We start from the raw sequence: 57,671 nt of genomic DNA, 5'->3' as shown, positions 1-57,671 counted from the left end.
CTTCGCCAGTTCACGGGTCGGAGCCAAAATAACACCACGAGGATCTTTCGCTGAAAATGCTTTGTTCTTTAAAGACTTATGTAGCATAGGTAAGACAAACGCCAATGTTTTACCCGAACCCGTTTTTGAAGAAGCCAACAGATCTTTACCAGCAATCGACACAGGAATGGCTTGTTGCTGTATATCTGTCGCCTTCTTGAAATCGAAATGCTTCAAGTTTTTCAGTAAGCGATTATCTAGGCCTAAATCTTTAAAGTGCAAAGTATTCTCCAAGTTCAAATATACGTCTCAGCCTCGATCTCGGTGGCGGCTTAAACGCGAAAATTTTAAAAAACGCGCCATGATACCGTGAAAGGTTAGCACTGGATAGAGATCACAGAAAATTATCTTTTTCACCTCGTTTACATCACCCATTGTAGTTAGAACATTAACATTTATACCTCTCACCAGTGAGACATATATCAACTAATTTGATCATTGCTTAAATCCTTGGGTTTTTTTGACTTTTTTCTGCTTTTTGAAGGGTGAAATTGAGTCTACACTTTACACACCGTCACTATATGAGCAGAAATGTATAGGACGTCTTTTTGATACTTACAATGCAAGGAGTTCATCTATGAACAAAATGTTGATCGCAGCTGCGGCGTCTTCTGTACTTCTTCTCGCTGGTTGTGCTTCTGGTCCAAACGAAGCATCTTCAGCAAAACTTGACGAGCTGAGCAATCAAGTTAGCCAACTAAGCCAAGATGTACAAGCTCTTCAATCTGACGTACGTAAATCAGGTGATGCAGCAATGTCTGCTCAAGAAGAAGCAGCGCGCGCTAACGAGCGTATCGACAACATTGCTCAGTCTTATACTAAGTAAGATCAAGTAATGAATTTAGCCTCTTTAAATCAATGATTTAGAAAACGGCTAGGCGATAATTGGCGATGAAGTGGCGACATAAGTTGATGTCGCCGCTTTTGTTTTATAGCCATTACAAATCTAGATCATGTGACTGAACAGACACATGTGTGAGAAGAATAAATTCTTCCCCTTTTTCAGACCCTTTCTCTTTTTGTTTAACAAGGATCAATTCACGTATGAGTAACTCGGAGAGACCACTTCCACTGGTACCCCATTCTGTGTAAGAATCGCCGCTCTCGCTTTAGCATCGGACAAATCAAACTCTTCCAGCCACCATTGCAGCTCCTTAGGGATATTCAAATCCTTCTTGCTACCATCACTTCGCGTTAGAGGTTCGTGGGCTTCCAGAAATACACTCCGATCGGGTTCTAATGCAATTTTAACGGGTTCATTGATCACTCGGACTTTTTCACCCAATTTCACCTTGTGGAACAACCAATCAATATCTTTGGGATCCATACGTATACAACCGGAGCTGACGCGCAATCCAATGCCAAAGTCTTTGTTAGTACCATGGATAAGGTAATCACCAATACCATAAGCCAGTCTCAGCGCATATTCCCCAAGCGGGTTTTCCGGCCCCGCTGGAACCACCGATGGAAGTTCAATGCCTTTTTCAAGGTATTCTTTGCGAATCGATGCGGGAGGTGTCCAAGTCGGATTGGGCCGTTTTTGACTTATGCTAGTCACCATCTCAGGGGTATCGCGCCCAACTCTACCAATACCAACCGGAAAAATATCCACTAGGTTCTTGTCTGGCTGGAAATAGTACAGACGCAGCTCTGCGAGATTGATGACTATCCCTTCTCGTGGCACTTGAGGAAGAATGATTTGCGTCGGAATCGTCAGGACAAAATCCTCTGCAGGTAGGAAAGGATCTACACCTTTATTGGCCGCCATCAAGGTAAGAAAGCCGACATCGTACTGCTTTGCGATATCGGCAAGGCTTTCACCGCTTTCCACTTGATGGTATTGCGTACGCCCGACCATGCTGCTTCCCTCTGGAGGTAGTGGGTAAGTTGCAGCATATAGGGATGTACTAAAGCAGCAACAGAGGGAAAATATTTTTCGCAGCATTCTAAGCGTCCTTCGCTTCCTTATATATCCGTAAGGTTACTTCTCTTTCTATCTTATGATCAACTATTGGCGGCGGATATGACAAGCTTCTTACACCACTCCACTTCCAGGGTTGGTGAACGAATTTATCCGGCACTTGAGACAATTCAGGGATCCACTGACGCACAAAATCTCCATTGGGATCAAACCTTTCACCTTGGGTAACGGGGTTAAAAATGCGGAAGTATGGCTGACCGTCACATCCGGTTGAGGCACACCACTGCCAGCCGCCATTGTTCGCAGCATAATCTCCATCTACCAACTTGTTCAAAAAATAGCGTTCACCGATTCTCCAATCAACATGGAGATCTTTGGTCAAAAAGCTCGCCACGATCATTCTTAACCGATTGTGCATCCACCCCGTTTGATTGAGTTGCCTCATGGCTGAATCTACGATAGGAAAGCCGGTTTGGCCTTTCTTCCACGCCTCGATATGTAACTGTTCGTTATGCCACAGCAAGCGTTCCCCCCAGTCAGAAAAAGACTTTCCTCTACTCAGCTTAGCTTCAAAATGAATGAGGTGTTGATAGAATTCACGCCATATCAACTCACTTTGCCATACTTCTCTCCCTTCGCTGAGCGGCAGAGGCTGACCAAACATCAACCGAGCCATACATTGACGTACAGATAGTGCTCCGATAGCTAAGTAAGGGGACAGCTGGCTGGTTCCAGCAACGGCGGGAAAGTCTCGGTTTTTGGCATAAGTTTCTACATCTTGGCTATCAAAGTCTCTCAGCTTTTGGATTATCGAATGGGTATCTGCGGCAAATTGAGCACTTGAGTCTCGCGGGTAACTAAAGTTGACATCATCAGTCAATACTAGAGGCTTTAAGTTCTCAGGTAATCCCCCTGAAGACACGGCTTGTGGCTTCCGAACTTGAAACGAGCACTCACCGAGTTTAGCTAGGTAGGCCTTCTTGAACGGCGTAAACACCTTGAAATAGCTGCCTTGCTTGTTCACTACACTGCCAGGTGCAAAAAGACATTTGTCATCACTAGACTCAAAGTGAATGGCAGTATTGTGGAGGCACGATTTAAGAACAGCATCACGACGCTGCTCATTCACTTCATATTCCGCGTTGACAAACACCCGATTCGCATTGGCCAAACTGGCAACCTCCGCGACACGCTCTGCGCTCTCAGCAAATGTGTCCACTTGAGCGTAAAGTAGTGGTATGCACAAAGACTCTAGGTCGCGCTTCAATGCCTGCAACCGACGGTAAATCAAATCCGCTTGAATAGGCGCTAGACCGTGATCTTGCCAAGTCTTAGGGGTTGCAACGTAAATACAGACAACCGGCTCACCAACTTCTATCGCATTAATGAGCGCAGAATTGTCTTCGACTCTTAAATCGCGTCTCAGCCATACAAGATTCATGATGTTACCCCTTGAGACGTTGCAAAAGATCCGGCAATACCAGTTGTCCAGAGATGCAGGTTTCCAGTTTTTGAATAGCCGCCAATTGCGATTCATTAATCGCACGGGCGCTGTATATCGCTAACGTCGAAAACTCTTTAAGACATGGATGACCGAGCAGGCCAGACAAGTCATCAACCTCATCGATCAAAGTCACTTTGCACCCCTTTTCCACTAATGAGAGGGCCATCAGGCGAGACGCGATATCCGTACTACCTTGAACGCAAATGAAGAGAGCTTTACCAGAGCGAGCGGCTTTATTTTCTGCTTCTATAATGGCGTTTAGCTTGGTTAGCATCAGCGTTTGGAACAAGCCTAGCTGAAGTGAACGTAGATTCTGTCTGACAAGCCCTAAGGCTTTCTCTACCGGTTGAATAAACTGAGTTTCGACCACATGCAGCGGGTATTCTTTTAGTACTGAATGAATTAGAGTTTCAGCTTTCCCTTTATTTAGGCTTGCCAATGCGTCTAAAACAGGTTCAACATCATCTAACTGAACCATGTGACTAGGGACTTCGGAGTCGGCTTGCTCTCCAGATTCTAACAGCGCTTTCACCTTACCAATCGACACTCCTTTACCTAACCAACCTTGAATATCGTTGATTAAGTCGATGTGCTTTTGTGTGTACAAGCGATGGCCTTTGTCTGTCCTTTCTGGTTCAATCAAGCTATAGCGTCGTTGCCAAGCACGGAGTGTGACGGGTTTTACCCCCGTCATCTCTGATATTTCTCTGATTGCGTATTTTTTCATTCTATAATCCATATCTCAAGCGCATTTCTTGAGGGTGGGGCTGCAGAAATTTCTGCTCGGATAGATAAGCATCCGGGTAAGCCGCCAAATAATGTTTGATCAAGGTTAAAGGTGCGAGGAGTGGCAACGTACCTTGTCGGTACTCTTCGATCACACCGGACAACTCAGCTTTTTGCTCCTTGGCTAGGTCTCGCTTAAAATACCCTTGGAGGTGCATCAGTACATTGGTGTTGTTTTTGCGGCTTGCTCTGTGTGACACCGCATTCATCAAACCCACGCGGTACTTTTGATAAAAAGTATCAATGTCATACTCTTTAATAGTTGCAACCAATCGGCCTAGTTCTTTGTAGGACTGAGGGTGATGGGCCATCAAGGTCAGTTTATAGCGAGAGTGGAACGCAACAATTTTGCCTGCCGTTGGCTCGCCATCCATCGAGTCGTAAAAATCTCTCAGCGTGTAAATACGCGTAATAAAGTTCTCTTTCAACACTGGGTCATTCAAACGACCATCTTCCTCAACTGGTAGCCACGGCATCTGCTTCATCAGCTCTTGGGTGTATAACCCCACGCCTATGTTTTCTGCTCCGCCTTTCTTATACACTTTGACCCGTTCCATACCACACGTAGGTGACTTGGCACACACAATATAACCGCATAATTCTGTACTACTCAGCTCAGCCACCTTGCTTTTGGAGTAATCCATCATTTTGTCTGTGTGGTCAATAGACGCATCTTTTGTCTCGACCAAAGCAATACGCTCTTGATCCGACATCAACCTAATCGTTGGCCTTGGTACAGGCATACCCATTCCAACTTCGGGACAGACAGGAACAAACTCGAAAAAGGGGGCGAGTTCTTTGGTCACAAACTTGCTGATCTTATGTCCTGAGTCAAAACGAACGTTTTCGCCCAAAACGCAGGAACTGATGCCGACTTTAATTACGTTGCTCATATTATGCTCCAGTATTCTTGTTAGGATGTACAAAAATATCTTTTGTATAAGTTTTAGCACACAATTCTAAAGTTATACAAGAAATAAAAATGTACAATTTAGAGCACTGTTACGTAATTGATCCAATTTTGGTTCACATTTGACGTAATCGTTTTTCCAAATCGATTGCTTTAACCCTTTCAACAAAAAACGTTATAAATACTTATATCCATAGTGAAATGGATTACTTTTGTGACGAGCCTCTCACGAAGCCTTGTGATATATAGCTAGTATGACTTCAACAAATTTTTGAGAATCAACATAATTAGTAATCAGAATACAAAATTACTAATGAACTCGGAGTAACAACTATGGCAACCCCACACATTAATGCTCAACCAGGTGATTTCGCTGAAACGGTTTTAATGCCTGGCGACCCTCTTCGCGCTAAATACATCGCAGAAACATTCTTGGAAGATGTACAACAAGTTTGTGATGTTCGTAGCATGTTCGGTTTTACAGGCACATACAAAGGTCAACGTGTTTCTGTCATGGGGCACGGTATGGGAATACCTTCTGCTTGTATCTATGTTCATGAGTTAATCGCCGAATATGGCGTAAAAAACGTTATTCGTGTGGGTAGCTGTGGCGCGGTTCGTGATGACGTAAATCTGATGGACGTTGTTATTGGTATGGGTGCATCGACAGACTCCAAAGTGAACCGTATCCGTTTTAGTGATCATGACTTTGCTGCAATCGCAGATTACGGACTGCTGGAGGAAGCGGTAAAACAAGCCCGCACTCAAGAAGTACCGGTAAAAGTGGGTAACGTATTCTCTGCTGACCTTTTCTACACCCCAGAAGCAGATATTTTCGAGAAAATGGAAAAGCTAGGCATACTAGGTGTTGATATGGAAGCGGCGGGGATCTACGGAGTAGCTGCGGATTTGGGTGCGAAAGCACTGACCATCCTAACCGTATCTGACCACATCATACGTGGCGAGAAACTAAGCTCAGAAGAGCGCCAAAAATCGTTCAACGACATGATGAAAGTTGCGCTTGAGACAGCCATCAACATCTAATAAGCAATCCTTCGCTGCCAGCCACTATAGTCTGGCAGCCCTGATAATCCCGAGGGGGAGATAGTGACTACTGGCAAGCTGCCTAAGGAAGCAAACGGGTTACAACTCAACTTTTGTAAAACATTGGCGTGTGGCAACTTTGGATTGAGTGATGCACATCGATACGTTGTGCAACATGCGAACCCTAAACGACCTGCGATGGTTTGTCGGGAGTGCGGTGCTTTCCCCCCCTTACTTAACAATCTGGAAGTGTTGAACGAGCTTCATCGTTTAAGACAGCTCCATAGTGATGGTTTGCCAACTTGTCGTAATACCCAATGCGAAAATTTTGGCTTGTCAGTTCACACTCACAAACATCTGTACCATGCCTTTGGCTACAGCGGTGATCGTCAACGTTATCGCTGCAAATTGTGTCAATCCACGTTCGTCGATAAATGGTCAGGTGCCAATAAAAAACTCGCTTTTCAGGAAAACCTCCTCGGTCTGCTCTTTATGGGCTATTCAGTACGTGAGATCTGTCGTAAGTTAGAGATCAATCCGAAGACGTTTTACGATCACCTCGACCACATCGCTAGCCGATGTCGACGCAAGCTCGCCATGTTCGATGCACGTTGGGTAAATCATGCGAAGAAGTATGAACTCGCCTCTTACTACGTCCGTTTGCAACCTAAAAGTAATAACGGCGTTTTGTGGATCGCTACAGGAGAAGCCAGTTCAGGCTATATTCTTTGTCAACATGTCAATTACTCTGGAAATGAAGACCCTCAAGGAGATATTGACCATGACCCGTACCAAGACATTGCTCGATTCGTATCTCGTGATCATTCATCTGAGGCTAGCATTCCTGTTCCAGAACCTTCTCCTGTTTTAAGGGAACGTATTGATCAGCAATACCAAACGATTTTGGCACGAGGCAATGTTGAAGACCCTATGGGTAACCTGACGACATTCAATTACCCTTCTAAAGGTGCACTAATCAGGCCGCCTTATACCTCCTATGCCCATTTTCTACATGTGTTGGATCTGTGTAACAGTGATCGTCAAGTCTCCATCTATTTGCCTCAAGATCCTGTTCTACGCTCTGCAGCTCTCAGTGTCTGCCTACCACGTATACAGCGTCAAAATGTCGACCTTATGTATGTTGAAGAAGATCAAAACTGGAACGAACACAGTCTAGTCGGAAAAATCGACATTGTTCATATGGGTTGGTGGCGAGATCGCTGGGCAATTGCTACTTTTGCTAACTCATCCAAAGGCATTTGTTATCTTGCTGGCCAAAATAACGAGCCTACAGAATGGCTTAGCAAAGCAAGCATTCGCCAAACTGAGTTCTATCAACAACGATTTCAAACTCTGTTTGAAAGCTTTATTAACGAACCTCGTCGCAAGCTTCGCCCTGGTGGATTACTTCCGATGTTGGATATATTCCGAGCATGGCACAATTTATGCTATCAAGATAAGGATGGTATGACAGCCGCACAAAGTCTTGGTTTAACGCAATCACCTTTGACTCTGCGGGAACTGCTTTCATAATTAAGATTATTGTGAGGTACGCCATTAAAGCTCAGGCGTAATAATGCTTTTACTAGAGTTACATCAGCCACTATTTTTATAATAATACCGAACAATATTATACATGGCTGTTAAGGGATTAATTCATTGGATAAAAGCCAGCATCTGCTAGACACAGAGATTGAACAGCTCAAAGCACGAATTGAAAGTGAGCCTGAAAAGGTTTTAGCTATCGCTGAACAGTGCGCGACGCGCGCTAATCAGATTTTGTACCCAGAAGGGGCTGTACAGTGTCTGATTATCATGTCTCGCTGTGCTTGGAGTTTGATGGATTATCGACGTGGTCTGAAGTACATCAAAGATGCCCATGGCAAACTTAACACATTGGATACCGACGACTTTCTCCCGGAAATCCTCCACCTTCATGCTCTTCATTTTTGGGGGCAAGCCAAATACTATTCTGCCCAGCAATATTGGATTAACGCACTAGAACAATCTGCGTTGGTTGATGAAATCGAAATTCAGATTGAGTCCTTAATCGGTCTAGGGAATATCTGGCGTATCACTCATGAGTATCAACTTGCTAGGACCACTCATGAATTGGCCGTCACTGTTGCCAACAATACTCGTATCGGATGGCTGGAAGGAAAAGCAAGGATTCTCCTTGCATGGGATCTCTACTTACTCAACAATTATGTAGAAATGCTCACAGTATTGGATGGAGCGTTAGAAGCGCTCAATGGCCATGATGACAAAACCTGGCAAGCTGAAGTATGGGATTTCAGAGGCTTAGCACTGCTAGGGCTTGAGAGAATTGAAGATGCCGAAGTTGCGACGGGTAAGGCACAAGCTCTGGCAGAGAAACACGATTTAGTCTGGATGAAAGCCCATTCTTACATCAGCCAAGCAAGATTGGAGCTATTACGTAAACGCCCCGAAAAAGCGACACAATTGCTCGTCCAAGCAGAACGCTCTGCAGCCTCTTTTGATAATGGTGAACTGTTGTCTCAAATCTGCTTCCAACAATCACGTGTTGCTGAAGAACAAGGGGATTTTAAAGCCGCCTTGCACGCATTTCAGAAATATCGCAAACACTCAACGGACATGCTCAGGGAGCAAACCGCTCGCGTCAGTAACGACAGAGCGCGTACATCAAAACGCCAGCTTGAGCAACGAGCACGTAAACTGATTAATCGCATTCGCGGACAACATGAATATGATCCAGAGAAACATCTCCACCAAATGGTGTCTGAGATTTATTGGTGGGAACAACTGGTTTTATTCAAAACAGAGTTAAAGCGTTCTAACCACGCAGTAATAACGATACAGCACAGCGACTCTGAATATATTGAAGTATGTACCGAACTTGCCCACTCACTATGCAGCCATCAGGATTTACTATCACGTCTTAGTGGCGATCGCTTAGGTATTCTACTTGCCGAAAGAGACGATGCCGCACTTCAGGTATTCCATGTGCTGGCGCAAATGATTGAAATCTATCCTTGGCACCGAAAAGGGCTCAATAAATCACTACCCAAAGTGGTTTTTCAAGACATCCTAACGTTCCCCTTCACCTTAGAACAATTAGAAGAAAGCCAACCACTGGAAGTACAGAATGGAAACATTGCTCAATAAAATCTCCGAATCTGGTTTAGATGCTTCTTCAGTATCTGGTGAAGAAGCTATCATTTTCTGGAACCACATTCGTCAACATATCGCCACTACGCCACAGGAGAAGGCACAAAGCCTCATTATCAGCGCCGAATACCGCAATGAACTTAAGCAACCTGCAACCAGCATTGAAGAACTAAGAAGCGCACTTGAACATCTTTCTCTACCCAACGATGCTGAGTTAATCCTTGAAGTCAAAAGTAGCCTTGCCGACAAGCTGGTCGAAGGTGGTGACTATTCGGGAGCGTTACAGGAATACATCACTTCTTCGACCATCGCAGTAGATACCAGCCATATTGATGCTTACGTTTTAGCCGTTCTAGGGATGGGTAACCTATGCGACGCTTATGGCGACCACAATCGTGCACTGCGTTATTATCAAAAGATCGACGGCATCGACCATGCGATTTCTAGCCGTTCGCTGCGGCTTCGCTACAAACTTTATATGTTGGCATGTTACATTGAACTCAATCGGACAACCGCCGCCAAAGATTTACTCAAAGAGTGTTCAGAACTCGCAATACTGGTGAGTGATAAGGTGCTTGCTGGACAGATATTACTTTATCAAGCGAAGTTATATCGCCATCAAGGTAAACAAGACAAAGCGATTGAGTGTCTAAGCAATGTTCAGTATACCGCAGGAAACATCCACTCCACTTGGTTATCCAACATGATTCGCCTTGAATTGGCACACAGCCTAAACGAATCCAACAAACCACACCTTGCTAACTGGGTACTAGAAAACGCTCAGAAAAAGGTCAAACACTACGCTTCACCATTGCTGAATCTAAAACTGAATACCGCTCTCGGTGATATTTATGAGCAACAAGGCAATTTCAAGCAAGCTTTATACTGCCAGAAAAAGGCGTTTCGCATAGAAAGCGACTTGATGAAGCAAATCCCTATTGGTGAGCTGGGCGCTGCCCAGTTGCGCCGCTTGTCACGATTTGAACTGCAACTCAAGCTGATTCTGTCAGAGCTGGAAAACCGCGAGCTTAAAGAGACAACGGAAAGTCAGAAACATACCGTGGCTCAGCTCCAACAAGATGTATTTACTGATCCTCTGACCAACTTGCACAACAGGCGTTGGCTCGATGTAAAACTCAAAGATCTGCTCCTCCATGATGTACCCTTCGCGTTAATGGTGATTGATATAGACCACTTTAAGTCCATTAATGATGAACTCAGTCACCTAGTCGGTGACAAAGCCATCGTAAATGTCTCTCACGAATTATCCGCTTACTTTAAATTCAGGGGGGCATCGAGTGTTCGTTTTGGCGGAGAAGAATTCTTAGTCATCCTTGAGAGAACGACATTGGAGCAAGCGACTATGCACGCGGAAAACTACCGCGAGCGTATTTTTAAGTTTGGCTGGCAAGACATTCTTGGAGAACGCGGTCTGACAGTAAGTGTTGGAATTACGCTTCATAGAGAAGGGGAAAATACTCAGCGTACTTTTTATCGAGCAGACAAAGCGCTCTACCGTGCTAAAGCCAATGGACGCAACCAGGTCTGTACTGAGTAATTTCTAGGGTAAAAAGAACAAAGATACTCCTACTATTGCAGCCAAGGTACCAATAATGCTTTTGGCTGTCACTTTCTCCCCTTTCACCACATAAATACCCAACATAAACACTGGGCTGGTTGCAATCAGCGTTTGAGCAATAGCAGGATTAGCGTGCTTCAAGGCGATTTGTTGCAGCCACAATGCCAAAAATGTTCCCACAAAGATCGCACCGAGTAGCCAAAGAAAGGCCGACTTTGTTAGTTGTCCTAAATGCTTTTTGATGGACGAGAAAGGTTTTTTTTCAAAAAACGCTATCACCATAGCCACCACCAGCACACCGATAGACAGTCGAATTAACGCTCCCAACAGAGGCGATAAGTCTCCGGCTACTAGAGCGTAATGTGAGATAACCACTCCCGACGCCTGACACACACTCGCAAGCAAGCCAAACCCCACACCTGACCAATTCGTTTGTTCTCCACGGGCATCTGGCTGAAAAATCACGAAAGTGACGGCTAACGTCGTCAATAACACACCGAGCCAACTTTGCAGAGGTAAAACCGAACCTAAGGCGACCAACGCCAACACACCTGAAAGCGGCGGTGCTAAGGATTCCAGTAACAAGGTTTTGTTGGCGCCAATTCGCTTGAGTGAAGCAAAGTAAGCGCTATCTCCGGCAGCAATCCCTATAATTCCTGAGACAGCCAATATCGCCAGATGAGTAGACGATATCACCATCGTGGGCATCTCAATCCATGGTAACGCCACCAGCATCATGCCTGAGGCGGCGACGCCTTTAACGATATTAAGCTGCATGGCTGAAAAATGATGACTGAATTGGCTATAAATCCAAGTCGCCATCGCCCAGACCACTGCAGCCGACAATGCGGCAATCTCTCCCTGAAATTCCATCTACTCACCTCGATATTGATTTAAGAGAAACAAACAGAAAGAGGTAATCTCTCTCTAAATTCTTGTTTTTATTTCTATACTTAAACTGGTATCACCGTATGTTTTATTGAATAAAAACACAATAACAGGAAAGCTTTTATGTTTTTGGACTACTTTGCGCTAGGTTTACTTATCTTTGTCGCACTGGTGATTTTCTATGGCATCATTGTAATTCACGATATTCCGTATGAAATAGCCAAGCAGAGAGCACACCCACATCAGGATGCGATTCACTATGCAGGTTGGGTCAGTTTATTCACACTACATGCTATTTGGCCATTTCTCTGGATATGGGCCACGCTCTGGCGTCAGGAAAGAGGCTGGGGATTCCAAAAGCTGGAAGAAGAACAGCACGATATTCATCACCGTGTCGATTTACTCATCGATCAGGTTAGTCAGCTACAAAAAGAGGTACGTCACCTCAAAGAGAGACATCAAACTAATCCCTCTCCTGCGATCCGAATGGATGATCATGAGGAGGAACAGTAATGGATTTGCTCCTTATTCTCACGTACGCCGCGTTGTGCATTGCGATTTTTAAGATCTTCAACATCCCACTCAATAAATGGACAGTGCCAACTGCCGTATTAGGTGGTGTGGTATTGGTCGGTACATTGATTCTTTTAATGAACTACAACCATCCGTTCACTCAGCTTGGCAATCAAGTTTTTTCCAGTACACCTATCGTTTCAGGAGTAAGAGGTCGGGTTATCGAAGTGCCTGTAGAGCCCAATAAACCGCTCAAACAAGGGGACATTCTCTTTATGATTGATCCTATCCCATACGAAGCAGAAGTTGAAAAGCTTGAAGCACAAATTAAAGAGGCCAGCCAAGGCGCTCTTGGGCTAGAGTCTGACGTACAAGAAGCGCAAGCTGCGCAAGCTCAAGCCATCGCCGATAGAGACAAAGCCCAGCGCGAATATTCGCGGTATCAGCGCGGTTACGAAAAAGGCGCGTTCACTGAGCAGGAACTGGACACTCGACGTCAAGCCTACAAGGCTGCTGAAGCCGCGGTCAAAGTTGCTGAGGCCAGAGTAGACCAAGCCAAGATTGCCCTCAACTCAGAAATAGGCGGTGAGAACACCACAGTCGCACGTTTGCTAGCAGAGCTGCGTCAAGCAGAATTTGACTTGGAGCAGACTATTGTCAAAGCCCCCACTGATGGCTTTGCGACTCAATTGGCCTTGCGCCCTGGCGTGATGGCAGTACCACTGCCACTGGCTCCAGTAATGACATTCGTTCATACCGAAGAAACGCTGTATGCCGCTGCGTTCAGGCAAAACTCTCTACAACGCTTACAACCGGGCTATGAAGCAGAATTTCTCTTCAGAGCCCTTCCAGGAAAGGTGTTTAAGGGAGAGGTTGTAGACGTACTGCCCGCCATTGGTGAAAGCCAGTTTCAGGCGCGAGGCGCCCTGCTTGGCACGGAAGCATTGCGTACCAGTGGACGAGTCTTTGTCACTTTAAAGATCACGGATGACTTGTCCGACTACCACTTGCCCATGGGGACAGCAGTCGAGGTGGCGGTTTACTCCGATCAATTCACTCATGTTTCCATTATGCGTAAAGTACTCATTCGAATGAAAAGCTGGCAGAACTATCTCTACCTAGACCATTAAAATCCGTCAGAAAGCAAAAAGGCCTCTTACAAGAGGCCTTTTCATTTGTAGATGAGCACATTAACCGATAAAGGAGATGTACCCTTGAAGGATAATTAAGTTCACAATGTCGATAAAGAAAGCACCAACAATCGGCACCACCATAAATGCCTGAGGTGATGGGCCATATTGGTTGACTACTGACCCCATGTTCATCACAGCCGTGGGCGTTGCACCTAAACCAAATCCACAATGACCACCCGCGATAACAGCCGCATCGTAGTTTGAGCCCATAACCTTAAAAGTCACAAAGTAAGTAAAAATACCTAAGATCACCGATTGAACCGAAAGGATGATCAGAAATGGAATCGCGAGGTCAAAAATGTTCCATAGCTTCAAGCTCATTAGAGCCATGGCTAAGAACAGTGACAATGAAACCGTACCGAGAATATCGACTGTTTCTGCATCTACCTTATGAGTTTTGGTCACTTCCATGATATTAGTGATAAACACGCCAATAAATAGCGCATAAACGAAATCAGGGATCATCAGCCAGCTAATCTCCAGACTGCTGACCCATTGTTCCAAGTATTTGGCTCCTGTCACACAGATAAGCAAAACAAACAGGATTTCAATCACTTTTTTCGCTGTAACCTTGTCCTCTTCATACTCATTGTAAGTGATGACTTCAGGAAACTTTTCATGAGTATCTGTCCCGCGTCCGTATTCTGACTCAAGGTTGTTTTTGTTGATCAGCTTTTGAGCAACAGGGCTACCGATGATACCACCGATAATCAGACCAAACGTGGCAGAAGCCATCGCGATTTCTAGCGTGTTCTTCAGGCCATAAGTTTCTGAAAAGGTTTGAGACCAAGCTGCGCCTGTTCCGTGTCCACCGGATAGAGTGATAGAACCAGCAATCAAGCCCATTAAAGGGTCTAAGCCTAGCGCAGAAGCCAATGACACCCCAACACCGTTTTGAATGATAATGTAAAAAGATGCAACCGCAAGAAAGATAAAGACTTTAACGCCACCTTTCATCAACTGCGTATAGTTTGCTGCCAAGCCAACCGTACTGAAAAACATCAGCATAAAAGTATTTTGTAACGGCAGTGAGAATTCCAGATCAAACTCGTTAAAATGCATGCCTGTAATGATCATCGCCACAATCAAACCACCCACAATGGGCTCTGGAATATTGAACTTCTTCAGAATAGGGAGCTTAGAATTTACAAAGTGGCCTAGAAACAAAACGCTGATTGCGATTAAGAAAGATTCTAGTGGTCCAACCGAAATTATCTGATTCATATAACCTCTTCATTGTCTGTCACTCATCTTCCCTAATGAGCTAAGAGCATATTGCTCTGGGCCATTTCGTTACCAAGGCCTCGGTAACAATTGCAGGCACTGATTGAGATGTTCTCTGTTAAAAAACGTCCTATCCACAGCGGGTAAACCCGCTCAATTTCAACATCGAAACCCTACGGTGTACGTTAGGGACCGAAAAAGAAAGCGGACATTATTAATAAACTCACGGGCATTTGTCGAGCATGGAGAGAAAATTCGTGTCATGAAACGATGTAAATTGACGAGGAATTGACCAAAAGACAAAAAAAAAGCCAATCGCAATAAGGGCGATTGGCACATATATTGTGTGAACAAAAATCATTCACTAACAACGTCAGTTGGCTAGGTGACCCTCGGCTTAATAAGGGTCACTAAAAGTAATGCAGATAGCGTGCCAACTTAAAAAGGCCATAAAACCCCAATATTGGTCCAATTTTTAGCCAATTTATTATAATCAATATGCAAAATGAAAATTGCATTTTGCAAATAAGTGCAATTCGATATTAAACAAGTCTCTTATCGATTAATTTATCAATTCACTGTTTTCATACTTTTTTTACGTTATTGACGATATACTCTCACCACCTGAACTGACCCGTTGTAACGAATGAATTACTTATCTACTTTTTTCAAAGGCCTAGCCATGGGTGCGGCCGACGTAGTACCCGGTGTCTCTGGAGGCACCATTGCCTTTATTACAGGCATCTATGACACCTTATTGGAAAGTATCCGACGCATTAATCCTAGCTTACTTGGCATTTTGAAGCATGATGGAATCAAAGCAGCGTTCAACCATATCAACGGCTTATTCCTTGTCGCGCTGTTCGGTGGTGTGCTAACCAGCATTGCGACACTTGCCAAGCTGATTTCGTGGTTACTAGTCACGCACCCTATCCCTTTATGGTCTTTTTTCTTCGGTCTGATTCTGGTTTCTGTTTTCCATATGCTGAAACAAATTGAGAAAAGAAGCATCAGTCGCCTTATCTTCCTATTACTCGGGGTCGGTTTTGCTTATAGCATTACCATCCTCAAACCCCTTCAAATGGATCCAACCAGCATCAATATCATGTTTGCGGGAGCGATCGCTATATGCGCGATGATCTTACCTGGCATCTCTGGCAGCTTTATATTGCTACTCATTGGTATGTACAGCCCAGTTCTTGGCGCAGTCAAATCATTGGATGTAACTGTCTTGCTGCTTTTCTTGACTGGCTGCGTTATCGGTTTACTGAGTTTTTCTCACGTACTGTCATGGCTACTGAGTCGTTTCAGAGACTTAACTCTGATTTTTCTAACCGGCCTAATGATTGGCACACTACCAAAGATCTGGCCTTGGAAAGAAACGTTGACGTGGCGCACTAACTCAAGCGGCGAACAAGTCCCATTGCTCGAACGCAATCTCTCACCACTAGATTTTGAAGCCATCACTTCACAACCTGCCCAGATAGTCATGGCCATCATTCTAATGCTGTGTGCTATTGCACTGGTTCTCAGCTTGGAAAAATTTGCCGATAAGCGTGATATCTAGTTAAGTGTCAAGCAGCCAACTGGCTGCTTTTCTTTTGCCCCCTAGGCGCTTCTACTCATTCCAAACGCTCATAGCGGTCAACTTTTTGTCGATTGCGCCATTGAAGCAACTTGGACACGATAGGGTCACTACAATCATCGAGTGCCTCATTATGTCTCATGTTTTCCATCGACACTGCCATACTCGTTTACCCACCGTCAGTCACGGTGATGGTGTCTATCTTTTTGATACACAAGGTAGAGCCTATCTAGATGCATGCGGGGGGGCTGCGGTTTCTAATCTTGGCCATAACCACCCAGCGATTAAACGAGCCATCATAGAACAGCTTGAGCGTATCCCTTTCGCTCACACTGGTTTTTTTGCTAACGAACCTAGCGAACAATTGGCTGATGCACTTTGCAATCTAATGCCTGCACAATTTAATCATGTGTATTTTGTGAGTGGCGGATCCGAAGCAGTGGAGTCGGCGTTAAAAATGGCACGTCAGTATTATGTCGAGATTGGAAAAACGACTAAGACTCAGTTCATCGCCCGAAAACAAAGCTATCATGGCAATACTTTAGGTGCACTAGCCGTCGGTGGAAACGAATGGCGACGAGCTCCATTCCAGCCACTGCTGACAACCAGTCATCATATCGACCCCTGTTACTCATATCGTTTGAAACATAGGGGTGAATCAGAGTTGGACTATTCACTTCGCAGCGCCAATCAGCTTGAGGAGAAAATCCTCGAACTGGGTGCAGAAAATGTCATGGCGTTTGTGGCAGAACCTGTTGTCGGTGCTACTGCTGGCGCAGTACCAGCTACAAGGGGCTACTTCAAACGAATTAGGGAGATCTGCGATCAGTATGAGGTTTTACTTATATTAGATGAAGTGATGTGTGGTGTAGGTCGCAGCGGCAGTTTCTTTGCATTTGAACAAGAACAGATAGAGCCTGATCTGGTCTGTATCGCAAAAGGGCTAGGAGCAGGTTATCAACCTATTGGCGCCACCATCGCCAACGACCGGATTTACCAAGCGATAGAAAATGGTAGCGGTTTCTTCCAGCATGGCCACACCTTTATGGCACATCCTATGGCATGTGCATCTGCCCTGGCCACTGTCGAAGCTATTCAAAAGGAAAGACTGTTGTCATCAGTGCAATCTCACGGCGCGGAACTAAAACAAACACTGTCGAATGAACTGGGCGACTTACCTTACGTGGGCGATATCCGAGGTAAAGGTCTTTTCCTTGGCATTGAGCTCGTCAAAGATCAAGACAGTAAGACTCCACTCGATATCGCCACAAAAGCACATGCTGCGGTAAAGTATCAAGCCATGGCAAACGGCCTAATGTGCTATCCAATGTCTGGAACCATTGACGGAGAACAAGGACATCACATTCTATTAGCCCCACCTTTCATCATCGAACCAAACCACATCGACGAGCTTGTGACTAAACTGAAAACAACATTGACAGAGGTAGCTGGAACATGGGTTTAACATCAGGTGATGCTGGTCACCTGCAAACCAGTGCGATTATAGTGGCACCGAATGGGGCGCGAAAAACCAAACGAGATCACCCTAACCTTCCAATGACTAACGAAGAAATCATCTCTGAGGTCATCGCCTGTCGCGATGCTGGGGCTGCCATGGTTCACCTTCACTGCCGAGACGAGAATGGCCAACACAGTTTGGAAATCAAATCCAATCGCCAGTTGTACGACAGAGTGAAACAGGCCGTCGGTGACAGCATTATTGTCCAGTTGACCACCGAAGCCATAGGGATTTACAGCATAGAGCAACAAATAGCACTGACTAAAGCGATCAAACCCGAAGCCGCCTCATTTGCACTCCGTGAGCTGATTCCCGATGACAACCACATTGAGTCTGGAAAAGCCTTTTTCCATTGGGTTGCGGAACATGGAATCATCAGTCAAATCATCCTCTACGATCAAGATGATATTCAACGCTTCTTCCAGCTGCGTGCTCAGGGAATCTTGCCAATCGTAGATCAACACGCACTCGTCGTTCTTGGCCGATACCACAACGAACAGCAATCCAATCCGTGGGATTTAATGCAACTCGACTTGCATCAGTTCGTTCAACAAAACGTTCACCTCGCCGTATGTGCCTTTGGTAATCGTGAGCAGGACTGCCTCATCAATGCAATGCTACTTGGGCTAGATATTCGTGTCGGTTTTGAGAACAATCACCTTGATCCACGAGGAAAACCAGCAACTAACAATGCGGAACAAGTGAGAAACCTCAAAAAAATTAACAAATTATTAAACATTCCGATTCATGATGCATATAGTTTCCGGAGGGTACTAACAAAGCGTTGATTGGTGCCTGTGCAAAGTAAGATAGGATCGTTACACGTAATAAAAGGAATGACTATGACATTGCTAAAAAACGTAATGACTGCCGCCTCGGTAGCTGCACTTTTAGGCACCACTTTTTACGCTTCAGCTTCTGATAGATTTATTACCATTGGCACTGGTGGTGTAACAGGCGTCTACTACCCAACTGGTGGTGCTATTTGCCGTCTGGTAAACAAAACCAAAAAAGAACATGGGATTCGTTGTTCTGTTGAATCTACAGGTGGTTCAATCTATAACATCAACACTATTCGCGCCGGTGAGTTGGACTTAGGTATCGCACAGTCTGACTGGCAGTACCATGGCTACAATGGGACGAGTAAGTTTTCCGATGCAGGTCCATTCAAAGAACTGCGTGCGGTGTTCTCTGTTCACCCTGAGCCGTTCACCGTTGTGGCTCGCGCAGATTCAGGCATCAAGAGTTTTGAAGATCTTAAAGGTAAACGTGTCAACATCGGCAACCCAGGCTCAGGCCAACGCGGTACAATGGAAGTTCTAATGGACCAATATGGTTGGACGACTAAAGATTTCAAGTTAGCTTCTGAACTAAAAGCAGCTGAACAGTCTAAAGCATTGTGTGATAACAAAATTGATGCAATGGTTTACGTCGTAGGCCACCCAAGTGGCGCGATTCAGGAGGCGACCACTTCCTGTGACAGTCACATTGTTCAAGTCTCAAGCCCTCAGGTCAACAAACTTTTATCTGACGCAAGCTACTACCGCACTGCAACAGTTCCTGGAGGTATGTACAAGGGCAACCCTGACGATGTTCAAACATTTGGTGTTGGTGCTACATTTGTCTCTTCCACTGTAGTACCGGAAGATGTGGTATACAACACGGTAAAAGCGGTGTTTGAAAACTTCGACGACTTCCGCAAACTGCACCCTGCGTTCGCCAACCTGAAAAAAGAAGAGATGGTCAAAGACGGTTTGTCTGCACCTCTTCACCCAGGCGCGCTTAAATACTATAAAGAAGTGGGATTGATTAAGTAACCACGTAATAAATAACAAACCCGGCAAACGCCGGGTTTATTATTTATTCTCTTCAAGTTCGTCTCTGAGCCACTGATGAAAAAGCTGAACTTTCCTTGAAGCCAAACGGTAATTCGGCACACTCAAATAGTAGCCATAGCCACTGAGCATCGATAGACCAAGCAGATTGTTCACCTGAGCATTGTCCAACATTTCACGCGCCATAAAATCAGGCACCAAAGCCAACCCTTTCCCCCGCTTCACCGCCTCTAATGACAAGTAAAAATGTTCGTAACCAACACCATAATAGTTGAGTGGCTCCGAGCACTGATGCTCTAACTTAAACAGCTCCCACAACTGTGGTCTAGTGGTTTGAGGGATCAAAGTATGCTGTGTTAACACAGAAGTGACATCGCGACAGGACGCGGATTGTTCACCGATCAAAAGTAGCTTTTCATGACACAAGAGTTGACTGTGCTCGTAGTGCTTAGACAGCGGCAAACAACGCAAGGCGATATCCGACTCGCCTGCAAGTTTAAGCTGGGCATTCTCACGAGTACGTATTTTCACCTGCAACTGTGGATACAAACGCCGAAACTCTTCGATCTTAGGCAGCAACCATAAGCTGGCAAACGAAGGCGTCACATCAATGGTCAGTAACTCTTGCTGTGTATCACTTTGAATCAGGCTAGCGGTAGCGTGTTGAATGATCTCTAGCGCTTCAATAACTTTGGGTAAGTATTGCTTTCCAGCTGTCGTCAATTCAATGCCATTCAACTGACGCTCTACCAATGGTCTACCAACCATCTGCTCCAGTATCGCTATCTGCTTACTCACTGCACCCTGAGTGACATACAGCTCTTCTGCTGCTTTTGAAAAACTCTGATGATGAGCCACCGCGACAAACGATCGCAGGGCTTTAATCGAAGGGAGTTCGCTTCCTTTAAGCATAGGTATGAACCTATTCTTTTAATTCATACATGCAGAATAAGAGGCGTAATGGGCAGTTGTAAAGACAAGTATGGAGCCAAGCTAAAACAGCCTGTCTGATGACAGGCTGTTTTATGGTTATAAGCTGTTCTTGCGACTTGGCAGAAAAACCTCACCCAACATGCAACGAACACTACCACCACCGATTGATTCTATGGTCTGCACGTTGAATGGAAGAAGCTTACCATGGCTCGACAACTGAGCACGTTGTGCTGGTGAAAACGCGTCGAACGCCGATTGTGACATTGCGATCACTTTATCACCATTGACAGTTTCAAGCTCCAAGATATTGCCACAGAACTGGTTCATCTGCTCAAGGCTGATAGAGATAACCTGCTTATCTTTCGCAAGAGATTTGAGTACAAACCGACGCTCAAATTCTGGAATCACTTCATCGCAAATCACACAAAAATGTTCACCGATCGCCATCATTACATTGGTGTGATAAATAGGTTTTCCGGAGGGTAGTGCCGTCTGAAAAGACACCACACGCTCGTAACCGATTCTCTCAGCATAATCTTCCAACACTTCGCGGTCACAACGTTGTGAAAGCGCAGCATAAATGGTGCGATTAACATGATCAATCACCATTACACCTGTACTTTCTAAGTGTGCATTCTGTGTTAAGTAATCCGTCAACGAATCTTCGCTAGACACAGCTCGACCTGCTGCTTCTAGTGCTTGACGCAGAGCATCAGGGCGAACTTCCTGTTGACGATTCTCACATGCCATGGGGAAGGTGTAGAGAGCACCGTCAGCAGTGGTGCTGAACCAATTATTTGGGAATACGGCGTCTGGTGTTTCTACCGCACCAAGTGGGTAGTCAAATTCAACGACCTGAACACCAGCATGGCGCAATTGTTCAACCATAGTGTTGTACTCTTGCATTGCTTGATTGCGAACCTGTTCCGTTGTTTCGCTGACTTGATGTTGAAACTCATTGTCTCGAGCGGTTTCAGCATTAAACGCAAACTCTTTCGGTGGCACCATCACCACGCAGTTAGCGTTTTGCACTGTAGAAACTGACTTTTCTAGTTGTGTTTGCTGTTTGAACATTGCGATAGACTCGTTATATCTCACTCACTTACGTTGAATTGTAGACATATTGTTAAAACAAAAATGACTGAATTCACCCATTCTAACCGACACTAACCATGAATTTTTACTGTGAATATCATTTTTCTCAGTAAATTTTATTGCCAGCAAGACTTTTAAAACCGGTTGTATGAATAATATGCAGTAACTCGTATAACAATTGATTGAATTATGGTTACATTTCAAACATTAACGAGCTACCATATGACACAAACGCAATAGCCATCTCTGGCTCTCTCCTGCGTTGTGATATTTAAGGCGAGATATGTTTAAGAAATTTGAAGGATTCACAAAACCTTTTCCCGATGAAGAACCCTCTCAGCCACCGAGTGGGATCTTTGCTTTCTGTCGCTATTACACTCGTGGATTTGAGATCCCTCTGATCCTGATGTCATTAATGGCCACTGTGGTTGCGATAGTCGAAGTATCACTATTTGGTGCAATGGGCAACCTAGTCGACTGGCTATCGACCAGCAACCCGAACACCTTCTGGCAAGAAAACCAGTCACAGCTAATGCTGTATGGTGGCTTACTACTTATAGTGATGCCCATCTTGGTCGTCGCGTATTCTCTTTTGGTCCACCAGACATTGCTCGGCAACTACCCAATGTCGATTCGCTGGCTCGCGCATCGCTATCTACTCAAACAGAGCCTGAACTTCTATCAGGACGATTTTGCAGGCCGTGTTGCAACCAAAGTGATGCAAACATCTCTGGCCGTGCGTGAAACTGTGATGAAAACCATGGACGTTTTCGTTTATGTCTCAGTGTACTTTACCGCGATTGTCGTTCTTTTAGCGCAGGCTGACTGGCGTTTAATGATCCCAATGGTGATCTGGCTACTGTGTTATGTCTGCATTCAAATATACTTCGTTCCTAAGTTGAAGCAGGTCGCGTCAGAGCAAGCCGATGCACGTTCGACCATGACAGGCCGTATCGTCGATAGCTACACCAACATTGCGACCGTTAAATTATTCTCCCACAGCAAACGGGAAACGGTGTACGCAGAAAACGGCATGCGCGGCTTTCTTGATACCGTTTATCGCCAGATGCGTTTAGTGACTGGTTTTGACGTCGCTGTTGAGATAACCAACTACCTCCTAGTCTTCACCATAGGTGCATTGTCTATTTATCTATGGATGGACAACTCGATCAGCATTGGTGCCATCGCTATTGCGATTGCTCTGGCTCTACGTATTAACGGCATGTCGATGTGGATCATGTGGGAAGTAGGGGCTCTGTTTGAAAACATGGGAACCGTTGTCGATGGTATGAAAACACTCTCCAAACCCATTGATATTCAAGATAAAGATAATGCTAAGCCTCTTAAAGTTGAGCATGGTGGGATCGAGTTTGACAATGTTAGCTTCCATTATGGCGACGAAAACAAAGGGGTGATCAGCCACCTCAACCTGAATATTAAGCCAGGGGAAAAAGTCGGTTTAGTGGGTCGCTCCGGTGCAGGTAAATCCACCTTGGTCAATCTGCTTTTGCGTTTCCATGATGTTGAGAGCGGCAACATCAAGATCGATGGTCAGGTGATTTCTGATGTCACTCAAGATTCTCTGCGCAGCAATATCGGTATGGTGACGCAAGACACATCCCTGTTGCATCGTTCGATTCGCGACAACATCCTTTATGGTAACCCTGATGCCAGCGAAGAGGATCTGTTGCGTGCGACCAAACAAGCCCATGCACACGAGTTCATCGAGACGCTCAATGACCCGTTTGGCAACAAAGGCTATGATGCCCAAGTAGGTGAGCGAGGCGTGAAGTTGTCTGGCGGTCAAAGACAGCGAATTGCAATCTCGCGAGTATTACTCAAAGATGCGCCATTATTGATTCTGGATGAAGCAACTTCTGCACTGGATTCAGAAGTAGAAGCCGCCATTCAAGAAAGCCTCAATGAGCTAATGAAAGGAAAAACCGTTATCGCTATTGCACACCGCTTATCCACCATCGCTGCAATGGATCGTCTAATTGTCTTGGATAAAGGCCAAATTGTTGAACAAGGTACTCATCAGGAACTGATTCAAAACAAAGGGATTTATGCCCAGCTGTGGGCCCACCAAACGGGTGGTTTTATCGGCGACGAAGACCGACAAAAGCAAACCGCATAATCCGGACTATTGTAAAGCATGAAAGCAGAGGCTGGTCTCTGCTTTTTTGTTTTCTATATTCATTCTGCCGTGGCAATTGAGATATAATCGCGCCATTCACAATCAATAGTTTCCCATACAATCAATGAATAAAAGTTTACTGACCAATTTACTGGCGCTGGCATTGCTGGCTGGCGGTTATCAAACCGACAACCAAATCGCGTTTTACGCTGGCCTGTTCGCTTTTTCTGGCGCTATTACCAATTGGCTGGCAATTCATATGCTGTTTGAGAAAGTTCCTGGACTTTACGGCTCAGGGGTCATTCCAGCCCGATTTGAAGAGTTTAAGAGTGCCATCAAAGCCCTAATGATGGAGCAGTTCTTCACTGAGAAAAACATCGATCGATTCCTAAACAAAGAAATGTCAGGAAAGTCACTGAACCTTGAACCCGTACTTGAAAAAGTCGATTTCAATCCAACGTTTGATTCACTAGTGAATGTGATTGCTAATTCTTCGTTTGGCAGCATGCTGGCCATGTTTGGTGGTGCAGAAGCCCTTCAACCATTAAAAGAGCCTTTTGTTGAGAAGATGCAGAAAGCCGTTGTTGAAATCAGTCAGAGTAACGTGGTTAAAAAAGCACTAAAAAGCCAACTTGAATCACCAGCTATGATGGAAGAAATTCAAGCGAACATTGAAAACATCATCGATCAGCGCCTCAATGAATTAACACCAAAATTGGTCAAAGAGATCGTTCAGAAAATGATTAAAGAGCACCTAGGCTGGTTGGTCGTTTGGGGCGGTGTTTTTGGTGGCCTGATTGGTGTCGCATCATCATTCATCGCTTAGATAGCCCGATAAAAGATAGGTAAAACGGGAAGCTGGCGCTTCCCGTTTTATTATCTAGAGTGTCGCGATCAAATCCGCATTCACACCAAAACTGGTTTTATGCTCTTCGATGACCACTTCGCTTCGCGTCTGGATAACCCCGGGTAAAGTGCCAAGTTTGGTTGACATAAAATACTGGTACGCCTTCATATCTTTGACTCGTACTTTTATCATGGTATCAAAGTCACCAGATAACGAATAACACTCTTCGATCTCCGGCATATCTTCGACGGCTTTGGCAAACTTTTCAAAAATCGAAAAGCTGGTCTGATCAAGGCGGATATGAATGAAAACTTGCACATCCAAGCCAAGTTTCTCTGGATTCAGTTCAGCGTGATAACCTTTGATATAGCCCTCTTTTTCCAGTCGTTTAACGCGATCAGAACACGGGGAAGTGGTCAGGTTCACTTGTTTTGCCAGTTCGACAACAGGAAGGCGCCCTTTAAGATTTAGGGTGCGAAGGATTTCACGGTCAATTCTATCTAAGTCCATTTAACGCTCTGATTCGATGTGTTTCTTTATGCTTATCATAATCGAAACAAGGCAATGAAACCTAACAAAGCAGCCGACTTAGACGCATTTTTATCGACAATAATGGAAACTTAAGCGGCTTCAACGTTCGAGAGCTCACCCTCTTCGACTAAGTCTGCCTGAGTGTTGCACACTCGACAAAACGTCTGTTTTTCCATTTTTACATAGTGTGCGCCCTGAAAGAGGGTGGCAAAGAAGCACGCCAAACTCTTTTTCACCGAGTTATGCTCTGCTTGGCATCGCTTCATAACCACTTTGTGGTCAGTCACTTTCTCGCAGCAATGGCAATATACCTGAGGCATTTTCTATCTCCGTGATTGAAGGCATTATTGATAGTCGACATATTAGTAAGGCCTTAGTTCCAATTGCTCAAATTTTCATTTTCAATTTGTGAGCCAAGTTCAATTATTAATCAATTTCATTAAAAAAGCCCCGAATATCGGGGCTTTATGTTTCGTCAATTTACCGCTTATTCTAGCTCAGTAAGCTGTTTTTCAAACTTCGCATGCTGTGCTTTCACAGATTCTTCTGGTTCACCTGTCATTAGGCTCACAACCACAATGGCGATAGAAGAGAAGATGATTCCCGGAACGATTTCGTAAACATCGAACCAACCGCCGGTTAGCTGCTTCCATACAACGATAGTTACACCGCCAATCACGATACCCGCAAGCGCACCGTTACGGTTCATACGAGACCAATACAAGCTAAGAATCAGTGCCGGACCGAATGCTGCACCAAAGCCTGCCCAAGCGTAAGAAACCAGACCAAGTACGGAACTGTCTGGTGTCATGGCAAGGATTAGCGCAACAATAGAAATCACCACGACTGCAATACGGCCAACCATGACAATCTCTTCAGATGTCGCGTCTTTTTTCACAAGCTGCTTGTAGAAGTCTTCTGCCAATGCTGAAGAAGAAACCAACAGTTGAGAGTCAGCTGTACTCATGATTGCAGCTAAGATCGCCGCTAGAAGCACACCAGCAACCACTGGATGGAAGATCGAGTTCACCAATAGCATGAAGATCTTCTCTCCATCATCAATGGATACACCAGAGTTGGTCACATAAATCAGACCAACCAAACCAACCAGCATTGCACCAACCATAGACAATGCAGTCCAAACCACGGCAATGCGACGAGCGGTGGTCAAATCTTTGTTACTACGCGCTGCTTTGAAACGCGCCAGAATGTGTGGCTGACCAAAGTAACCTAAACCCCACGCAACCAAAGAGATGATCGCAATCGCTGACAACGGCTCACCTTTAGTATCATTCCACAATGTCAGAAGCTGAGGATTGATGTTGGTTAGGTCAGCACTGAGTTGTCCAACACCACCTTCCATAGCAGCAATAGGCACAATCATCAGAGCTGCGGACATCAAAAGGCCTTGGACAAGGTCAGTCCAAGAGACTGCTAAGAAGCCACCGAACAATGTGTAAGAAACCACACAGACGGTACCGATAATAACTGCTGTGGTGTAATCCAGTCCGAATACTGTTTCAAACAGTTTTCCGCCCGCTACCAGACCGGAGCTGGTATAGAAAAGGAAGAATAAAAGGATAAAGAAAGCAGAGATAACCTGAATCAGTTTCGAATTATCGTTAAAACGGCGTGAAAAGAATTCGGGTAAGGTCAAAGCGTCTGTCGTAATACTATACGTACGTAGACGTTTGGCACTGATTAGCCAGTTTAGCCAAGTACCCACTAGCAGACCACCAGCTAGCCAGAAAGCCTCAATACCCGATGCATACGCATAGCCAGGCAAGCCAAGTAGCAACCAACCACTCATATCAGATGCACCCGCTGATAGCGCCGCAGGCCAAGGGCCCAATGAACGCCCACCCAAGAAGTAATCGGTGGAGTTTTTCGTTCGTTGGTATGCAATAACGCCTATTGCCAGCATCAGAATTAGATACGCAATAAACGTGGTCGTAATAGCAAAGCTATTTTCCATGTGTTTGTCCTCTTATAAAAGATCGCCTTCCATGAACGCCCTCACTTACACTGAGTGAGGGCTCTCTGAGAAAGGATTAGTGGGCTTCACTCCCAAGCTCGAGCAAGGTCGCGTTACCACCCACTGCTGTTATATTTATTGTTCTCGTCCGCTCTGTGATAAAGCGAAGCGATAGGTATGGATCGTGTGCGACCGGAGTCGCTGTCACATCCGTTTCAGAAACTAGGCCAACAATTGCACCTGAACGTTTCGCTAATTGACGGTTGATTGTTTGCTCAACCTCTTGATTCCCTATATATCCGACACTACGTACATCTGACTCCAACAATTGATGATAAGCATCGAGAGAAGCAAATTGTAATAGGTTCATAGGTAAAGAAGACTGCGTATAGGCAGCTTCCAAATTTTGGGTAAATTGCGTGTCATCACTACATAAGATGACACTGTTACCCGCAATCAATGCAGCAGTCACCTGTGCAATCGTTGCTTGTTGTGCTGACTGTAACGACTCATCTTGAATGATCAGTGCTACACCTCGACCTGCAGTATACAGTTCGTTAGTTTCCCCAGTAGGGCCTACCAGTTGATGCGTTTCAGCTAACAATGCTGAGGCGTGTTCAATATGGTATCCCATTACAGACGCTAAATTCGGCTGTCTAGAATGCAGAGCCTGCTTGAAAGCAAGTAAACACTCACTTTTCGAATCAAAGTTAGTTAGATTCCAGTTTTCCCACGCTGAAAAAGCATCAGAAAAACGAGTTACTTGATGAACCATAATCTTTCTCCTTGCCTACAGATTAAGAAAACGAAGTTTGCGTAAAGCGGAATAGGTAGTGCGGGCCGCCAGCTTTAGGCCCTGTACCTGAAAGGCCCTGACCACCGAATGGTTGCACGCCAACAACAGCCCCGACCTGGTCACGATTGATGTAGCAGTTACCCACACGTGCATGTTTTTCAATCCAGCGGTAAGTGGTTTCATTGCGGCTATGAATACCCATAGTCAAACCAAAACCAGTGCTGTTAATACGCTCAACAATTTGATGAAGTTCGTTCGCTTTAAAGCGAACAATATGCAAAATTGGACCAAACTGCTCTTCTTCAAGACAAGCAATATCGCGAATTTCAAAAGCACTTGGTGCCACGAAATCACCATGTTGATGTTCTTCACCCAAAGTCAACTCAGCCACTTTCTTTTCCGTGGCCGTCATACGCTCAATATGCTTAACTAATTTAGTTTTTGCTGTCGTATCGATAACCGGTCCAACATCCGTGGAATGCAGATAAGGAAGGCCTACGCTCAGTTCTTGCATGGCACCCTGAATCAGTGCAACGATGCGGTCGGCAATATCTTCTTGCACATACAGTACGCGTAGAGCACTACAACGTTGGCCTGCGGAGGCAAACGCTGAACGAATAACATCACGCACAACCTGCTCAGGAAGTGCAGTACTATCAACAATCATTGCATTTTGGCCGCCCGTTTCAGCGATGAAAGGGACAGGAGCCGCATCACGAGACGCTAAGGTTTGATTAATTCGTTGCGCTGTTGCCGTTGAACCGGTAAAGGCGACACCAGCAATAGCAGGATGAGAGGTCAAGGCTGAACCAATTTCAGCACCACGACCTGGCAGCAATTGAATCGTGCCAGCAGGGAAGCCCGCTTCATTCATCAACTCGACGGCACGTGCAGCAATCAAACTGGTTTGCTCTGCCGGCTTCGCGACCACAGTGTTGCCTGCGACGAGAGCAGCTGTAATTTGACCGAGGAAAATCGCCAGTGGGAAGTTCCAAGGGCTGATACACACAAACACGCCGCGTCCTTGACGAGATATTGTACGTGCCTGTCCATCAAAACCGTCTAGGCGGATTTCACCCAAAGCGTCGACCTGCTTAGCGTAGTAGCGACAAAAGTCGACAGCTTCACGAACTTCATCAATGCTATCATGGATTGTTTTACCCGCTTCCTGATGGCACAGCGCCACAAGTTCAGCAAGGTTGGCTTCCAGTAGCTCTGCCAGTTTATCCAGCATAGCCGCCCTCTGCGCTTTATCACTGACATGCCATTCAGCAAACGCCTGCTGCGCACCATCAATAGCAGCGGAAACATGATCAAGAGTTGCGAAGGCAACCTGACCCACCTCAATGCGGCGGTCATAAGGCGCTGTTACCGCTTCAACATTGATATTTTCCTTGATCATGCTTTCGGCATGATCCTGACCATTGATAATCGGACCTGCTCGCCACTGATTCTTCAAGAAGCTTTCGACAGACTGCTCAAATGGTTTGGCTTCTGATTCAATATCCAAGTTCACACCATAAGAGTTTTGGCGCTCAGGGAAGACCTGCGGAGGCAGTGGTATCTTAGCGTTGTTCAAGGTATCGAACGCTTTTAGCATATCGACAGGGTGCTGAGTCAGCGTTTCTACCGGGCAACGAGCGTCGACTAAGCGGTGGACAAACGAACTGTTTGCACCGTTTTCAAGAAGGCGACGAACCAAATACGGCAACAGATCTTTGTGGCTGCCGACTGGCGCGTAGATACGCACAGATTGCTGATACGCTTCCATCGCGTGGTTGTACAGGGAATCACCCATACCGTGCAAGCGCTGGAATTCGTAATCTTTGTGCTGAGCCATAACTGCAATAGACGTCACCGTCTGAGCGTTGTGGCTCGCAAATTGAGGGAAGATGTTGCCACGCACATTCTCAGAAAGTAGGAATCGCGCACACGCTAAGTAAGCAACATCCGTCGCCTCTTTGCGAGTGTAAACAGGATAGTTATCGTAACCAGCCTGTTGAGACCATTTGATCTCACTATCCCAGTACGCGCCTTTCACTAGACGCAGAGGGATCAAATCCCCCTGCTCTTTTGCCAAGCCGTTAATCCAAACCAATACAGGCAGTGCACGCTTTGAATAGGCCTGAATCACCAAACCAAACTTGCCCCAACCTTTCACTAGGTCGCTGCGATATACTTTCTCGAATAACTTCAGCGATAGTTCAAGACGGTCGGCTTCTTCCGCGTCGATTGTGATAGCAACATCGAGCTCAACAGCTCGGCGAAGAAGTTGCATCAAAGTATCCGCTAATTCCGTCAGAACACGTTCTTCGTTGGCCACTTCGTAGCGTGGATGTAGGGCTGACAACTTGATAGACACTGAAGGCGCTGGGCTAGTGTCTAAGCCATATTTGTCGCGGCCAACCGCTTCAATCGCCATCAGGTAATCTTTGAAGTATTTATTGGCATCTGCTGTCGTCAGTGCAGCTTCACCCAACATATCATAGGAATAGGTAAAGCCTTTATCACGCATGGTGCGACCGTTTTTCTGCGCTTCGGCAATACTGCGTCCTAGAACGAACTGGTGGCCCATCACTTTCATCGCCTGATGCATCGCTTTACGGATAACAGGCTCTGACATTTTGTTAACCAGACGGTTAACCGCAGAAACAGGGCTTTGTGACTCAGCTTCTGACAAACCAACCACTTTACCCGTCAGCATCAAACCCCATGTCGACGCATTCACAAATACAGAATCTGAATTCTTTAGGTGAGATTTCCAATCGGCAACACTCAGCTTATCTCGGATCAGCGCATCAGCCGTTGCAGAGTCAGGTATACGCATCAAAGCTTCGGCAAGACACATCAACAAAATGCCTTCTTGAGTATCTAGGCTGTATTCGAGTAGCAAGGCGTCAATCATCTGGATTGATTTCTTGTCAGCACGAATCGATTCGATAAGCTGGGTGGTCTTGTCGCTAATTTGTGCTTTTTCAGCATCAGTAGGGATTGCCAGAGGCAACAGTTGTTCAAGCCATTGGGATTCGTCCACCATGTAAAGTGGCGAGATCAATGACCATAACTTATCAAGCGGCTGCTCGACAAACTCGGCATTCAACACATCAGTTGCTGTAAACATGCGTTTTCCTCAATCTCAAACCTGATAAATTCATCAGGGTTCTTACAATGGCTTGCAGTGTATTTTGAGCGCGACCGGATTACTTGTCAAAAACTCCGAGTTTTTTGCTAAAAACTCTGATTATTAACAAAACAAAAACAGAGTCACATGCATATGAGCAAAATAATATATGGTTATTCTTTTCTTATTTAACCAAATTGTTTCTTGTAACTGGAGGGAGACATACCTTGCAGACGAGAAAATGTATGGGTGAAAGTGCTTTGCCCAGAAAAGCCTGTTAGTTCAGCGACCTGGCCCAATGAGAGGTGGCCTTTTTCAATCAAGGATTTCGCCATGTCAATGCGCTTACCCAACACATATTGGTGAGGTGTGATGCCCATTTGTTCTTTAAAAAGATTATGAAACTGACTCTCTCCAAGAAACACACTACCAGCCAATTGAGCAACAGATATCTTCTGACTCAAATGCTGTTCTATGTAGCGGTCAATCGCCTCCAGATCGAAACGAGACGCTTTGTGAGGGGTGACAAATGTCGACATATGTCGCTGCAGAAGAGCAATCACCGTGTCATTGCACGCACGACTAAGAAGCAAGTCTTCTGGGCTAGAGTACATTTCCGCGACTAGCATCTGTATCAGTTTCTGGATTTGAACATCAAGCTGGAAGTAGGTATCGCGCTGATTGATTTCATTTAGCTTTTGTAGCATCAAAGGATCCCCCTCTGATGGAGCCGGCATATTCAATACCAGAATGTCAGACTGGTCCACAACGCCACCAAAAGCATGACCTGAGCCAGACGTCACAACGCAACCCTGACCAGGCCCGACCAAGTTACCAAAACCGCTAACCTCAAATTCTGCTTGCCCTTTCAGGCCAATGACGATCTGGGTATAACTATGGTCATGACAGTCCATATAAGATGGTAATGTCACCAGCTCAGCAGGCTTGGGTGACAAAAGTTTGGCATCATCGCCCATAATAGGGGGGAGCTTAAATGAACTCATAGTACGATTCTGTGATCTCAAGTGGTACTGGCTTCGCATGTTATACCAAAATCTTCCCAATCCGAAATTTATCCTGATATATGCAATTGGGTACATCATCACATTATTGAATGTTCATAAAACCGAACCATAGTGGTTAAAAAATGAGCTTAATTTATTTTCGGAAGAATGATCAAGTGCACATAAATTACGGTTTATGTCACTTCTAGCAACATTTCTTTTTGCAGATGTTCAATCTTCACTTGCATATTTCCCCAATCAACTCAAAATGATAGGTAGCATCCAAGTTTTATATACATTCAATTTAGATTCGTCTGCCCAAAAGTTGACTAATCTGTTAAAAAGAAAGATGCAGGGATAAAAGAAAACTTGGGAAAGGCAGGGATACATGGACTGTCAAAAGTTTGTCTTTTTTTGGTTTTACGTTGGTAATATGAAACGTTAATTGTTGCAGGGAAATATGATAACACGTCGCATCCCAGCGCTTTTAATTGCGCTAAGCCCTTTATGGGTATCGACTTCGGTTTTTGCGGAAACGGCTGACTCTGCCGATCCTGTCGCAGCTATCGATGCTAAGTTAGAAAACAAACAAAGTGAACTACAAGCGTTAAGCACTGAGTTCGAAGGTGAATCCGATCGTTTACAACAGCTTAGGGCTGAACTGACTAAATACCAGCGTGAAGAGCAAGAGCTCAACGCGAAACGCAACCGCGCTAAGTCTGCACTGGACAAACAATATAATCGCCTGTTAGACGACCCAGATGTTGATCTACTTTCTTTCCAACAAGAATACCAACAAGCTTGGTCTTCGGTGAAAGAAAATCAAACACAAATTCTTGAGCAAGAGCAAACCATTACAGAACAGGAAATGCGTTTGTCACAAATCAAACAGAAACGCTCTCGTATTAACTCCGAGTTGTCTTATCTCAAAGAACAGAAAGTAGAAGCGCGCGTTAAACGACTCGACGCAGAACTACGCGAAAGTGACGTTCTCAACACTGCGTTTAAAACTACGTGTTCTGCAACCATGACGCTAGGTGAGTGTACCAATCAGGGTAAATACCTAACAAAGCAACGTGCGGTGAATACCTTCAAATCTAAGCTGCTTGACGGTCTGACGGAAGCAACTCTTGCTAAGCAAAATCTAAAGGGCGTTCAGCTCAATGTGTTTGTTCAGGAAAGCCAAATTATTCGTTCGGGCTTCGAAGGCAACAACAGTTACTTTACTGAAATGCAAGCACAATTGCAGGCTCGTCCAGAAGCTTCAGCCGCTTGTAAATTACTGAATGTCTCGTCGCGTTACTGTCTAAATGGAGCACAAGTAACAAAGAAAGACCAAAGCAGCAGTAACAAAGAGAAAAGCTGGGCAAATATTACTATTCGATCAGACCAGTATGAAGATCGCGTCACCATTAATGGCGTAAACTACGGAAGCACGCCTGTCGAAGTTGTCCTTCCTAGAGGCAAACATCAGTTCACAGTCTCTAAAGATGGTTACCAGACATACAACCGCACCATAGCCGTCAATGGCAATGATACAGTATGGGTCAAGTTACGACCTGATTCAGATATTTAACACACTTCTCTTTTCAGAAAGAGGGGGATTGCACAAAATTGGCCAAAAACGCCATTTTATCGTAAGTTATCGCTTTATAACTTAAGAAAAAATGGCGCTTTCGTTTAGAATAAGCCCATTATATAGAAAAGAATTGTAGAAATAGATAATGCGAACTGGTTTACCAACGCTCCTTCTTGCTTTGTCACCTTGCTTCATCTCAGCCAGTGTTTTGGCTCAGGAGGCTCGCGATCCTATTGTTGTTCTCGATCAACAGTTGTTTGACAAACATGAAGAGCTGAAAGCGGCAACACGAGCTCGGGATGAGCAAAATGCGAAATTTGAAGAGCAACAGCAGGTTGTCGCTCAGTTAACCAAGCTCGCCAAATCTCTGGACGAAACGCTAAACGAAGCCAAGACGAGCCTCGAAAACGATTACTCCAGAATGATTGAAGATCCGAATATTGATCTGGCTGCAACACAGAAAAAGTACCAAGACGCTTGGTCAAAAGTGAAACAGAATCAAAGCCAACGTCTATCTGGAGAACAAGAACTTCAAGAACTACAGCATCAATTGGATCTCGCCAATAGCGAAGTTGAAGCCATTGAGCAAAGCATTGACGCTCTGGACCAGAATAAACTTCGTGCCCGCGCTGAACGCCTTCAGGAAGAACTCCAACAAGCGCATTCATTGTCCGTCAGCTTTACTAACCGCTGCCAAGCAGACATGACTATCGCTCAGTGTGACCGTCAGACACGTGACCTTGCCCTGCAAAAAGCCGTTAAACAATTTCAGTCAGAGCTGGTTGCCACGACCAGTGAACCACAAGTGGTTAAGTTAAATGCCAACAAGGTTCCTTTCAATATCCATGTACTCCGCTCTAGAGCCAAAGAGTCTGGCTTTTATGATGGTGTTCGCTATCGAAGCCTGATGGATGTTGAAATGCAAGCTCGTCCGACACAAAGTGCTGCCTGTACGTTGCTCGGCATCGACAAGCAATATTGCTTTGAGCCAGAGACGTTAAATGACAAAGACACATTGGTCAGCAATAAAGAAGTCGCTTGGGTCACCTTAACAATTCGTTCAAACCTTTTTGATGATAAAGTCGCGATCAATGGCGTGAACTACGGCAGCACGCCTGTAGAAGTGATGCTTCCTGTCGGTCCACATATGATCACGGTCGAAAAAGAGGGTTATCGCTCCTTCCACCGTGAATTGACCGTACGACGTGATCAAAACCTTCGAGCCGTATTGGTTGAAAAAGCCAACCCTCTACGCGAAGGGGATAAGTTTGCGGACTCTCTAGGCTCAGGTCTTCAAGGCCCTGAGCTCTCTACCATTCTTTCAGGTCAGTACATTCTTGGTGAACACGGTTCCAAACAGCTACAGCTTAAACACCCTTTTGGCTTCGGTACAACACCCGTGACGGTTGGGCAATTCAAGACTTTTATTGATGCAACTAACTACCAAACGGATGCAGAGTTAAAGAACACCTGTACCGCCATTGTTAAAGGCGAAGTGACACCCATTGCCAAAGGTTACTGGCGAAATCCTGGATTTAAACAGGCGTCAAACTCACCCGTTGTTTGTGTCAGTCGAAATGATGCCCAAGCCTATGCTAACTGGTTGAGCAGCAAAACGAAGCATAGGTACAGACTACCCAGTGAAGATGAGTGGGAAATTGCCGCCCGAGCGGGGGCTGAAACTCATTATTGGTGGGGAGACCAGTTTATTCCAAACCAAGCCAACACGGGCTGGGGAGGCACGTCTTGGTCAAACAAAAGCACTTCACCAGTCAACGCTTTCAAACCTAATCGCTTAGGTATTTATGATACTGTAGGCAATATATGGCAATGGACAAGTGATAGCCGTGGGCTACTCAAAGGTGGTGCATGGAACTTCTCTCCAGATATGGCAGCAGCGCATCAACAGCTTTCCTTATCAAGCTCGTCAGCGGCCAACTATGTTGGTTTCCGTGTGGTACGTGATATCAACTAAGATGACATAACTATTGCTTTAAGGGGGGATTTCCCCCCTTTTTCATGTGTTAAATTTAGATAGAATTTACTCCGAGCTCATCTGACGAGGTTTTGGCTTCCACATACCACAAACTCTACTACGCACTCAACTTTCAGTGGTACTGAATAATGAATACGCCGCGTAAAGCGGCGTATTGTTGATATTGGTAAAGGAATCTTAAGGAGCGAGTCGGTCGATATGCCATTCATTCTCGGCCTTTGAGAACAAGAATCTGTCGTGGAGACGGTGATCACCACCTTGCCAAAATTCAATACTTTCAGGCTTAATGCGAAACCCTCCCCAAAAAGAAGGAACAGGGATCTCACCTTGCGCAAACTTCTGTTTTAGCTCCAAAAACTTACCTTCGAGTACTCCTCGAGTCGAAATTCGACTACTTTGCTTACTCGCAATTGCAGCGAGTTGACTCTCTTTTGGTCGTGAAGAGAAGTACTTAATGTTCTCTGTAATACTCAGTTTTTCAGCGACGCCCGTAATGTGAACCTGACGCTCGAGTGGATGCCATGGAAAATGTAAGCTGACTCGCGAATTACCTTCAATTTGCTGCGCTTTGCGACTACCTAGGTTGGTATAGAATACGAAACCCTGCGCATCGACATGCTTGAGCAACACAATTCGCTGGAAAGGCTGACCATGCTCGTCGACCGTCGCCACTGTCATTGCCGTCGGATCAGTGAGCTTAGCGTCAATCGCTTGTTGTAACCACAAATCAAACTGCTCTACTGGGTTGGCTTTAAGGTCTTTTCTGCGTAACCCACCCTTGCTGTACTCACGGCGGATATCTTCGAGTTCCATCTTCTCTCCTGCGAAATTTTTTTGCTGATTGTGCGCTCATATATACATGAACACAACCCTATGTGCCATCTTGTCGTAGGCATTTTAGGCATATGGAATACTATCTATTGGTAAATGACCAGTTATTGAGAAAAATCATCATGTATACTTAGCACAACTGATTGATTGTTTTCTATTATTTAAGTGCTTGATACAGAGTATCGTTCTAAAACTGCACCTTAACATTTAACAGATTGGATAATAGAATCCAATATATACCCAGTAATAACAAGGAATCTCAATGAGTCAGAGCCATTACAACAAGCTCTCGGATAACGAACTTGATTATGTAGATGACAAAACGGCAGCGCTTTTACTCAATACGCCGAATAGCGCTCGCGTCATGCTCTGGGTGATGGTTTTATTCTTTGTCCTTGCTGGCATATGGGCTTCTTGGGCACAAATCGATAAAGTCACCGTTGGGCAAGGAAAGGTTGTTCCCTCTTCTCAAATACAGGTTGTCCAAAACCTTGAAGGTGGGCTGGTCAAAGAGATTCTTGTCCGTGAAGGTCAAGTCGTTCAAAAAGGCCAGCAGTTACTGTTAATCGATGACACTCGCTTCCGTTCAGACTTTCGTGAGCGAGAGCAACAAGTGGCCAACCTAACTGCGAGTGTATTGCAACTGTCAGCGTCAATTGCGAGTGTTACTATCAATGAAGATTTCAGCGAGAAGTCTTGGCAGCAAAGTGTCCAACTTGATTTCAGCAAACTTGCTTTTCCTCCACAACTTGAAGAAACGCAACCAACATTAGTTCAGCGTCAACGAGCCGAGTACAGTCAGGATTTAAACAATCTCCGAAATCAGATTTCATTGTTCGATCAACAGGTCAAACAAAAACAGCAAGATTTGGTTGAGATTCAAGCTCGCGTAAAAAATTTACGTGAAAGCTACAACTTTGCTCGCAAAGAGCTGGAGATCACTCAACCACTGGCGGATGAAGGGGTGGTGCCTCGGATAGAGCTACTCAAGCTCCAGCGCCAAGTGAACGATACCCGCCGCGAAATGACCTCCAGTGAACTCAAAGTCCCTGTCCTCCAATCTGCGATTAAAGAATCCATGCTAAGCCGCATTGACGCTGCGCAAAAGTTCCGTTCAGAGCAACAAGAGAAACTCAATGAGGCTCAAGATAAGCTGTCATCGTTGACCGAATCGACCGTAGGCCTAGAAGACAGAGTCAATCGAACCATTGTCATGTCACCCGTGACAGGCACCGTCAAAACGCTCAATGTCAATACAGTTGGCGGAGTGATACAGCCAGGCATGGACATTGTCGAAATCGTACCAAGCGAAGATACACTTCTGGTTGAAGCTAAGATAGCACCGCAAGACATCGCCTTTCTTCGTCCAGAACTACATGCCATCGTCAAGTTTAGTGCCTACGACTTTACCAAATATGGCGGCTTAGAAGGCACTCTGGAACATATCAGCGCAGATACTACCACCGACGAAGAAGGAAACAGCTTCTATTTGGTAAGGGTTCGAACCAAAGAAACGAGCCTGAATAACGATACTTCTTTGCCTATCATTCCCGGTATGACAGCTTCGGTAGACATCATCACAGGCAAAAGAACCGTTATGGAATACTTACTCAAGCCGATTCTGGGCGCAAAAGACAACGCACTGAAGGAATAACAATGCAAACAGTGGTAACTGCACGTAAGGTCAGAGTTAGCTAAGATGAAGTACTGGCTAGCGGCTCTGTTTATCATTTTGGCTTCTACAGCCTCACAGGCGCTTAATACTCAAGAGCAGCGTTGGATTGAGGCTGTACGCAATACCTACGGAGATAGAGCAGGGAAACGAGTCGAAACCTGGCGCCGAGAAATGGAACAATTTAAAGGCCTTTCAGAAAGACAAAAACTGACGGAAGTGAACCATTTTTTTAACCAACTGAATTTCGTTAATGATGACCGTTTATGGGGCAAGAAAGACTACTGGGCAACACCACTAGAGTTCCTTGGTAGCAATGCGGGTGATTGTGAGGATTTTACTATCGCCAAGTATTTTTCTCTTCTCGAATTAGGTGTCTCAGATCAAAAACTCCGCTTGGTGTACGTTAAAGCAATCACACTTAACCAGTTTCACATGGTGCTTGCGTACTATTCCAAACCTAGTGCGGAGCCAATTCTGCTGGACAACATCGATCCGGAGATCAAAAAAGCGTCTAAACGTAGAGATTTATTACCGATTTACAGCTTCAATGGTAAAAACCTGTGGCTGATGAAATCAAAACAAGGACAACTGGCAGGAAAGTCATCCCGACTAAGCTTATGGAATGACCTTCGTGCCCGAGAAAAATCACTCAAACTGAATAAACCAATAGTCAATTACGATGAGTAGGCAATATGACTTTATATAAACAGCTTGTCGCGGGAATGATTGCTGTATTTTTGATGCTGATGGCCTCAGTCTTCATCATTGAATTTAACACCACGCGCAATAACTTAGTGCAACAGCAGCGCTCAGAAGTAAATAACACCATCAATACCGTTGGCTTGGCGCTGGCTCCCTATTTAGAGAACAAAGATCAAGTGGCAGTAGAGTCTGTTATTAATGCTCTTTTTGACGGCAGCAGCTACTCAATCGTTCGACTGATATTCCTAGACAACGGCGAAGAAGTCCTGCGCTCTTACCCCGTCAAACCTCTCGATGTTCCTGAGTGGTTTACCAGACTACATTTGTTTGAAAAAATTCATGAACGTCGCGTGGTGACGAGCGGATGGATGCAACTGGCGGAAGTGGAAATCGTTAGTCATACTGGGGATGCCTACACCCAGTTATGGAACGCATTCGAGCGCCTAGTCATCGCTTTCAGCCTAATCTTCACTATCGGTCTTCTTGCCATCGCCTTCATTCTCAAACGTGCACTGCACCCACTTCAGCTCATCGTGGAGAAAATGGAGCAAGTCGCACAAAATAATTTTGGAGAACCGCTTCCAAGGCCAACAACGAAAGATTTAATTTACGTCGTCGACGGTATTAATAGCATGTCAGCTCAAGTCGAACTGTCGTTTAAAGCTCAAGCAAAAGAGGCTCAACAACTGCGTGAACGCGCCTACATTGATCCCGTCTCTGCTCTGGGCAACCGTGCATACTACATGAGCCAACTTAACTCATGGCTTGGCGAAGGCGGCTTCGGTGGCGTCGCTATTTTAGAAGCCAGCTTTATTCATGAGCTATACGAAGAGAAAGGCTATGAGGCTGGTGATGGCATGGTTCGCGAACTCGCAGACCATCTAAAAGTTTCTTTGACGTCACCTGATGTGACTCTAGCTCGAATCTCTTCTGCGGAATTTGGCATTATTTTGCCCAATGTGGACGAAACCGACCTTAAACTCATGTCCGAAAGCATTGTCACCTATGTTCAGGATATCAACGCCGATCCAACAGGCATGGCCACCTCCAACCTATCACTCGGTGTTGTCTACAGTGAAACGACTAAAAACCCATCTGAAATTTTGACCATGTTGGACAACGCACTGGCAATCTCCAAATCAGACCCAGAAATAACTTATGGCTATGTCACAGGTGACAACTCTGAAAACTTGATGGGCAAACAGCAATGGAAAAGCTTGGTTGAGGAAGCAATCAGTAACGATTGGTTCCAGTTCCGATTCCAGGCCGCTAATGACGAAGGAGGCAAGACTTATCATCGCGAAGTCTTTTCCGCAATTGAAAAGAATGGTGAACGCTTCAGTGCTAACCAGTACCTGTTTGCCTTAGAACAGCTCAATGCTAGCCACCTGTTTGATGAGTACGTGACCAAATCTATTATCAATCGCCTTGAGAAAGACGAATTTTCTGAGCCTGTTGCCATCAACATCTCGCAAAGCAGTATTGCTCAACCCAGCTTTATTCGCTGGATCACGCAAATGCTCAACCGCCACCGCTCCGTGGCCAGTCTTCTGCATTTCGAAATACCAGAAAGCTGCTTCGTCAACACCCCACACCATACCGCTTTATTCTGTAATGCAGTCCGCGGTGCGGGGGCTGACTTTGGGGTAGATAACTATGGGCGCAACTTCCAGTCACTAGACTACATTAACGAGTTTCGTCCGGCGTACGTTAAACTAGATTATCTGTACACACACCATCTGGATGATGAAAAACAGAAGTTCACTCTGACATCCATTTCACGTACGGCATATAACCTTGGTATTAAAACGATTGCGTCGCGAGTTGAGACACAAACCCAATTGGATTTCTTGTCTGAACACTTTATTGATGTCTTCCAAGGCTTCATTGTAGATAAGTAAAAGGTTATCGATGCAGGATCCTTTGTTAAATTCGCTGATTTACGTCAGCCGCTATTACGGTCTGGCTAACTCGCCAGAAGCCTTGATCAATGGTTTGCCTTTAACCGAAGGCAAGCTAACACCATTTTTGTTCCCTCGTTCGGCTGAGCGCGCAGGTCTGGTCGCTAAAGAAAATCGTTCCAAACTCGAAGATATTTCAGATCTCGTTTTGCCTGTGGTGCTGCTACTGAAAAGTGGTGACGCTTGTGTTCTCAATACTGTCAACAGCGAAAAAAGAGAAGCTGAAATCGTCACGGGCGAATCTGGATTAGTACCTATTGCCATCCCACTCGAGGAACTGGAAGAGCTCTATATTGGTCGCTACTTTCTGGTTAAGAAACAATTCCGTTACGATGAACGCTCTCCTGAAGTACTTAAGACGCGTGAAGGACATTGGTTCTGGAGTACAATCTGGCAGTCAAAAAACATCTATCGTGATGTATTGATCGCTTCGATTCTGATTAACCTTTTTGCCATAGCCGCCCCTATGTTCACTCGCTTGGTTTACGATAAGGTGGTTCCAAACCTTGCCTTTGAGACCTTGTGGGTGTTGGCCAGTGGTATTTTTGTTATCTTCCTGTTTGATCTCACGCTTAAAATAATGCGCAGCTACTTTATTGATGTTGCGGGTAAAAAATCGGACATTCTGATTTCATCGAAGCTGTTTAGCAAAGTGCTCGGTATTCGCATGGAGGCAAAACCACCTTCCGTAGGCGCTTTCGCTCGTCACTTGCAAGAGTTCGAGTCCATACGGGAGTTTTTCACCTCTGCCACTATTGGCTCTTTGATTGACCTGCCGTTTGCCTTACTGTTCCTTGTTTTGATTTGGCTAATGGCCGGCAGTCTAGTCCTAGTGCCTATTGCGGGTGTGCTGATTCTTATTATCTACTCAGCACTGATCCAGGGGCCACTACGTCGAACCATTGAGGAGGGCTCTCGCCTTGCCTCGCAGAAATATGCGAACTTAATTGAGAGTTTATCTGGGCTAGAAACGGTTAAACTTTTTGGCGCACAAAGCCAATTCCAATTTCGTTGGGAAGAGGCGGTTGCACACATGGCAAATTGGAACATCAAGAGCCGACGGATCACTGATGGTATCCAAAACACCGCAGGTTTTGTCCAACAGGCTTCCAATATAGGCATGATTATCCTTGGTGTATATCTGATTGCTGAAGGTGATCTCACCATGGGAGGTTTGATTGCGGCAACCATGCTCAGCGGACGGGCGATCGGACCAATGGTTCAGCTTTCTTTGCTGTCTACTCGCTACAATCAAGCCAAGTCTTCAATGACCATTATTGAACAAGTGATGGAAATGCCAGATGAACAGGAAGAAGGCAAGCGCTATATTCACCGTCCGATTGTTCACGGTAAGATTGAATTGGATAAAGTGACCTTCCACTATCCTGATTCGCCAATCGCCTCTATTCGAGATCTGAGCATTACGATTAATCCAGGTGAAAAAGTCGCCATCATTGGCCGCATTGGTTCAGGTAAAACGACGCTTGAACGTCTCATTCTTGGATTGTTTAAACCGACCGAAGGCCATGTACGTATTGATGATACTGACATCGAACAGCTCCATCATATCGACATCCGGCGCAATATCGGCTGCGTGCCGCAAGACAGCCAGCTATTTTATGGTTCTATTCGTGACAATATTACTTTGGGTCGCCCATTGACCGACGATCGCGATGTGATGGATGCAGCAAACCGCGCTGGCGTGACTGTATTTACTCAGCAAGATCCAGCAGGTCTAGAACGTCAGGTCGGTGAAGGTGGTCTCCTGCTCTCAGGTGGTCAACGTCAAGCCATTACCATTGCACGCGCCTTCCTTGGTCGCCCACCAGTGTTATTGATGGATGAGCCAACCAGCGCCATGGATAACCGCTCTGAGATGCACATTAAGCAACAGTTAGCGCAACTTAAACCATCGGAAACGCTGATCCTAATTACACACAAAACATCCATGTTAGATGTGGTCGATCGTGTCATTGTCATGGAAAAAGGCTGTGTCATCGCTGATGGCCCTAAAGCAGAAGTGCTAAACAACCTCAAACAAGGTAAAGTCAGAGCCGTTAACTAATCTGACAGAAACGATAAAGCCGCTCAGTGTATATTGAGCGGCTTTTCTTTATTTACGATAAGAAGAGTCATCTAGACTCGCAGTTTGCTGGCCCTACATCTTTCCAGACACCCCACTCACCAGATTGAGAGGGATCATCACCTTGTGTCCACCACTTCGCTTCCCAGACTCTACCACCATGAGTCACTCGGTCACCACCATTGTATACAGCGCCAGCATCCCAAGCGTTGGTACAAGTACCGCCACCGGTATCTTTTTTGGCAACAACGACCGTTGCCGAAGCCGATGATGTCGCTTGGGCATCGCTGACAGTAACCGTAAATAGCAATGACGTATCTTGGGTATACTCAGCCGCCGTGAACGTCACTGTGGCGCCATTAATCGTCGCATCCAGTCCTGCAGGCACATCCCAGCTGTAGGTCAAGGTATCATTGTCAGCATCGCTAGAACCTGAGGCGTCCACCACCACCCTATCTCCAGCATTCGCTGTCGCTGGTGCTGATACGGCAGCCACTGGCGGAGTGTTGACAGGGCCAGTGTCTTTCGCTTGTACGGTCACCGCCACAGTGTCGGCACCCGTTGCACCTTCATTGTCGGTTACCGTCAGTTTGAAAGTAAGCGTTTCTGTTTGCACAACTTCTGGCACATTAAAGCTGACCTGTGCGGTGTTTGCCCCCGTGAGTGGAACGCTAGTTCCTGAGACTTGTTCCCAAGCATAGCTTGCAACACTGCCATCAGAATCGCTTGAGCCGCTGCCATCGAGTACAACCGATGCAGGTCCAGTTACCGAAACATCCGCTCCCGCCACTGCAACTGGGGCTCGATTCGCTGGTGTGCCACCAGCCAGCCCTTCATGCATGGCGTTAAGAATGTCACCATTGTCGGCATCAATTTCCCAAGAGAACAAACCTGCCAGACCCAAACCACGCACATAAGCGCCTTTTGCTTTCACTGAGCGATCATCATCAAATGTGATCAGCTGTCCCGTTGAGCGATTCCAAACCCAAGGCGCTTCAGCTTGTACATCATAACCGTACTCGAAGCCATTAATACCCGTATTATCTGGACCAAGCATAAAGGATTTAACGCCTTTATAATCAATCACACCGTCTTCCCAGACACCTTGTGCTGGGCTACCTTTCAGCTTACCAGTACCTGTTCCCGTCATTGGGTCGTTAGGATCTGTGAGCGTATCTGGTGTCACGCCTTCCCAACCACGACCATACATGGCAGTACCCACAACCAGTTTATTCGCTGGCACACCTTGCGCTAGTAGAAGCTGAATACCGTTATCCGTAGTGTAGGCAGGGCCCTTATACGGTTGGCCATTGTCGTCGACGCCAGAACCATCACACTGACCCGGGCGCATAAAGGTGCCACAATACAGTGCCGTTTGATGGCCAGGAACATTGTTCCAACCACCGTAGAAGTCATACGTCATAGCAAAGATGTAATCCATGTACTGAACCGCTTCCGCATAATTCACATCTTCAATTTTGTCGTAACCCACACCAATTGCAGACGTCAGTTCATACGTTCTGCCTGTATCTGTTTCTAGCTGATCAAGCATAGCGCGAAGCTCTTGCATCAACGCAATGTAAGCAGGACCATCGTTCACCGGATCACCTAAATCAGGAGCCGCACCGCCACCGCCGGGGAATTCCCAGTCTATGTCCACACCATCATAGAACTTCCACGTCGTCAGGAAGCGCTTAACAGACGCGACAAACGTGTCTCGGTTTGCTTTGATAGTGAAGTCAAAGAATGGGTCTGATAACGTCCAGCCACCAATGGAAGGGACAATTTTTAGATCTGGATTGCGTTGCTTTAGCGCCATGAGCATGGCGTAATTACCTTTGATAGGAGAGCTGTGTTCATGACCCGCTTGAGGGAAACTCTTTTGATAAGCCGCCCATGGGTCATGAATCACCACTTCATAATCCGGCACCCCGTTACATGCGGTCATCAGTGCATTGTAGCTGTTACCACCGACTGATTTCAGTGATTCATTCGGGCCACAAATTGGAATAAATCCATATAAAATATGGGTCAGGTTATCGACAGGGATATTGTCTACCGTAAATTCACGACCATAGATTCCCCACTCAACAAAGTAAGTGCCCACAACTGTGTTAGGGTCCGTATTGTAACTCTTGTTGTTTGGATCAACATTCATCTTCAAAGGAGCAAGGTGAGCACCGTCGGTGTCAGCAACCACGATTTCTGCAGGGGCGCTGGCGCTACAACCTGTTGCATCACAGGCTTCAATTGTCATCTGATAACGACCGCCAGTTGCATACTTAAAGCTTGCTGTCGTCTGACTGCCCGTAATGGCTCCGGTTGCCACCTGAACTCCATCAAAGTAAACCTTGTAGGTGTCCCCTGTTGTGCCACTCCATTGATTAAACTTAATGGCAATATCCGCTTCATCGAAATATTTGACCATATCGTTGTAACCAGAAGTGGTTTCCATCGCGAGTTCAATCTTCGAGAACTGAAGATTGTTTGAGCCATAAACATCAATACTTGGGGCTGTTGGTGCAGCCATCGCGGTGCCGGATAACGCCACAGCGATACTAGCGGCGCACAAAGTTATACGATTCATACCTATTTCTCTCATTCCTTGTACATTTACCCGAAAAGTTGGGAAGTGATACCTATCATCGTAAGCCGCGTTTAACTGCCTGATGGCCAAATATTGAGGCGAAAGACTTATCGAAGGTCGGTATTCGCTGTTCTGCAGATACGTCGCGAGAACATCACTTTCAGTATTCGAGAGACTTTTTTTTTGATGAAAAAAATAAAGGTTGTTTTCGAGGCAAGATCAAAAAATAGCTGTATATACAAAGCCTGTTGCATTACAAATAGGATTTCACCCCAAATTTATAAAATCTAATCATTTGCTAAAACGTTCTTATTTGTCAGTAATTTAAGAAATAATTAGCCAAAACATTGAGGATCACTTTAGAGCATGACGCCCCCTAAAGTAGATAGGGGGCAAGTTTTGTTCGAAGATTATTTGGACTTAAATCGCGCCGTGAAATGACGTAGCACAGGTGGCTCGTACTCAAACTCTAAGCCCTTAAGTTCATGAGCACGCTCTTTCAGAGCAATAATCGCATCGGCAATGTAGTCCATATGATCATTGGTATACACACGGCGAGGAATGGTCAAGCGCATCAGTTCCAATTCCGAGGCTTTTTGCTGGCCTGTTTCAGGATCACGCCCCAATAGCAGCGAACCAATTTCTACCGCCCGGACACCGGATTCTAGGTATAGCGCATTGCACAAGACATGGGCCGGAAATTCCTCTGGAGGAATGTGGGGGAGAATCTTAGCCGCATCAACAAACACTGCGTGACCGCCTGTAGGGTACTGAATGGGAATACCGCCTTCTCGCAGACGCTCTCCAAGATATTGCACCTGACTGATCCGGTAGTGAAGGTAATCTTCATCTGCGCCTTCATAAAGGCCACGAGCCAAAGCTTCCATGTCTCGCCCTGCCATGCCGCCGTAAGTCACAAACCCTTCCATTGGAACACAACGCGTTTGCACAGCTTGGAACAGCTCTTGGTGATCACGAATACAACACAAACCTCCAATATTGACCATAGGATCTTTCTTAGCGGACATCGTCAACATATCACCGTATTGATACATCTCTCGTATGATCTCGAGGATCGACTTGTCGTGGTACCCTTCTTCGCGCTGTTTAATAAAATAGGCATTCTCACAATAACGCGCTGAATCAATGACAACCGGGATATCATTCTTGCTTGCCAACTCATAAACAGCGCGCATGTTAGCCATAGAGACTGGCTGACCTCCAGAGCTGTTACAAGTAACGGTGGTGATAATGGCACAGATGTTATGTGCACCGTACTGATCGATAGTCGCTTTCAGTTTGTCGAGGTCGAAGTCGCCTTTCCAGTCATACGGTGTCGTTGTATCAAAAGCATGCCTGTCAACGACGTTAATCGCTTTGCCTCCATTCAACTCAATATGCCCCGCTGTGGTATCAAAGTGATAATTGGAGATGAAAACTGGCTCTGTTCCACCACGAACACTACGCATACGCTCAATCAAAGCTGGAAATAGAATTTGCTCCGCACCGCGACCTTGATGGGCTGGTACCGTTAGCTTATAACCAAAAAAATGTTCAACGGCCTGGCAAAGATTGTAATAGTTACGACTCCCCGCATAAGACTCGTCTCCCATCATCAATCCCGCCCACTGATTGTCACTCATCGCACCTGTGCCAGAATCGGTCAGAAGGTCGATATACACATCATCACTTTTTAACAAGAAAGGGTTAAGGCCAGCCTCATCAAGAGCAGCGACTCGGTCTTGATAAGTGGTCATTTTGATCGGTTCAACCATCTTAATGCGAAAGGGCTCTGGAATACGTTTCATTGTTAATTTCCTATAGATAGATTTGTCCCTGCAGATAAGCTGCATCGGGTTTAAAGTGTTAAATTACAAATAGATGGCGCGAGTGCACCTTAGGAAATTATTACGAGGTTGATACTTTGCTTAACAGCGATAGGCAGAAGTCTAGGTTGTACCATGACGACAACACAAAACGGCTGTCTTGCATCCAAATGCAATTCATAGCGTGTTCCCTCTCATAGGTTATAGACACAATAATCAATATAGCCATGACTGCCCCAATTTACCAAGAGGCATCACTCAAAATGTGTTAATGGCTCACTCTATTGCTTGCAATGATTCTATCTTTGCTCGACCGTTTTTTGCTCGCCATAAATAAGGCTCGCACTTTACTCACTTTTAATGATGGATAAATCACTACTGAAAGTTAAGTTTCCGTGAAATCTTATCACTTTGACATTCATCGAATTGAAATATTTGGACTTGCTAGGCAAAGTGTTGGCTGAGCAAATAAAATGGATCAAGTCATGAAGATCAAAACAACATTATTGGCCGCTGCGGCACTAAGCATAAGCGGAATGGCGGCGGCTGAGGTTACGATTACCGTCCCTGACACCGTAGATGTATTGGTTGCAAACGACGCAAAGCCAGAACTGTCTGGTGGCTTCTTTTCGTCAAAGAAAACGCTGACCTTGCCTGACGGCGAAAACCAAATTTTATTCCGCTACCAACCTTACTTCACACAAGGTAAAGACCGTATTATTCTTGAAAGCGATCCGATTATTGCTACGTTTGACACCAAGGATACGGAACTGACGTTCAACATGCCCAAATACCGCGATCAACGTGAAGCGGAGAAAGAGATCCAGCAAGTAGACTGGCAACTCATTACAGCAAGTGGCAGCGCTTTGGCGGTAACGCAGGATAAACTAGTCAAAGACGGTATGCAGATTGGCCGTAACTTCAAAATTGAATTGGCAGATTATAACCGTCGAGGAGGGGTCGCTGCTGTTTCCGCCGCCACAATTGGCGCCGCAGTGCAACCCGTCACTTTACCTGCTCAAGTCACACAAGAAGGCATCAAAAGCGATTCGACTGCCGAGGAGATGCTGCACTTCTGGTATAATAAAGCCGACGCTGCAACGCAGGCGCGCTTTAAACAATTCTTGCTAGAAAAATAGTCGACGGCAGTGAGCCAGCGCAATTAAGCGCTGGCTTTTTCTATAGCGGGGTGACCCGTGGAAATCTGATAGCATTGCATGTCGTTCTCTATCAAACACTCGAATACGACAGAATCCAGCTTGGCTTCATCCACTAATTGCTGCAATATTTGCATCGTTTCTGCAAGTGAAACGCCCGGCCGATAAGGACGTGATTGGGTCAACGCCTGAAACACATCAGCGATGGCCACAATTCGACTCGGTTGATCAAGGTCTTTGGCCGTTTTCCCCAAAGGGTAACCGGACCCATCCAGTCTTTCATGGTGATTAGACGCCCAATCAATCACTTGGCTAGATCGAAACATATTAGTCAGCGCATGTCGGGTATCCGTCGCATGACGCTTTATACAGGCGTATTCTTCCTCTGTTAACTCAGCTGGTTTATGGAGCACAGCAACTGGCGTTTTCAGCTTTCCAATATCGTGCACTAACCCAGCCAAATACAACATACGTTGGGCTTTGGCCGAATACCCCAGTTGCTTGCCCAGAAACGAGGTCAACTCTGCAACATGACGAGAATGTTGGAACGTGAAAGTACTTTTTGCATCCACGATCTGCGCGAAAAACTCCGCCACCGCAATCGTATCTTCCAACCCCAATCGAGATGAAAAGAAAGGCACTGGCGGAAAGCGGCTGGCCATTGTCTCGATATAGCGAGATTCCATCGAAAACCAGAAGTCATCATTGTCTATCAACTCGCACATATGCTGAACCATATTCGGCTCAAACAAGATCCCAGCATTGGCGGTCAACTCCCCGATGATCAACGTTTTGTTGGCCTCGGTGATATTACCGTATTGGTCTGGGAAAAAGCGGGAATAAAGGTGATCCACTCGATCAGAGATAAATATCAGACTGGCGAGTAGTTTATCGTTTTCTGACGCTTTGGTTTCGCCATTCAACTGCTCCCACCAAGTATGATGATACAAAACTGGCGGCGCTAGACCGGCCAAAGGTGGGCAAGCCTTTAACAGCTCATATCCTCTAACACAATGCTTTTTGGCGTTTTCCGGTGCCATCGACTTGAATAGATAGGAACGCTCATTAGACTGCGATACGCCGCAATCATGGATCAATCCCAGAGAAAAAGCGATTTGAGCCTGCTCTTCCTCCCACCCCATCCGTTTAGCACATTGATACGCAATGTATGCCACCCGGTGACCATGATTTAAATCATCGATCCCGACAGCATCGAGGGCTGAAGCGATTTCAAAAAGCACCTGACGTAAATCTACGCTTACGTTATCAAGCAGCTCATCCATTCGTATTAACCTAACTGACTCATTTTTCTTATTTTAGGCCAACAAGGCTAAACGATTTCATTTCATAAAGACCACAAGTTATTTAGGACTATTTATATAATTGTGATTGGTATAACGTCTTGGGTGAATTTCGTGCTACATAGAAAATATTTTTGCAACAAGAGGTTATGGTGATCTAAGTCTTACTCTGTTACGTTATCTATTCATATTCAACTTGTTTAGGTCCCTTATGTTCACAATCTCTATCGACTCTGAACTCGAACTCGCTCTTGTTCAAGAGTCATTCGCTGCTCAATACAGCGAATTGGTGTCCAGTCAAACTGAGTACTTATCGCAATGGTTGGCTTGGCCCCCCTTCTGTCAATCCGAACAAGACTTTCGTCTTTTCGTGCAACGTGTTTTACATGAATATGCAGACGGAAAGTCCATGACCTGCGCAATCATCTACAAAGGCAATATCGTCGGAAACTGCAGCTTTAACACCATAGATTACGATACAAAAACCGTCGAGGTTGGCTACTGGCTATCGCAACATCAGCAAGGCAAAGGCATAGTGACACGGGTTGTGAACAAACTGATTGATATCGCATTCAATGAATACCAAATGGAGAAGGTCCAGTTATCCGCCGCCAAAGATAACCTCCCTAGCCGGCGAGTGGCTGAACGAGTAGGCATGACACTGGAAGGGATTATCACCAATGAGGAAAAAATTGGAGATCGAATTCTGGATCACGCCATCTACGGTATTCACCGCCAAAACACCCATTGATGAGTAAATTGATTCCAACCACAGATTTATTGGTTGGCTAAGGTATTTCGCGTTGCTTGATGCTAGGATTGCAGCTTTATAAGGAAAGAGAGAACACCGTGTCTTCACTGTTAAAGCTGTTCTTAGTTGTCGTAACACTCAGTGCAGGCTTCTTTGCCGGTGACATTTTTCAGTGGTTTAAAAACCGTTCCCAAGTCAAACCTTTGTCAGAATATTGCTTACTCACTACTCAAGCTTGTGAAAACAACGATGTTCGTATAAAAGTAGACCGCGACATCAGTCACCCTTTGGTACCCACTGAAATCGTCGTTGATTGGACCACCGCTCAACAAGACAGCCTGTTACTGACTTTGCAAGGCTACGAGATGGAAATGGGTACCGCTGTATTTAAACTCAATAAGAACTCAACTGGTCAGTTTACCGGCCAAGTCATTCTGCCAGTATGTACAACGGACGCTATGACCTGGATTGGTGAAATCACTGATGGCCAACACAGTGTGAGTACCTCGATTAGGATGGAACAATGAGTAAAAATTGGTCTTTAATATTAGTCGCTGCCTTTGCGCTCGGTTTTGGTGTTAAAGCGTATTTGGATTCAAAGCCAACGGCCGAAACCCCCGTGACAGCCAGCAAAGAAGTCGTCCTTTTTGGCAAAGATGACAAGGCCGTCAAAATCTTCGATCAGCAAGATCCTCGTGTGCGTATCGTATACTTCGGGTTTACACGATGCCCTGATGTCTGTCCAACCTCATTGGCTATGCTAGCCGGCGCACTTAATCAGGTGGATGACGAGGTGAAATCCCACTTCAGGCCTATATTTGTTTCACTTGATCCAGAGCGTGATGCCGCAGCAGATTCGTACAAATATGCTCAATACTTCCATTCAATGATTGAAGGTTTGTCGGCGCCACTCGATATCACCACGCCTCTGGCACATAAATACGGCGTTATTTTTCGTAAAACCAAATTAGAAAACTCGGAGCTAAAGTATACCCTTGACCACAGCTCCTATTTTTATTTCCTAAAACCAGATGGCACATTAATTACTAAAGTGCCGCATACGCTGACACCTGCTCCTCTGGTCGAAGCGATGAAAACACTTACGTCACAAGGAAAATCTTAATGAAGTTAAAAGCCCTCATGTTAGCCTCTATTGCGCTGAGCCCACTTGCTCACGCGGCTTCCGACATCATGCTATCTCACACCTACGCGCGTGCGACGCCACCGAGCGCCGCCACCAGCGCCGTGTTCACTGAAATCATGAACCACAGCGCAACAGACCGTGTTATCGTCTCTGCGAGTACAGAGGCGGCAGGTAAAGTTGAGTTGCATGACGTTATCAAAGATGGTGATGTGATGAAAATGCGTCAGGTAGAACAAATTACCGTGCCAGCCAATAGCATGGTAGAGCTAAAGCCAGGCAGCCTACACATTATGCTGTTTGATCTGAAAAAGCCGCTAGTCGAAGGTGAAAACATAGATGTAAAACTGACCTTCGCCAATGGAGAAGAGCAGACCGTCTCAGCACCTATCAAGAAAGTCATGAGTGGGATGAATCATAAACATCATCACTAAATCATAAAAAGGCCGCTCAATGAGCGGCCTTAATTCACTTCAACCTCGCATAGACACGCGCCACTAGGCTTTATTATCCGGATGCCGCGGACAATCCTCGCAGAGATTTCGCCCATGGCATTTATACACTAAGCAGCAGCTAGTACGCACCAGTTTCAGCGCTCCACTTTGCTCATCCACCGCCAGAGTTTTCGCCAATTTAGCTGGCAAGCCGCACGCATCCAACCAAAGCGAAGCTTGTTCAAGTAGATAATCATTCGGAATGTGAGGGGCAAATTGACTCAGCTTCACAAGACAGCCAAGCACACCATCAGCGAATAGATGGTTAGTAAAACCCGGACGAATCCGCGTCCACTGGCTCATTTCGTCGCGAAAGTAAGCAAATAAAGCCTGCAGTTGAACCCCTGCTTTTGCCACCAACTCCGCCTCGGTTCCATGCACATGCTCTGTCGACTCGAATTGAAAACCTGTCACAAATTCCGACTGCACTTTTTGACCAATACGAGTGAGATCAGGCAAACCGTGCAAGGCATAAATCGAAATGAAAGAGACATAGACGGGTTGCCAGCAAAGCAGATCCCAAGTTCGAGTCAGCCAATAGGCAGAACCGGCTTCCGGATGAGCGGCTTTAAGGCGCTCATACAGTGCTTGGATATTGTCACTGCAAGGATGATCGACATGGATAATATCCTGCTGGGACGCATCTTCAGGTATCGGTGAAATCTCACCAGCAAGATAAGGCGTTACCTGTTGAGAGTATTCAAAGAGATGGTCGAAGAAGGCGTCTGAGCTCATAGCAGTGATATTTATAGAAACAAAATCAGCTTGTTAGGATAATGATAACATCTGGTTAATGCAATTGATTATTATTAACTAAATATAGAATAACCACATTGACGATTAACCACCGAGTTATTTTATCGACTAACGACCAAAAACAGCCAAGCAACCGACCAAAATTCAAGTTGTTTGTTACCTAAACACATTATCAATATCTATGTGTTATAAATATCAACCTAGTTGTAGTTATCTGTTTTATATGCATAATTGCCCCTATTGAATCTCTCTAGCACTCCATTAAAGCCAACACGTGCATAGATAATAGGCGTATTGAAGTTTGAAGAAAAAAGCAGGTTTTACATTAATTGAGTTAGTTACTGTTGTAGTAATCCTAGGCATTGTGGCCGTCGTGGCGGCACCGAAATTTCTCAATATTCAAACATCGGCTCGTACCGCCACCATAGAAGGTATTGCCAACGCGATGGAAGGTGTTGTTAATCAGGTCAGTGCCAAAGCTTATGTTAAAGGGCTAACGCCAAGCACCTCTAACCCAGGGAATCAGCAGGACTATATCTTGGATTTCGGTATCGGAACTGTTGAAGTCGATTGGGGGGCGCTATGCCCAGAAAGTGAGGGGGAATCGGGAGATGCATTGACCATGCTCGATTTTATGACGCTCAGTACAACCGATGGTCTCACAACGGCGATCGGCAATCGACACACAGTGATTGGCTTTGAACACTCTTTTTCAGCCACAGAGCTCAACAGTAGCAACATAACCACTCTGCCGCAGGGATGCTACGTGATCTATGATTCCTTCGGAGGACGGTCATCAGGCACCTGCCCAGCTGAAGGCTGTGTCTGTACCGTACGGGTTGAAAATACCAACTGTTAAATCAAAGATCGCCCTCCCTGCTATGTAAGTCGGGAGAAACGTAGTCTGTGGTGGATATGGCCCACAATGCAAAACACAAAGGCTTGAATTGGTCGATGCCATTGGCTGCGAGCGACTGACACACTATGCTGCAGCAATTAAAAGTTCCTCGCTCCAAGCTAACTCAAGGTAACTTTGTGCCTGTTGCGGCGTTGCCGTTATCCACTGCTCAACACCAATATCCGGGACAAGAAATGGCATACGATGATGGTATGGTAAGCATTGTGTGTTAGGGCTTGTAGTCAGGATGACCAAATTACCGTCATCCGCAAGAATTCCGGCCATATACAGAGGCATGCCATCTGGGTTAGTAAACAAGAACTTGTTCTTTTTACCTCCACTTTCACACCACTCATACCAACCGTTACAAGGCACAATGACACGCCTGCGGACAAATCCGTTACGAAATGTAGGCTTACTGGCCACCGTTTCTGCCTGAGCGTTAATAATCAATCGCTTAGCCCATTCAGGCCGAGTTCCCCACTTGATATCTTTCTGACAATACGCCTGTGCCTCAAACGCCACCACAGAGACATTTTCAGTCGGTTTCAAATCAAGGTTTATCTGAGGAAAGAAGTCGATCCCCACCAGTTGGGTAACCACTCTTACCAGTGGATCATCCGTTACATTCAAGCGTCCGCACATCTTGCTCCACCTCTTTCGAGACTCCGTTTAATTATGGACCGTTATTTCCATAATGATTGGAAGTTTTCGCTATTTTTCCCCTTCTTTAATGTCGTTAATCTACACCCATCGACATTGTTCATATCGAAGTCTTCGAGTTTTTGAGCTTGTTCGTTTACTTGAAATAGGGGTTCAACATCGTCCGAGCGGTTCGTGAGACCTAATGCAATTATCTAAATTCAACTAGGAGCCAACATGACTCACCCAATCATCAAAGATCTCAACACTCGTTACACAGCAAAAAAATACGACGCAAGTAAGCGCATCTCTGCTGAAGATATGGAAGTCATAAAACAAGCGATTCGTTTATCTGCTTCTTCTATCAACTCACAACCTTGGAAGTTCATCGTTCTTGAGAGTGACGAAGCAAAACAACGTTTCCACAACACGTTTGCCAACATGCACCAGTTCAACCAGCCGCATGCCAAAGAAGCGTCTCATACGATTTTGTTTGCTCACAACCCTCGCTTTACCAAAGACAACTACAAAAAAGTGGTCGATGCAGAAGTAACCTCAGGCCACCTGCCTGCAGAGCGATACAACGACATGCTAAATGGCGCGTTCGGCTTTGCGGAACTCAACACAGATGAAACCGGTTTCAACGGCAATTGGACAAAAGCTCAAACCTATATCGCACTGGGAAACACGCTACACACATTAGCGCGCATGGGCATTGCTTCAACCCCAATGGAAGGGGTCGATCCAGAGCTGATCGGTGAAGAGTTCAAACAAGAGCTAGACGGCTTTGTATGTGACTTTGCGCTAGCACTGGGGTATCACAAAGACGGTGAGGATTATAACCACGGCTTACCAAAAGCGCGTCTACCTCTAGAAGACGTCATCACCACACTGTAAAGCACCAAAAGCAACCAAGAGGTAAGCACATGAGCAAGTTAACCATTATTGCCAATATCATTGCCAAAGAAGGCCAAATTGAATGGGTGAAAGCTGAACTGATCAAGCTGATTGACAAAACCCGCGCTGAAGATGGCTGCATCAACTACGATCTGCATCAAGACAACGACAACCCAGCGCATTTCGTTTTCCATGAGAACTGGTCTTCTGAAGCCGCGTTGGACAAGCATCTCGCCAGCGCTCATATCGCCGACTACATCGCCGCCGTTGACGGCGCGGTAGAGACGTTCACCATCAACCGCATGACGCATATAGCCTAAACGTATCGTTATCGGGAGCAAAAAGCCGCATTACGCGGCTTTTTTGTAAGTGAAGAAATGCGCAATTCAAATTCAGAAATTCAAATTCAAATTCAAATTCAAATTCAAATTCAAATTCAAATTCAAATTCAGCACAAAATTCCAAAATTCAGGACACACACCAGTAAATCGCCGTAAATCGCCCACAAATTTCAAATTTAGGACACACACCCACAAATTCACGCAGGACAAATTCAGGACACCCACCCACAAATTCACGCCACGGACTCTAATTAGGACAGGCACCAAAACACGAAAAAGTACCTTGAAGCTTTGTATGCCGTTAAGCACAAAATTCAGGACACACACCAGTAAATCGCCGTAAATCGCCCACAAATTTCAAATTTAGGACACACACCCACAAATTCACGCAGGACAAATTCAGGACACACACCCACAAATTCACGCCACGGACTCTAATTAGCACAAAATTCAGGACACACACCAGTAAATCGCCGTAAATCGCCCACAAATTTCAAATTTAGGACACACACCCACAAATTCACGCCACGGACTCTAATTAGGACAGGCACCAAAACACGAAAAAGTACCTTGAAGCTTTGTATGCCGTTATGTAACTAGTAAGGTGTCCCATCCTTTTTGGAAGCCACCCACTCGCCTGAATCTTTAACTACCCACTTGAAATCATCATCCGGGTAGTGCGCTTTATCATCTGCAACTCGACTACCAATAACAATGAACTTCGCTTGGCTATCACTACGATTTATTAAATGATGTCCATTTTCAACGCCTGCCGGAAAACCAACGCACATTCCCTGTTTCATGACTTGCTCACCTTCGTCCGTAATTAAGCAAAGCTCACCATCAAGCACATAGAGAAACTCATCGGATTTCGTATGCCAATGCCTTAGAGCAGATTGAGCATTAGGTTCAAGTATTTCGAGATTAACTCCAAACTGAGATAAGCCAAATAAATCACCTAACCCCTTGCACTCAGAATGACCAAGAAGGGACTTGAATGGCTCTGGAAACGGATTAAAGGTATCACCCTTTAAACTCGCAGTGTCTTTCACTTTCGTCATATTCTGTCCTGTTACATAACGTTTATTAGTCGAAATAATTGCCGTCTTTTGCTTTTACGTAATGCACTCTTAGTTATATTGGTTCTATTGACCGCAATGTAACCCCTTATTCAAGGCCACTGACACAAGACTTGTCTCATCAGGAAAAACCAAAAAAGTCGCTATCATTGCATGCGTTCAAATCTTATCAGAGATTTGATACGGATACGGGACAGGACGGATACGGAGCAGCAAATTCAGGACACACACCAGTAAATCGAAAGCAAAACTCACCAAATCATCTCAGGGTTATGTTGATAAACGGCCAACTTTGAGGAATATTGTCGCCGACTTGGATTTGAGGAAGGTATTTTATTGATTATCGGTACGTTTATTTCAACACCATATCAGCTATCAAGCTGTGGGGGAATGTCTAAAAGCTTTCGAGTGACGCTTACTCAAAGGTGAGTAAATGAAGCTTTTTCTTATTCAGAGCGGTTTTCGCGATGATTGCCTTGGCTTGACTGCCTACCGCCGTGACGTGAAATTTCTCCAATTGAGTACATACCTTGAGCCAGTTATTTCTGTCTCCTCCAAGCCTATCTAATATGGGTGGCAGGTTGGTATTCATCGATGCTTTGTTGGGCCGAATTTGACGGGCTGTCCAGTCGACTAATTCAAGATAATCCATCAATCGAAAAGGAATGCCGTCTCCTTTTACGTGGCTCTCGTGACCGATAAATGGATGAAGGCAAGGGGCTGTAGATTGCTGTTGGTTTAAGGCGTCGATTCGAGCTTTGATGGAAGTGAATTCTGAGTCTTCGGGTTTAGTGGCAATGCCTGCTCGAATAGGATTGAGGTCTACGTACGCCATCGCAGCGGCT

The 57,671-nt window shown here is 45.4% G+C and carries 49 protein-coding genes and 1 pseudogene (1 of these 50 running past the window's edge); 27 read left to right on the top strand and 23 right to left on the bottom strand.

Translation table 11 applies throughout. The annotated features are described in order from the left end of the window. Positions 1-273 carry the 5' end (the start) of a DEAD/DEAH box helicase gene (locus OH455_RS06145; protein WP_269980876.1) on the bottom strand. The gene continues 1,071 nt to the left of window position 1, outside the view, so only the first 273 of its 1,344 coding nucleotides appear in the window; it begins with the start codon at positions 271-273; the stop codon falls past the left edge of the window. Between the two features lie 343 nt (positions 274-616). Between OH455_RS06145 and OH455_RS06140 the strand changes: the two genes are divergently transcribed. Beyond that, positions 617-865, top strand: coding sequence for an Lpp/OprI family alanine-zipper lipoprotein (locus OH455_RS06140; protein WP_206374888.1), 249 nt, complete (start codon positions 617-619; stop codon positions 863-865). Positions 866-1,072: 207 nt separating this feature from the next. Here OH455_RS06140 and OH455_RS06135 read toward each other — a convergent pair whose 3' ends face one another. Genes OH455_RS06135 through OH455_RS06120 form a run of 4 tightly spaced genes read right to left on the bottom strand, consistent with a single transcriptional unit; the run spans position 1,073 to position 5,143 of the window. Continuing rightward, positions 1,073-1,984 (bottom strand): L,D-transpeptidase family protein, encoded by a 912-nt coding sequence (locus OH455_RS06135; RefSeq protein WP_269980732.1) that lies wholly within the window; start codon positions 1,982-1,984, stop codon positions 1,073-1,075. A gap of 1 nt (position 1,985) precedes the next feature. Further along, on the bottom strand, positions 1,986-3,401 hold the full coding sequence (gene phrB / locus OH455_RS06130; RefSeq protein ID WP_269980731.1) for a deoxyribodipyrimidine photo-lyase: 1,416 nt from the start codon (positions 3,399-3,401) through the stop codon (positions 1,986-1,988). Positions 3,402-3,405: 4 nt separating this feature from the next. Then, the gene (locus tag OH455_RS06125; protein WP_045975887.1) at positions 3,406-4,203 is read right to left on the bottom strand and encodes a MerR family transcriptional regulator; all 798 of its coding nucleotides are present in this window, start codon (positions 4,201-4,203) and stop codon (positions 3,406-3,408) included. Then, a complete protein-coding gene (locus OH455_RS06120; protein ID WP_269980730.1) occupies positions 4,193-5,143 on the bottom strand; it encodes a YbgA family protein in 951 nt (316 codons plus the stop codon). The genes OH455_RS06125 and OH455_RS06120 overlap by 11 nt, the downstream gene beginning before the upstream one ends. Positions 5,144-5,493: 350 nt before the next feature. Here OH455_RS06120 and deoD point away from each other — a divergent pair, with 350 nt between their 5' ends. The 4 genes from deoD to OH455_RS06100 all read left to right on the top strand — a co-directional run bounded on the left by deoD (position 5,494) and on the right by OH455_RS06100 (position 10,912). Continuing rightward, positions 5,494-6,204 (top strand): purine-nucleoside phosphorylase, encoded by a 711-nt coding sequence (deoD, locus tag OH455_RS06115; RefSeq protein WP_045975885.1) that lies wholly within the window; start codon positions 5,494-5,496, stop codon positions 6,202-6,204. A 63-nt stretch (positions 6,205-6,267) separates the two neighbouring features. Next, a complete protein-coding gene (locus OH455_RS06110) occupies positions 6,268-7,737 on the top strand; it encodes a lactate dehydrogenase (RefSeq protein ID WP_045975884.1) in 1,470 nt (489 codons plus the stop codon). Positions 7,738-7,863: 126 nt separating this feature from the next. Continuing rightward, positions 7,864-9,351 carry a hypothetical protein gene (locus tag OH455_RS06105; protein WP_206370232.1) on the top strand — a complete coding sequence of 496 codons (1,488 nt, stop codon included), beginning with the start codon at positions 7,864-7,866 and terminating at the stop codon, positions 9,349-9,351. Beyond that, positions 9,332-10,912 carry a GGDEF domain-containing protein gene (locus OH455_RS06100; RefSeq protein WP_269980729.1) on the top strand — a complete coding sequence of 527 codons (1,581 nt, stop codon included), beginning with the start codon at positions 9,332-9,334 and terminating at the stop codon, positions 10,910-10,912. The genes OH455_RS06105 and OH455_RS06100 overlap by 20 nt, the downstream gene beginning before the upstream one ends. A gap of 3 nt (positions 10,913-10,915) precedes the next feature. Here the strand turns inward: OH455_RS06100 and OH455_RS06095 are convergent, their stop codons facing one another. Continuing rightward, the gene (locus OH455_RS06095) at positions 10,916-11,806 is read right to left on the bottom strand and encodes a DMT family transporter (RefSeq protein ID WP_269980728.1); all 891 of its coding nucleotides are present in this window, start codon (positions 11,804-11,806) and stop codon (positions 10,916-10,918) included. 138 nt (positions 11,807-11,944) lie between these two features. Here OH455_RS06095 and OH455_RS06090 point away from each other — a divergent pair, with 138 nt between their 5' ends. Further along, positions 11,945-12,334: a DUF3302 domain-containing protein gene (locus tag OH455_RS06090; RefSeq protein WP_269980727.1), complete on the top strand. Its 390-nt coding sequence runs from the start codon at positions 11,945-11,947 to the stop codon at positions 12,332-12,334. Then, positions 12,334-13,464, top strand: a complete 1,131-nt coding sequence (locus tag OH455_RS06085; RefSeq protein ID WP_269980726.1) for an HlyD family secretion protein — start codon at positions 12,334-12,336, stop codon at positions 13,462-13,464. Before OH455_RS06090 ends, OH455_RS06085 begins: the two co-directional genes overlap by 1 nt. Positions 13,465-13,524: 60 nt before the next feature. Here OH455_RS06085 and gltS read toward each other — a convergent pair whose 3' ends face one another. Continuing rightward, entirely contained in the window at positions 13,525-14,751 is a 1,227-nt protein-coding gene (gltS, locus tag OH455_RS06080; protein ID WP_206370223.1) for a sodium/glutamate symporter, read from the bottom strand. Between the two features lie 646 nt (positions 14,752-15,397). Between gltS and OH455_RS06075 the strand changes: the two genes are divergently transcribed. From OH455_RS06075 to OH455_RS06060, 4 genes are all read left to right on the top strand, one after another. Next, positions 15,398-16,318 (top strand): DUF368 domain-containing protein, encoded by a 921-nt coding sequence (locus OH455_RS06075; protein WP_045975877.1) that lies wholly within the window; start codon positions 15,398-15,400, stop codon positions 16,316-16,318. 151 nt (positions 16,319-16,469) lie between these two features. Beyond that, on the top strand, positions 16,470-17,801 hold the full coding sequence (locus tag OH455_RS06070) for an aspartate aminotransferase family protein (RefSeq protein ID WP_269980725.1): 1,332 nt from the start codon (positions 16,470-16,472) through the stop codon (positions 17,799-17,801). Continuing rightward, a complete protein-coding gene (locus OH455_RS06065; RefSeq protein ID WP_269980724.1) occupies positions 17,792-18,643 on the top strand; it encodes a 3-keto-5-aminohexanoate cleavage protein in 852 nt (283 codons plus the stop codon). The genes OH455_RS06070 and OH455_RS06065 overlap by 10 nt, the downstream gene beginning before the upstream one ends. A gap of 54 nt (positions 18,644-18,697) precedes the next feature. Then, positions 18,698-19,672, top strand: a complete 975-nt coding sequence (locus OH455_RS06060; protein WP_269980723.1) for a TAXI family TRAP transporter solute-binding subunit — start codon at positions 18,698-18,700, stop codon at positions 19,670-19,672. Between the two features lie 39 nt (positions 19,673-19,711). Here the strand turns inward: OH455_RS06060 and OH455_RS06055 are convergent, their stop codons facing one another. After that, the gene (locus tag OH455_RS06055) at positions 19,712-20,602 is read right to left on the bottom strand and encodes a LysR family transcriptional regulator (protein ID WP_269980722.1); all 891 of its coding nucleotides are present in this window, start codon (positions 20,600-20,602) and stop codon (positions 19,712-19,714) included. A 117-nt stretch (positions 20,603-20,719) separates the two neighbouring features. Continuing rightward, positions 20,720-21,697, bottom strand: a complete 978-nt coding sequence (locus OH455_RS06050; RefSeq protein WP_045975873.1) for an arginine deiminase-related protein — start codon at positions 21,695-21,697, stop codon at positions 20,720-20,722. 304 nt (positions 21,698-22,001) lie between these two features. Here OH455_RS06050 and OH455_RS06045 point away from each other — a divergent pair, with 304 nt between their 5' ends. Together OH455_RS06045 and OH455_RS06040 are read left to right on the top strand one after the other, a co-directional pair. Continuing rightward, entirely contained in the window at positions 22,002-23,855 is a 1,854-nt protein-coding gene (locus OH455_RS06045; RefSeq protein ID WP_269980721.1) for an ABC transporter ATP-binding protein, read from the top strand. Positions 23,856-23,979: 124 nt separating this feature from the next. Next, positions 23,980-24,681 carry a DUF445 domain-containing protein gene (locus OH455_RS06040; protein ID WP_269980720.1) on the top strand — a complete coding sequence of 234 codons (702 nt, stop codon included), beginning with the start codon at positions 23,980-23,982 and terminating at the stop codon, positions 24,679-24,681. 54 nt (positions 24,682-24,735) lie between these two features. Here OH455_RS06040 and OH455_RS06035 read toward each other — a convergent pair whose 3' ends face one another. The 6 genes from OH455_RS06035 to OH455_RS06010 form a co-directional block, all read right to left on the bottom strand. After that, positions 24,736-25,212: an Lrp/AsnC family transcriptional regulator gene (locus OH455_RS06035; protein WP_045975870.1), complete on the bottom strand. Its 477-nt coding sequence runs from the start codon at positions 25,210-25,212 to the stop codon at positions 24,736-24,738. A gap of 110 nt (positions 25,213-25,322) precedes the next feature. Continuing rightward, positions 25,323-25,553, bottom strand: a complete 231-nt coding sequence (locus OH455_RS06030) for a hypothetical protein (RefSeq protein ID WP_045975869.1) — start codon at positions 25,551-25,553, stop codon at positions 25,323-25,325. A 167-nt stretch (positions 25,554-25,720) separates the two neighbouring features. Beyond that, on the bottom strand, positions 25,721-27,208 hold the full coding sequence (gene putP / locus OH455_RS06025) for a sodium/proline symporter PutP (RefSeq protein ID WP_269980719.1): 1,488 nt from the start codon (positions 27,206-27,208) through the stop codon (positions 25,721-25,723). Between the two features lie 76 nt (positions 27,209-27,284). Beyond that, a complete protein-coding gene (locus OH455_RS06020) occupies positions 27,285-27,983 on the bottom strand; it encodes a 1-pyrroline-5-carboxylate dehydrogenase (protein ID WP_269980718.1) in 699 nt (232 codons plus the stop codon). A gap of 22 nt (positions 27,984-28,005) precedes the next feature. Further along, positions 28,006-31,125 carry a bifunctional proline dehydrogenase/L-glutamate gamma-semialdehyde dehydrogenase PutA gene (gene putA / locus OH455_RS06015; protein WP_269980717.1) on the bottom strand — a complete coding sequence of 1,040 codons (3,120 nt, stop codon included), beginning with the start codon at positions 31,123-31,125 and terminating at the stop codon, positions 28,006-28,008. A 188-nt stretch (positions 31,126-31,313) separates the two neighbouring features. Next, complete coding sequence (locus OH455_RS06010) at positions 31,314-32,129, bottom strand: AraC family transcriptional regulator (RefSeq protein WP_269980716.1); 816 nt, start codon at positions 32,127-32,129, stop codon at positions 31,314-31,316. A gap of 460 nt (positions 32,130-32,589) precedes the next feature. On the opposite strand from OH455_RS06010, the gene OH455_RS06005 reads away from it, so the two are divergent. Together OH455_RS06005 and OH455_RS06000 are read left to right on the top strand one after the other, a co-directional pair. Next, the gene (locus OH455_RS06005; protein ID WP_269980715.1) at positions 32,590-33,705 is read left to right on the top strand and encodes a PEGA domain-containing protein; all 1,116 of its coding nucleotides are present in this window, start codon (positions 32,590-32,592) and stop codon (positions 33,703-33,705) included. Between the two features lie 148 nt (positions 33,706-33,853). After that, entirely contained in the window at positions 33,854-35,683 is a 1,830-nt protein-coding gene (locus OH455_RS06000) for an SUMF1/EgtB/PvdO family nonheme iron enzyme (RefSeq protein WP_269980714.1), read from the top strand. Between the two features lie 198 nt (positions 35,684-35,881). On the opposite strand, the gene pdxH is transcribed toward OH455_RS06000, so the two are convergent. Beyond that, complete coding sequence (pdxH, locus tag OH455_RS05995; protein ID WP_206370182.1) at positions 35,882-36,517, bottom strand: pyridoxamine 5'-phosphate oxidase; 636 nt, start codon at positions 36,515-36,517, stop codon at positions 35,882-35,884. A 280-nt stretch (positions 36,518-36,797) separates the two neighbouring features. Here pdxH and OH455_RS05990 point away from each other — a divergent pair, with 280 nt between their 5' ends. From OH455_RS05990 to OH455_RS05975, 4 genes are read left to right on the top strand one after another with little or no spacing between them, the layout of a single operon-like run. Further along, positions 36,798-38,189, top strand: coding sequence for an HlyD family type I secretion periplasmic adaptor subunit (locus OH455_RS05990; protein ID WP_269980713.1), 1,392 nt, complete (start codon positions 36,798-36,800; stop codon positions 38,187-38,189). A gap of 45 nt (positions 38,190-38,234) precedes the next feature. Then, on the top strand, positions 38,235-38,897 hold the full coding sequence (locus OH455_RS05985; protein WP_045975859.1) for a transglutaminase-like cysteine peptidase: 663 nt from the start codon (positions 38,235-38,237) through the stop codon (positions 38,895-38,897). A gap of 5 nt (positions 38,898-38,902) precedes the next feature. Next, positions 38,903-40,813 carry a bifunctional diguanylate cyclase/phosphodiesterase gene (locus OH455_RS05980; RefSeq protein WP_269980712.1) on the top strand — a complete coding sequence of 637 codons (1,911 nt, stop codon included), beginning with the start codon at positions 38,903-38,905 and terminating at the stop codon, positions 40,811-40,813. 10 nt (positions 40,814-40,823) lie between these two features. Then, positions 40,824-42,938, top strand: coding sequence for a type I secretion system permease/ATPase (locus OH455_RS05975; protein ID WP_045975857.1), 2,115 nt, complete (start codon positions 40,824-40,826; stop codon positions 42,936-42,938). A 67-nt stretch (positions 42,939-43,005) separates the two neighbouring features. On the opposite strand, the gene OH455_RS05970 is transcribed toward OH455_RS05975, so the two are convergent. After that, positions 43,006-45,543, bottom strand: coding sequence for a glycosyl hydrolase family 18 protein (locus OH455_RS05970; protein ID WP_269980711.1), 2,538 nt, complete (start codon positions 45,541-45,543; stop codon positions 43,006-43,008). Positions 45,544-45,953: 410 nt separating this feature from the next. Continuing rightward, a complete protein-coding gene (locus tag OH455_RS05965) occupies positions 45,954-47,351 on the bottom strand; it encodes a tryptophanase (protein ID WP_269980710.1) in 1,398 nt (465 codons plus the stop codon). A gap of 503 nt (positions 47,352-47,854) precedes the next feature. On the opposite strand from OH455_RS05965, the gene OH455_RS05960 reads away from it, so the two are divergent. Further along, entirely contained in the window at positions 47,855-48,508 is a 654-nt protein-coding gene (locus OH455_RS05960; protein ID WP_269980875.1) for a DUF2057 family protein, read from the top strand. Between the two features lie 23 nt (positions 48,509-48,531). Here OH455_RS05960 and OH455_RS05955 read toward each other — a convergent pair whose 3' ends face one another. Continuing rightward, positions 48,532-49,809 carry an HD-GYP domain-containing protein gene (locus tag OH455_RS05955; RefSeq protein WP_269980709.1) on the bottom strand — a complete coding sequence of 426 codons (1,278 nt, stop codon included), beginning with the start codon at positions 49,807-49,809 and terminating at the stop codon, positions 48,532-48,534. Positions 49,810-50,038: 229 nt separating this feature from the next. Between OH455_RS05955 and OH455_RS05950 the strand changes: the two genes are divergently transcribed. The 4 genes from OH455_RS05950 to OH455_RS05935 all read left to right on the top strand — a co-directional run bounded on the left by OH455_RS05950 (position 50,039) and on the right by OH455_RS05935 (position 52,153). Further along, positions 50,039-50,578 carry a GNAT family N-acetyltransferase gene (locus OH455_RS05950; RefSeq protein WP_269980708.1) on the top strand — a complete coding sequence of 180 codons (540 nt, stop codon included), beginning with the start codon at positions 50,039-50,041 and terminating at the stop codon, positions 50,576-50,578. A gap of 98 nt (positions 50,579-50,676) precedes the next feature. After that, positions 50,677-51,105, top strand: a complete 429-nt coding sequence (locus OH455_RS05945) for a hypothetical protein (RefSeq protein WP_269980707.1) — start codon at positions 50,677-50,679, stop codon at positions 51,103-51,105. Continuing rightward, positions 51,102-51,701 (top strand): SCO family protein, encoded by a 600-nt coding sequence (locus OH455_RS05940; RefSeq protein WP_269980706.1) that lies wholly within the window; start codon positions 51,102-51,104, stop codon positions 51,699-51,701. The genes OH455_RS05945 and OH455_RS05940 overlap by 4 nt, the downstream gene beginning before the upstream one ends. Further along, on the top strand, positions 51,701-52,153 hold the full coding sequence (locus OH455_RS05935) for a copper chaperone PCu(A)C (RefSeq protein WP_045975851.1): 453 nt from the start codon (positions 51,701-51,703) through the stop codon (positions 52,151-52,153). Before OH455_RS05940 ends, OH455_RS05935 begins: the two co-directional genes overlap by 1 nt. 63 nt (positions 52,154-52,216) lie before the next feature. On the opposite strand, the gene OH455_RS05930 is transcribed toward OH455_RS05935, so the two are convergent. Next, the gene (locus tag OH455_RS05930) at positions 52,217-52,948 is read right to left on the bottom strand and encodes a siderophore ferric iron reductase (RefSeq protein ID WP_269980705.1); all 732 of its coding nucleotides are present in this window, start codon (positions 52,946-52,948) and stop codon (positions 52,217-52,219) included. Positions 52,949-53,270: 322 nt separating this feature from the next. On the opposite strand from OH455_RS05930, the gene OH455_RS05925 reads away from it, so the two are divergent. After that, positions 53,271-53,828: a type II secretion system protein gene (locus OH455_RS05925; protein WP_443088587.1), complete on the top strand. Its 558-nt coding sequence runs from the start codon at positions 53,271-53,273 to the stop codon at positions 53,826-53,828. A 123-nt stretch (positions 53,829-53,951) separates the two neighbouring features. On the opposite strand, the gene OH455_RS05920 is transcribed toward OH455_RS05925, so the two are convergent. Next, positions 53,952-54,512 carry an SOS response-associated peptidase gene (locus OH455_RS05920; protein ID WP_269980704.1) on the bottom strand — a complete coding sequence of 187 codons (561 nt, stop codon included), beginning with the start codon at positions 54,510-54,512 and terminating at the stop codon, positions 53,952-53,954. Positions 54,513-54,746: 234 nt separating this feature from the next. Between OH455_RS05920 and OH455_RS05915 the strand changes: the two genes are divergently transcribed. Beyond that, positions 54,747-55,406 (top strand): nitroreductase family protein, encoded by a 660-nt coding sequence (locus tag OH455_RS05915; protein WP_269980703.1) that lies wholly within the window; start codon positions 54,747-54,749, stop codon positions 55,404-55,406. 29 nt (positions 55,407-55,435) lie between these two features. Further along, positions 55,436-55,726 (top strand): putative quinol monooxygenase, encoded by a 291-nt coding sequence (locus OH455_RS05910; protein ID WP_269980702.1) that lies wholly within the window; start codon positions 55,436-55,438, stop codon positions 55,724-55,726. Positions 55,727-56,343: 617 nt separating this feature from the next. On the opposite strand, the gene OH455_RS05905 is transcribed toward OH455_RS05910, so the two are convergent. Beyond that, positions 56,344-56,808, bottom strand: coding sequence for a cupin domain-containing protein (locus OH455_RS05905; protein ID WP_269980701.1), 465 nt, complete (start codon positions 56,806-56,808; stop codon positions 56,344-56,346). Between the two features lie 433 nt (positions 56,809-57,241). Further along, positions 57,242-57,671: pseudogene (locus OH455_RS05900) on the bottom strand (transposase); the annotation flags it as partial.

Source organism: Vibrio sp. T11.5 (assembly GCF_027587155.1).
GTDB lineage: Bacteria > Pseudomonadota > Gammaproteobacteria > Enterobacterales > Vibrionaceae > Vibrio > Vibrio neptunius.
The sequence above is the reverse complement of the archived record's forward strand: the minus strand, read 5'-3'. Positions and strand labels throughout refer to the sequence as shown.

Coding starts and splice junctions, on each gene's coding strand:
- OH455_RS05955 (WP_269980709.1), bottom strand. CDS start 49,809: ATGGATGAGCTGCTTGATAACGTAAGCGTAGATTTACGTCAGGTGCTT.
- OH455_RS06000 (WP_269980714.1), top strand. CDS start 33,854: ATGCGAACTGGTTTACCAACGCTCCTTCTTGCTTTGTCACCTTGCTTC.
- OH455_RS05980 (WP_269980712.1), top strand. CDS start 38,903: ATGACTTTATATAAACAGCTTGTCGCGGGAATGATTGCTGTATTTTTG.
- OH455_RS05920 (WP_269980704.1), bottom strand. CDS start 54,512: ATGTGCGGACGCTTGAATGTAACGGATGATCCACTGGTAAGAGTGGTT.
- OH455_RS05935 (WP_045975851.1), top strand. CDS start 51,701: ATGAAGTTAAAAGCCCTCATGTTAGCCTCTATTGCGCTGAGCCCACTT.
- putP (WP_269980719.1), bottom strand. CDS start 27,208: ATGGAAAATAGCTTTGCTATTACGACCACGTTTATTGCGTATCTAATT.
- OH455_RS06020 (WP_269980718.1), bottom strand. CDS start 27,983: ATGGTTCATCAAGTAACTCGTTTTTCTGATGCTTTTTCAGCGTGGGAA.
- pdxH (WP_206370182.1), bottom strand. CDS start 36,517: ATGGAACTCGAAGATATCCGCCGTGAGTACAGCAAGGGTGGGTTACGC.
- OH455_RS05930 (WP_269980705.1), bottom strand. CDS start 52,948: ATGAGCTCAGACGCCTTCTTCGACCATCTCTTTGAATACTCTCAACAG.
- OH455_RS05990 (WP_269980713.1), top strand. CDS start 36,798: ATGAGTCAGAGCCATTACAACAAGCTCTCGGATAACGAACTTGATTAT.
- OH455_RS06075 (WP_045975877.1), top strand. CDS start 15,398: ATGAATTACTTATCTACTTTTTTCAAAGGCCTAGCCATGGGTGCGGCC.
- OH455_RS06030 (WP_045975869.1), bottom strand. CDS start 25,553: ATGCCTCAGGTATATTGCCATTGCTGCGAGAAAGTGACTGACCACAAA.
- OH455_RS05915 (WP_269980703.1), top strand. CDS start 54,747: ATGACTCACCCAATCATCAAAGATCTCAACACTCGTTACACAGCAAAA.
- OH455_RS05960 (WP_269980875.1), top strand. CDS start 47,855: ATGAAGATCAAAACAACATTATTGGCCGCTGCGGCACTAAGCATAAGC.
- OH455_RS06040 (WP_269980720.1), top strand. CDS start 23,980: ATGAATAAAAGTTTACTGACCAATTTACTGGCGCTGGCATTGCTGGCT.
- OH455_RS06045 (WP_269980721.1), top strand. CDS start 22,002: ATGTTTAAGAAATTTGAAGGATTCACAAAACCTTTTCCCGATGAAGAA.
- gltS (WP_206370223.1), bottom strand. CDS start 14,751: ATGAATCAGATAATTTCGGTTGGACCACTAGAATCTTTCTTAATCGCA.
- OH455_RS05975 (WP_045975857.1), top strand. CDS start 40,824: ATGCAGGATCCTTTGTTAAATTCGCTGATTTACGTCAGCCGCTATTAC.
- OH455_RS06085 (WP_269980726.1), top strand. CDS start 12,334: ATGGATTTGCTCCTTATTCTCACGTACGCCGCGTTGTGCATTGCGATT.
- OH455_RS06055 (WP_269980722.1), bottom strand. CDS start 20,602: ATGCTTAAAGGAAGCGAACTCCCTTCGATTAAAGCCCTGCGATCGTTT.
- OH455_RS06125 (WP_045975887.1), bottom strand. CDS start 4,203: ATGGATTATAGAATGAAAAAATACGCAATCAGAGAAATATCAGAGATG.
- OH455_RS05985 (WP_045975859.1), top strand. CDS start 38,235: ATGAAGTACTGGCTAGCGGCTCTGTTTATCATTTTGGCTTCTACAGCC.
- OH455_RS06140 (WP_206374888.1), top strand. CDS start 617: ATGAACAAAATGTTGATCGCAGCTGCGGCGTCTTCTGTACTTCTTCTC.
- OH455_RS05940 (WP_269980706.1), top strand. CDS start 51,102: ATGAGTAAAAATTGGTCTTTAATATTAGTCGCTGCCTTTGCGCTCGGT.
- OH455_RS06100 (WP_269980729.1), top strand. CDS start 9,332: ATGGAAACATTGCTCAATAAAATCTCCGAATCTGGTTTAGATGCTTCT.
- OH455_RS06060 (WP_269980723.1), top strand. CDS start 18,698: ATGACATTGCTAAAAAACGTAATGACTGCCGCCTCGGTAGCTGCACTT.
- OH455_RS05950 (WP_269980708.1), top strand. CDS start 50,039: ATGTTCACAATCTCTATCGACTCTGAACTCGAACTCGCTCTTGTTCAA.
- deoD (WP_045975885.1), top strand. CDS start 5,494: ATGGCAACCCCACACATTAATGCTCAACCAGGTGATTTCGCTGAAACG.
- OH455_RS05910 (WP_269980702.1), top strand. CDS start 55,436: ATGAGCAAGTTAACCATTATTGCCAATATCATTGCCAAAGAAGGCCAA.
- putA (WP_269980717.1), bottom strand. CDS start 31,125: ATGTTTACAGCAACTGATGTGTTGAATGCCGAGTTTGTCGAGCAGCCG.
- OH455_RS06135 (WP_269980732.1), bottom strand. CDS start 1,984: ATGCTGCGAAAAATATTTTCCCTCTGTTGCTGCTTTAGTACATCCCTA.
- OH455_RS06005 (WP_269980715.1), top strand. CDS start 32,590: ATGATAACACGTCGCATCCCAGCGCTTTTAATTGCGCTAAGCCCTTTA.
- OH455_RS06050 (WP_045975873.1), bottom strand. CDS start 21,697: ATGTTCAAACAGCAAACACAACTAGAAAAGTCAGTTTCTACAGTGCAA.
- OH455_RS06120 (WP_269980730.1), bottom strand. CDS start 5,143: ATGAGCAACGTAATTAAAGTCGGCATCAGTTCCTGCGTTTTGGGCGAA.
- OH455_RS05970 (WP_269980711.1), bottom strand. CDS start 45,543: ATGAATCGTATAACTTTGTGCGCCGCTAGTATCGCTGTGGCGTTATCC.
- OH455_RS06095 (WP_269980728.1), bottom strand. CDS start 11,806: ATGGAATTTCAGGGAGAGATTGCCGCATTGTCGGCTGCAGTGGTCTGG.
- OH455_RS05965 (WP_269980710.1), bottom strand. CDS start 47,351: ATGAAACGTATTCCAGAGCCCTTTCGCATTAAGATGGTTGAACCGATC.
- OH455_RS06010 (WP_269980716.1), bottom strand. CDS start 32,129: ATGAGTTCATTTAAGCTCCCCCCTATTATGGGCGATGATGCCAAACTT.
- OH455_RS06070 (WP_269980725.1), top strand. CDS start 16,470: ATGTCTCATGTTTTCCATCGACACTGCCATACTCGTTTACCCACCGTC.
- OH455_RS06035 (WP_045975870.1), bottom strand. CDS start 25,212: ATGGACTTAGATAGAATTGACCGTGAAATCCTTCGCACCCTAAATCTT.
- OH455_RS05905 (WP_269980701.1), bottom strand. CDS start 56,808: ATGACGAAAGTGAAAGACACTGCGAGTTTAAAGGGTGATACCTTTAAT.
- OH455_RS06090 (WP_269980727.1), top strand. CDS start 11,945: ATGTTTTTGGACTACTTTGCGCTAGGTTTACTTATCTTTGTCGCACTG.
- phrB (WP_269980731.1), bottom strand. CDS start 3,401: ATGAATCTTGTATGGCTGAGACGCGATTTAAGAGTCGAAGACAATTCT.
- OH455_RS06065 (WP_269980724.1), top strand. CDS start 17,792: ATGGGTTTAACATCAGGTGATGCTGGTCACCTGCAAACCAGTGCGATT.